We start from the raw sequence: 57,671 nt of genomic DNA, 5'->3' as shown, positions 1-57,671 counted from the left end.
ATTCTCAGCAGTTCTGATGAAAACATAGATAAGGAATTTCATTTATTGAATACGATGCTAGGTAAACAAGTAGATGGTATCGTATTCATGAGTGGAAACATCACGGACGAGCATGTCAAGGAGTTTAAGAACTCACCGGTTCCCATCGTATTGGCCGGTTCCGTCGAAGAAAGCGGGCAAGTGCCATCGGTCAATATTGATTATGAAGCGGCAGCGTTTGATGCCGTGATGTCCTTTGCCAAAAATGGCCACAAGCGAATAGGTTATGTGAGCGGGAATCTGTCCGCGCCTATTAATGAGAAGAAATTAACTGGTTACAAACAGGGATTGAAAGAAGCGGGGCTTTCTTTCGATGAAAGTTTACTGGTGGAAGGCGATTATACATATGATTCAGGAATTGAATCATTTGATAAGTTTCTTGAAGCCGAAGATCGGCCGACAGCAATCATAGTCGGAGCCGATGAAATGGCACTTGGCATCGTTCATGCCGCTCAGGATAAAGGGTTTAATGTACCAGGGGACTTTGAGGTAATCAGCTTCGACAATACACGGTTAACCTTGATGGTCCGCCCGCAGATCACGACCATCGTTCAGCCTTTATACGATATCGGGGCCGTATCCATGAGGTTGCTAACTAAATTGATGAATCAGGAATTGGTGGAGGGGCAAGAAAAAGTGATTCTGCCGCACCGCATCGAAAAACGTCAATCAACGAAATAATCCAGTATGAGAGTGTCCTTATGGGCACTCTCTTTTTCATAAGGTGAAACTTGTCTTGAAATGGAGACTGGAAACACTCTTTTTTTGGCCATTTAATCCTCCGTGCTGGTGGTCGTTTGTCTGTTAGAACGGATGGGGTAGAGCGCTTTTTCTAGCGTTTGGGCATTTTTCTCGGTAATGGCCGGCTTCCGGGGAATGGGTTCATAAATATCCTGTAGGTCATCCCACTCATCCGGAAGGGTCACAGGAGCCTCAGGCTGCCACGTGTCAATCCATTCCCTTGATAAGGGTCCAGATATATCATTATTGGTCATTTCGAGCCAGACCCTGGACCAGGCGCGTGGTACGACGCGCCAGATATCGTAGCCACCGCCACCGACGGCAATCCAGCGCCCCTCACAATACTTATGGGCCATTTCATGCGCTAATTTCGGGATTTCCCTATAAATCTTCATGGTAGCCGACAAGTGGGTGAGTGGGTCATAATAATGAGAATCAGCACCGTTTTGCGTCAAGATGACGTCTGGCTTAAAGAATTCAATCACTTCCTTGAATGCGGCTGTATAGCATTCGAGCCATGATTCATCTTCCGTGAATGCATCCACCGGGATGTTGAACGAATAGCCATAGCCTTTGCCCTGCCCCCGTTCATTGATATTGCCTGTACCGGGAAACAAATAGCGTCCCGTTTCATGGATGGAAAGGGTGCAGACTTCAGGGTCATCGTAAAAGGACCACTGTACACCATCACCATGATGGGCATCCGTATCGACATAGAGGACGCGTGCACCATATTTTTTTTGTAAATATTTAATCGCGACCGAGCTATCATTATAAATGCAAAAGCCTGAAGCTTTGCCTCGAAAACCATGATGGAGCCCCCCGCCAAGGTTAAGGGCATGTAGGGACTGACCAGTCATCACGGCATCCACCGCCGTAAGGGTTCCGCCAACAAGCAGGGCACTTGCTTCGTGCATATTAGGAAAGATGGGGGTATCTTCTGTACCTAAACCATAGTTTCCCGCTTTTTCGGGAAGAAGCTTTCCCTGTCCAGCCAGTCTGACAGCGTTTACATAATGCTGGTCATGAACCAGTTGTAATTCCTCATCGGTCGCCATTCGCGGCTTGATGATCTGATCTTCACGGATGGCATGGTGTTTTTTTAGGAGGTCCAGCGTGAGCTGAAGCCGTTTTTGATTGAATGGGTGCTCGTCATTGAATTTGTAGGTCAGCAATTCATCGGAATAGACAAACAAGGATTGATCAGTCATGAGACGCACCTGGCAGGCAAGGCCATAAAACGGTATAGCCTTCTTTCTTTAAGTCTTCCACGACCATGAATGGATTCATGGTTTGTACCCGGACAACGAGAATCTTGTAATCGGATTCATCTTTTTCGGGATAGACAAGCGTGCTGAGAATGTTCGCTTTGCGCAATTTGAAGATGGAGGTAATGTCATGTAGCGTTCCCGCCGTATTGGGAATCCTGATTTCAATTTGGGAACCGGGCTGATTGACTCCCGTCAGTTCAACGAAAGAATGAAGCAAATCAGTTCCGGTTATGATGCCCACTAACCTTTTTTCCTTTAGGATGGGAAGACAGCTGATGTTATTTTCACAAAATACGGCACCAATCTCTTCTACAAAGTCCAGGGGATGTCCTGTGATGATATCGGTTTTCATGATACTTCCCAGTGATTTTTCTAAATCCTTTTTGTATTCTTCGGTGCGGAAAATAGAAGGAGAAGCGTCTCGTATGTCACGGTCACTAACTAATCCGACGAGGTGAAAGCTTTCATCGACAATTGGAATATGGCGAATCCGTTTCTCTTTTAAGATTAAGACAGCACTATGAATGGTATCTGTTGGTGTTAAGGCAATGACATCTTCATTCATTATTTTTTCAACAATCATACGTAGTTCCTCCTCTTTACTCGCCTCTTTAATACATGAAACGATTCATGAAACGTAATTGGTCAAACTTTTCGATGGACTCCGGGGGCACTCTCTTTCCTATACGCGCCATCAGGCAGTTTGCTGGATGTGAACTGATTTCCGGGTCATCCGTTGCATAATAAACCAGCCCGCCAGCACTCATCATTTTTTCCATGACCTTTCGATAGTCCCAAACGTTCAATCCCGTCCCCCTCAAGTCCCAATGCCAATAATATTCAGTCGTGATGATAATGAAGTCCTCTACCGAATCATCCTCCGTAGACAGCTGAACTAAATTCTTTCCTACAGCGGCACCACGGTATTTGGGAATGACTTCAATTGCACCAAGCTCGATCAGGTCATCCATTTTGATTTCTGACCAGCGCTCCAATGGGTCGGGATATAGATAAGTCACATAACCAACGATGGTCCGTTCCTCGCGGGCTATAAAGATTCGGCCCTCAGGTAAATCGGCGATTTCAATCAATGCCTTATGCTGTTGTGCAGGAGGGCGAAAGGCGACCAAGTCTTCATGAAAATCGTATCCGGCCATCATTTCTCCGGTTAGCGGCCCTTCAATCAGAAGTGTTCCGCTTGATGTCTGGAGTTCTTTTTTGTAATAGGTCTTGCTATATTCCATTTCTTCACCACCCTAGTAAAATACCAATCTTGTATACTGATCATCCAAATAGATGGAAACCTTACATAAATTATACATAAAAAACAAGTGACAAGATGATGAAAGCTCTCTCATTTTTGAACCTTTTGTTACAGTTGAGCCTGAAGAATGAAAGGATAAAGCCATTCCTAACTAACTATACCAAGATTTACCCTGAATGTTCAAAAATATCAAGAAATATTTTCCTTGAATTTATAAAAAGGTAAATATTTTAAAAATTGAGAAAAATAGTTTTTTATACTATAATAAGACCTATAAAGCAAAAAGAAGGGGGATTATTTGTATGAATATGAAAGCGCTACCAGCAGTGCAGGGCAATTATAATTTATTGAATTACGATGAGAAGTACAAGCATTTTGACTGGTCTGAAACGGAGAAGGAATTCTCCTGGTCCGAAACCGGAAAAGTGAACCTTGCTTATGAAGCCATTGACCGACATGCTGAGACATACAGAAAGAATAAAATCGCCCTTTATTTTAAAGATGAAAAAAGAAACGAGAAGTATACCTTTAAGGAAATGAAAGAATACACAAACCAAGCGGCCAATGTACTTCAAAACCTTGCTGAAGTGAAGAAGGGAGACCGCGTTTTCATTTTCATGCCACGGTCCCCGGAACTTTATTTTGCGTTGCTCGGTGCAATCAAAACGGGAGCTGTCGTCGGGCCACTATTCGAAGCCTTCATGGAGGGGGCGGTGCGGGATCGCCTTGAAGACAGTGAAGCGAGCGTATTGGTGACGACACCTGAATTGTTGCCTCGTGTACCGGTAGACGACCTGCCCCATTTAAAACATATTTTCTTAGTGGGGGAGAACATCCAGGAGGAAGGGAAATACCATAACTTCAATAAAAAAGTAAAAGAAGCCGACAAGCACTTTGACATTGAATGGGTGGATCGTGAAGATGGATTGATTCTTCACTACACATCCGGGTCAACGGGTAAGCCAAAAGGGGTGCTTCATGTACATAATGCGATGATCCAGCATTATCAAACAGCTAAATGGGTCCTCGATTTACAGGAGGATGACGTGTATTGGTGCACAGCGGATCCCGGATGGGTGACAGGGACGTCCTATGGTATTTTCGGACCATGGCTAACCGGTACTTCAAATGTGGTCGTAGGTGGTCGTTTCAAGCCTGAGTCATGGTACAAGACGCTTGAGGAATTCGGGGTTTCGGTCTGGTATAGCGCACCGACTGCCTTCAGGATGTTGATGGGGGCAGGGGATGAGATCGTCAAACGTTTCGATTTGGGTTCACTTCGTCATGTCCTTAGTGTAGGGGAGCCGTTGAATCCTGAAGTGGTGCGTTGGGGAATGAAAGTATTTAATCGACGCATACATGATACGTGGTGGATGACGGAGACTGGCGCCCAGCTTATCTGTAATTACCCCTGCCTGGAAATCAAACCCGGTTCGATGGGTAAACCGATTCCAGGCGTGGAGGCGGCTATCGTGGATGATCAAGGAAACGTACTGCCTCCACATCGAATGGGGAACCTTGCTATTAAAAAAGGGTGGCCATCCATGATGAAGACGGTCTGGAATAATGAGTCGAAGTTTGAATCGTACTTCATGCCAGGTGACTGGTATGTATCAGGGGACTCTGCCTTCATGGATGAAGAGGGATTCTTCTGGTTTCAAGGTCGTGTCGATGACGTCATCATGACAGCTGGTGAAAGGGTCGGTCCGTTTGAGGTGGAAAGTAAGCTGCTTGAGCATCCGGCCGTTGCGGAAGCAGGGGTCATTGGAAAGCCGGATCCAGTCCGTGGCGAGATTATTAAAGCATTCATTGCTCTCCGTGATGGGTATGTTGCGAATGATGGATTAATAGATGAAATCCGGCAATTTGTGAAGCATGGGTTGGCGGCCCATGCAGCACCTCGTGAAATCGAGTTCCGTGATAAGCTTCCTAAGACCAGAAGCGGTAAAATCATGCGTCGTGTCCTGAAAGCTTGGGAACTGGATTTGCCGACTGGTGATTTATCATCCATGGAAGACTAAAAGTGCTACATTATCAATCAATCTACAAAAAAAGAGGCAACCGGAAACTTCCCGGTTGCCTCTTTTTCAGATGGGAAGCAGGGGTGTTTCATTCCTCTTCTTCCGCTATATCCTTTTCGACTTTATCAGTAATGTCGTGATCTTTATCTTTTGTATCTTCTTTTTTTTCGTCTTTTTCTTGATCGCTGGAATCAGTTTCCGTATCCTTCTTATTCACGAAGGTGCTCGACTTTTTAGCGACAGTCTGAACGCTTTGTGATGGAGCGGATTCTTTCCCGACAATGTCTACGGCGGTTACGTAATAAGAACCTCCATCAGCACTTGCCTTATAGACCAAATCTGAACCGGCACTGATGCTGGCGACTTTCTGTCCATTACGGTAAACGCGATAGCCAACCACATCTCCTTCAGGATGGAGACCCCAGGTAATGATCGTATCAGTCACCGTGACGGAAAGGGGATCGGGCACTTTTCCATTATCGTTGAGCGTCGCACTTGTACCCGCGATATCTCCCCATTTCTCGCCACCTGGTATCAAGGCGCCGGGATCATCCACGTATTTTAATCCGATTTCATCAATGGACTTGGGATCCAACATAAACCCTCCACTTGTGAATTCACTTGGTGTTTCTGAAAGGGCAGCATAACGTCTGCTTCCGACTGAAACATATTGACCATCTATCAAACTAGCGTCGCCTTTAGCTGGGACGTGGTTTGAAATGAATAAGTCTGTCTTAACAAGCCCTGCTTTTTGACAGGAGTCTGATGGCAGAAGTCCTGTTGCTGCACAGAAGGAACGACTGACGATTCCCCCAGGCATTTCAAAGCGTTTGTCAGGATCCACCAGCTTCGAATCCACTTCATAGGCAGCATTCATTAAGTCGGCCCAATAATAGATATTACGGTTATTGTACTGGAGGCCATTGTATGTTCCTTGCAAAGATTTAGGTGTATCATAACCAATCCAAGTGCCGAACGTCACATTCGGGTTAGTGGCTACGAACCATGCATCCTTATAATCCTGTCCGGTCCCGGTCTTGCCAGCCCAGTCACTGGAGAAGGCAAGGCGGTTTTTGACGGAAGCGGCCGTACCGCTGTTTACGACATCCCGCATCATATCAAGTGTCAAGTAGGCAGCCTGTGGTGAGAAAACTTCAACTGGCTTCACTTTATGCTGGTAGATGACTTCGCCGTCTTTGGATTCGATTTTATCGATCATGTAGGCATCGATGAATTCACCCGAGTTGGCAAAAGTGGTATAGGCATTGACATTTTCTTCTACGGTTACGCCATTTGTCATTGCGCCCAAAGACAGGGATGGATTGCTGTAATCGGATTTGGATAGGCTTGTGAAGCCCATTTTTTCTAAATAGGAAACAGGATTCTGGTTAAGAATTTTCATATAAAATAGCGCGGTCGGGATATTATACGAGTTCTTTAGAGTCTCCCGGGCTGTCGCTATACCAGTAAGGCTTCCACCGCCGTAGTTCCTAGGCTTCCATAACCTTCCGCTTCCATCCGGTATGGAGACAGGGACATTGGACGTCACGCTTCCTGGTGAGATCTTCCCGAGATCGATGCCTGGGCCAAATACGAGAAGCGGCTTCATCGTCGATCCATTTGGGCGGAGTGCTGCGGTTGCATGGTTGGTCTGTTCCCGTTTAAAGTCTCGTCCGCCGACAAAACTGATGATTTTACCTGTCTTGTTTTCGATGAGGACGGCACCAGTCTCAACCGGTTCCTGAACGATTTTTGATTCTTTCGTATCGGGATCGATGATGGTTTGGTTTTTATCATATCCGAAGTTCGGGTAGTTTTTCGTCACTTTCTGCATTTTATTATAGATTTTCTTATTGATGGTCGAATAGATTTTATAGCCGTTTTGACGCAAGTTTCGATCTGCTAGCGCTAGGTATTGCTCGTGCAAATCATCATTTTTTAAATCTTTTTCTTCATATCCATCTTCTTTTGCAAGGTAGACTGATAGGATATCGATAGATCGTTTTTCAATTTCATAGGTAAGCCATGGATATTTCTCGGTAGGTAATGTTTTCTTGCCAATAAAGTCTTTTGTGATATCGTATGTTTTGGCTTTTTCGTATTGTTTCTTTGTTATGTATCCGTTGCTGTGCATCCTTTTCAATACGGTTTTCATCCGGTTGATGCCTGGTTCGAGATCATCCTTGATCTCTCCCTGTTGCGTATAGGGAGTATAGCCAAAAGGACTTTGTGGCAACCCGGCAATGAAGGCAGATTGTGCAAGATTCAAGTCTTTGGCGTCTTTACCAAAAATTCCTTCCGCTGCTGCTTGGACACCAGCAATGTTTCTGCCTGAGGAATTTCTTCCCAAAGTGGAGACATTTAGGTAAGTCTCTAATATCTCTTCTTTTTCAAAGAACTTTTCCACCCGGAGTGCTAGTAAAATTTCTTTTGCTTTTCGTTCGAAGGAGACTTCGTTTGTCAACACTTGGTTCTTGATGAGTTGCTGTGTTAACGTACTTCCCCCGGATTGGACGGCCGCGTTCGAAAATTCTTGATAAACCGCCCGGAGAATCGCTTTTGGTACAACGCCATCGTGTTCATAAAAGTACTCGTCTTCCGTAGCGATGACGGCATTCTTCAGGTGATCGGAAACTTTATCGATGGACACTTCTTCACGCTCAAGATCGCTTGTGAGCTTGCCTAGATACACTTTATCTGCAAAATATATCTCAGAGGTCTCTTCATAATTATAAATATCCTTTTTTAAATCTTCTTTTGAGCGCACTGGCTCATCCTTGACGAGGGCAGCGAAATAGCCGGCTCCAACACCACCGGCGAATGAAAAGCCTAGAATTCCAACAATAATTACGATCAATGTCAAATTCCAAATCACTTGGTAGGAAACTCTGGCATTACTTATTGTTTTTTCACTTTTGAAAAATCGGTTCACTTGTTTCCATGCCGATTGAATTCTATCTTTTTGATTATTATTCATCGTATCAACCCCCTGAAATCACATATATTATAGCATATAACAACTAGGTAAAAAGGAAACTTCTACATTTTTCTGGCTTCAGCTAGGGTGCTGTTGACAATGTACGGCAGGTATGATAAAAATTTAGTATTATCTTTATTGAATTAGCGATGATAGGACCCAGTAGTTAAGCTATCCCTGTTTTAGAGAGCCGGTGGTTGGTGAAAACCGGTACAAATAGTGAGATGAATTACTTCCTTGAGCATTTGTTGTGAACCTAAATTAGTAGCGACAAACGGGTGACGACCGTTATTCGTCTCGAGCGGAGGGCATATTTTGTCCTCAAGTTGGGTGGTACCGCGAATTTATTCGTCCCTTCATTTATATGAAGGGGCGTTTTTGTATGGTTTTTGCGGAAATTTTCAGGATATATATGAAGGAGGAAAAATGGAATGGAATTACTTAAGGATCTCGAGTGGCGGGGAATCATGTACCAACAAACGGATGAAGAAGGACTCAAGGATATTTTGGATAAAGAGAAGATTTCCCTATATTGCGGGGTGGATCCAACTGCAGATAGCATGCATATTGGGCATTTGCTTCCATTCTTAACATTGCGCCGGTTCCAAAAGCATGGACACCGTCCTGTTGTGCTTGTGGGCGGAGCGACTGGTCTCATCGGAGATCCAAGTGGTAAGAAAGAAGAAAGACAGCTGCAAACGTTGGAAAAGGTTCTTTATAATGCAGACTGCATTAAGGGACAGCTTTCCCAAATCTTCGAATTTGAAGGTAAAAACGGTGCAGTGATGGTTAATAACTATGACTGGATCGGCAAAATTGATATGGTGACGTTCCTGCGTGATTATGGAAAATATATCGGTGTGAATTACATGCTTGCCAAAGATACGGTTGCTTCTCGTTTGGAAACAGGAATTTCCTTTACTGAATTTGCGTACACGATTTTACAAGGCATTGATTTCAACCACTTGTACGACAATCATAACTGTAAGCTGCAAATTGGTGGAAGCGATCAGTGGGGGAATATCACCACAGGACTTGAAATGATCCGCAAGTCGCATGATGAAGAGACAAAAGCATACGGCATGACAATTCCACTTGTAACTAAAGCAGATGGCACGAAGTTTGGGAAAACGGAAGGCGGAGCAATCTGGTTGGATCCAGAAAAAACGACGCCTTATGAATTTTACCAATTCTGGATTAACACAGCGGACGCTGATGTCGTGAAATACTTGAAGTTCTTCACATTCTTGTCGCGTGAAGTCATTGAGGACTTAGAGAAATCCATGGAAACCGAACCGCACTTACGTAAAGCGCAAAAAGCTTTAGGAGAAGAAATGACACGGATGATCCATGGTCAAGAAGCTCTAGATCAAGCGATCAAAATCTCTGCTGCTTTATTCAGTGGTGACGTGAAGAATCTAAGTGCGGCCGAAATTAAAGTCGGGTTTAAAGATTTTCCAAGTTTTGAACGTGAAAGTGACGAAGATATTTCGTTAGTGGACTTAATTGTAGAAGCGAAGATTTCTCCATCTAAACGTCAAGCACGTGAAGATATCCAGAATGGAGCCATCTCCATCAACGGAGAAAAAGTCACTGATTTACAATATATCGTAAACGAAGAGGCTAAGATTGAAGGGGAATTCATCCTAATACGTCGAGGGAAAAAGAAATACACATTAGTGAAATAAGATAGAGAAAGCCGGCTGAATCCCAGCCGGCTTTTATTTGTATTGAATTCCAAGCATAAAAAAAACCCCATCCAAGGATGAGGTTCCGAAGGTATTAACGAGAGTAGAACTCAACGATAAGAGCTTCGTTAATTTCAGCTGGCAATTCAGAACGTTCTGGTAAACGAGTGAATGTACCTTCTAATTTCTCAGCATCGAAAGTAAGGAAGTCAGGAACGAAGTTAGTCGCTTCAACTGATTCTTTGATGATTGAGAAGTTACGTGATTTTTCACGAACGCTGATTACTTGTCCAAGAGACACTTTGTAAGAAGGAATGTCTACGCGTTTTCCATCTACAGTGATGTGACCGTGGTTAACAAGTTGACGTGCTTGACGACGTGTACGAGCTAAACCAAGACGGTAAACAAGGTTATCAAGACGTGATTCAAGAAGAACCATGAAGTTTTCACCATGAACACCTTTGATTTTGCCAGCGCGGTCGAACATTGAACGGAATTGACGTTCAGTGATTCCGTACATGTGACGAAGTTTTTGTTTCTCTTGTAGTTGCATTCCGTATTCAGAAATTTTTCTACGTTGGTTAGGACCGTGTTGTCCTGGTGCGTAAGGACGTTTTTCTAATTCTTTACCAGTACCTGTTAGGGAAATCCCTAAACGACGGGATAGTTTCCAGCTTGGGCCAGTATAACGAGCCATAGGATGACTCCTCCTTCGAATGTTTTTATTTTGGTAAAATAAAAACCGTGTGTGAATGAACAATCATGACCATTTTGTTTTCATGTACCTTCGCCCTAGCAGCAGAGAGTTACGAGATACACCTCTGTATGGAGGAACAAAATGAGAACATAAAGGCTGTCACATAGGCTGCAATATTTTACACAAGGAATATTGTATAATACTCTGCCAAGTGAGTCAAGCGGAATCGGATGATAATTATGATTTAGGTAGAGAATGAAATTCAAAATCTTATAAAAAATACTAGAATAAGGGAGAAATTTCAGGGTAGAAGCGTTATAATAAAGTAATAACCTAAAATGAATATTGTCAATCGTTTCCATTATTTCAGGGAGATATGGTATAATCTTGATTACATGTAGTTCTTTTGGACTAATATTTTTTAAATATTTCGTATTTATAAGTTTGCTTAAAAATAGGCTGTGATATAGGGATGATGGAGATGAAGATTAAAACAGTGCAGTTATTGAATGAATTAAGGATACTTTTCTTTCAGCATATGAAAAGTTCGGAAGGGGACCTCCATTTCCAGAAGTTTTTAGAAGGTTTTTTAATAGAGACAAAAGAGCAACTTTATATGGAAGAGGTATCTTTCTTTAAATTTGATGAGTGGAAGCTACAATATTATAAAGAGGCTTCGACAGGCAGTGTTGAGGACTATATTATGAAGGCGCCCGCACAGGAACATATTGAGAAGGCAATGAACGAAAACAAGATTGACGAAGCATCGTTTGTATTTATGCCGAAGGATTTCCGAGATTTCCAAACGATCATTCCTCTTTGGGATCAGGGGAAGGTCAACGGATTGATAGCCCTGAAAGAACAGGGGATTTCTTTCAGGAGTCTGACAGAGGAGCAAGGGACTGATTTTGCAGGAGAATTCGCAACCATCTTGAAATCGGCTTTATCAATTTCCAAGATGTCAGTCGAGGAGAAACGGAATAAACGGTTGTTCAAGGTCACGGAAAAGTTCCATTCTTCGATGAATATGGATGCGGTCTTGGGAGAAATCATTTCGACCTTGCATACCGTGTATCCAACCTTTGATTATTTCCTGCTTCTCTCCCATGATAATGATAGTCATGAAAATCTACCGATTAAGGATCTAGAATATGATAGCGAGAATGTGGCGGCCCTGCAAGCTTATGTAACAGGCACCATACAATTCGATGATCACCCCTCTGACGATCATTCTATCTTATATGCACCTCTAAAAGGTAAACAGGGGGTATATGGGGTTTTGCAAGTCATTGCGCCTAACACGCTCATGTTTCCTGAAAGCGAAATCGAGTTCATTGCGTTATTGGCGAATACTGCCGGAAGTGCCCTGGAAAATGCCCAATTGTATCAGCAATCGAAACGTCTCGTATCGGATTTGCAGTTGATTAACGAAACATCTCACCATTTGAATTCCAATCTACGCTTAAGTGAGACGATGGAGTATATGAAACAGCAAATCATGAAGTCCTTTGACGCAGACCAGACAGGTTTTATCTTGCTTCTGCCAGGGGAAAACGTGAATTTATTGACAGGAAGCTCTGATTTTTTTGATTCAGAGGAATCGGAACTGTATGTATCATTCATGAAAGACAAGATTGATAAAGACAAGGAATCATTATTTATAGGGGACTTAAGCGTGAAATGCCCGGGTGTTGATGTGAGGTATCACTCCCTGATGGCTGTTCCGATGATGGAAAGCAACGATGTTAAGGGGTTTGCCTTAGTATTACACGAAGAACCCTATTTCTTTTCCTTTGAAATGTTCAAACTTTTGCAATCACTCATACATCATTCAAGTTTGGCCATGGCGAATTCCATGCTCCGTGAAGAATTGGAAAAGATGGTCATAACAGATCATCTGACTCGGCTATATTCAAGGAGTTATCTCGATGATAAGATGTCCCAGTCGATGGAAGTGGATGAAGAAGGGACATTCATCCTTATTGACATTGATAACTTTAAGAAAGTGAATGACACGTATGGGCACCAAGTTGGGGATGATATCCTCATCCAGGTTGCCAATCTCATTCAGCATAACATCCGTGATACAGATATAGGGGCTAGGTGGGGTGGCGAAGAAATGGCCATTTACCTCCCACGCATACCCTTGGAAACTGGCGTCAAGATTGCGGAACGTTTAAAAGATAAGGTTGGGGAGGAATCCAGTCCGAAAGTGACCATTTCCTGTGGCGTCTCTTACTGGGCAAAAGAGCAGTTCGATAACGTTAAGGAAGTATTCAAACGGGCGGATGAAGCGTTGTATATGGCGAAGAACTCCGGGAAAAATAGGGTGAATGTAAAGGAATGGCGACTTTAAAAGACGAAGGGGAGTGACATTGTCACTCCCCTTCGTCTTGTTTCTATAAATAGTTGCAAAGGATGTCCGTTATTTTCTCCAACCCTTGTTGATCGCTTTCATCAAATCGGTTTGTGATCGGGCTGTCGATATCAAGCACGCCAATTAGCTTGCCATCCTTCATGAGCGGGACGACTATTTCCGATCTCGTGGCAGCATCGCAGGCAATATGTCCCGGGAATTGATGGACGTCCTCAACCCTCATGGTTTTCCGCTCAGCTGCTGAGGTCCCACATACACCTTTGCCGATTGGAATGCGGACGCACGCTGGAAGGCCTTGGAAAGGACCTAAGACCAATTCGTCTTTTTCGAGTAAATAAAATCCAACCCAATTGATTTCGCCCAAGAATTGGTTGAGCAAGGCGGATGCATTACTTAAGTTGGCAATCATGTTCGGTTCATCTTCGATAAGGGCTATGAGCTGTTTTTGTACGAGCGCATAGTTTTCTTCTTTATTTCCTTGATACATTTCGACATTAAACAAAAGGATTCACCTGTCTTCCGCATTATATTACAGGACTTTCTTGACAAGCCACTGGATGTAGAGAAATTGTCGAGAACTTACTAGAGGAGTTGGCCGGTTTCATACAGAATTAATCCACAAGACTTGTCTCAAAGAAAGCGAGGGATTGCCGATGAATCGCCAGACGCCAACGAAACAAGCTATTGTGGAAGCTGCCCTGCATTTATTTCATTTAAAGGGCTACCATGCAACATCCATACGGGATATCGCCAATAAAGCAAAAGTGAATGCTGCCAATATTGCCTACTATTTCAAGAATAAGCAGGGACTGTTGGAGTTCTGCTTCATTTCCTATTTAGAAGAATACCTTCTAGTCCTTGAAAGGAATATGGAACAACTGGAGATTAAAGGTCCACAAGAGTGCCTAATGAATCTAGTGAAGGATATCCTCACGTTTCAGAGAAAGAATTTTTTGGCGGCCCGATTCATCTATGGGGAATCGTCACTTGATTCCAACTTGAACCGTGAAATTCATTCGACCTATTTTACAAAAGAAAAATCTTACTTTCAATATATTCTGGAACAAGGGATTAAAAGCAGGAACTTCCATTCGGTTTCCATCCCCATGTTCATGTTGCAGTTAAAAGGCCTATTAACAGCGCCGGTCCTTCATACCCATTATGCGATGGAAGTCCTGCATGTGTTCCCTCAGGAAGCCTATTATACGAATCTATATGCAGAGGAAGTCGGTCGGTTCCTGGAAGATACATTATTCATTTCGGAAGAGCTGCAACCCCTGCTAGCGGGAAGACCCGAAATGTTTACTTGAATGAGCCCTTGAATTCCGGAATGAGCGACTCGAAACCCTGTCCTAAATCCTTGGCTTGATGGGCATCGGAACCATAAACGAGCGGGATGCCGAGATCCATGGCCCGTCTGGCAAAGCGCTCCGGAGGATAAGGCTCACCACAAAGTGGTTTTACGAAACCAGCTCCGTTATAATCAAGTGAATACCCCTGTTCCTTGATTAAGCCCAAAACTCGGTATACGCGGTCGTCAAAATTGTTTTCAGGCGGATATCGATGCTGGAATTTATGAACAAGGGTAATGTGCCCGATTCGTTTTGGTTTATAGATTCCTAGATCAGCACGAATTGATTTTTCTAAGGTATCGTAATATTTGGCATATACAGCATCGATGGATCCTAATTCGGTCGCAATCGAACGGAATGTAGCATCACTGAAATCGATGCAGTGCCAGTTCTGTTCCTGCTTGATGAAATGGACGGAAAGAATGCTGTCATCGAGGAATTCGCCGACTTCATTGAGGAATTCTTTTGTTTCCTTTTCGAATCCCTCTATAAAGTCAACCTCCAGGCCTCTTTTAATGAGGATTTTGTCTTTGTAATGCTCTTTTAATACATGGAGCTCTTGAAAGTAATCAAGGAGCAGGGTGGGATCCATTCCACTGTCTTTTTCAGGGGTCGGATCTTGAAAACCCGGTGGTAAAGGTGCATGTTCCGTGAACGTAATTTCCTTTAATCCGAGTTCAATTCCCCTTGTAATATAATCATCAAATGTATCCGCTGAACCGTGTGGGCAAAACGAAGTATGCACATGTCTATCAGATTTCATGTTCTTTCCCTCCCATATAAACGGTATTTGTAGCAATTTTCTACAAAAATTATATTTTTCTCGTCAAAAATTATTGCTAACATGGTATCATAAAAGCATTAAATTGAACATTTTTTACATTTATATATAAAAGAGCGTGGCTGTAAGGATTAGAACAGGGGGCTTACCATGGTATTCATATACATACTTGGAATAATAATCGTGTTATTTTTAATTTTCATAGTTTGGGGCTATTTTTACAAAAAGAAATACTTCAAGGAAATCGATCGTCTTGAATCCTGGAAGATCAGTATCTTGCATCGCCCCGTTTTAGAAGAACTATCCAAAGTCAAACAATTGAACATGACAGGTGAAACAGAAGAAATGTTCGAAAACTGGCGCGTGGAATGGGATGCCATCATTACGGATCATATGCCGAAAGTTGAAGAGCTCTTGTTCGATGCGGAGGAATTTGTCGATAAATTCCGTTTCAGCCGTTCGAAAGAGACACAGCGACAAATTACGTTAAAACTCGATGAAATTGAAGAAATGATCAAAAAAATCTTGTACGAATTGAATGAACTTGTTGGCAGTGAAGAAAAGAACCGAGTGGAAATTGAGGACATAAAAGAAACGTATCGCCAATTGAAAAAGACATTGCTTGCCCATCGTCATAATTATGGGAAAGCGGCGGATAAGCTTGAATCCTCCCTTGATGAGGTATTGCAGATCCTCCAGCAGTATGAGGAAGAAACGGTCAATGGGAACTATTTAAATGCGAGGGAACTTGTCCTTTCCATAAAGGAAAAGCTCACTGTCCTGGGTACGAAAATGGAAATGCTCCCTAAGTTATTGGTTGATAGCCAATCCGAGTTACATTCGCATCTTAGTGAATTGAAAGACGGATATCAGGAGATGGCCGGTCAGGGTTATCTATTGAGCCATATCCAATTCGAACAGGAAATCTCCCGTTTGGAGAATGAACTGGACCTATATAAGACACAATTGGAAAATGCAGAAACGGAAGCGGTTGAAACGGGAATCAAGGATGTCAGGGAAAGCATTGAGGTGCTATACGACCTACTGGAGAAAGAAGTGCTTTCCAAACAGTACATCCTGAAGAATGATGAAGTGCTCCGGAATATGATAAATGACCTTGAAGAAGAAATCGATGAGCAAAAAACAGAAACCGTGCATGTTCAAGAAACGTATCATCTCACTGAAAATGAATTGGAAGCACAACGGAAGATGGAAAAGCAAATTGCCCAGATTTCCAAACGCTATCAATTGCTTGTCTTGAAAATTGAAGATAATGTAATGGCGAGCTCGCTGATCAGTGAAGAAATGCAAAGCCTTGCCAAACAGCTGAACGAATTGCAAGAAAGCCAAAAGGACTTCAGTATTAAATTACAGGATTTAAGAAAAGATGAAATGGATGCAAGGGACTCACTGGCCGATTTGAAACGGAAAATGATCGAAACCAGCCGATTGATTACCAAGAGCAACATTCCCGGTCTGCCTGAAGAGTATAAATTGGTGCTTCAGGATGCTAAGGAAAGCGTGAGTGACGTTCAAAGCAAACTGGAGGAAAAACCTCTTGATATGTCCGCTGTCTATATCTACCTAGAAAAAGCCGTTGAACAGGTCAACAAGGTTTATGATAAGGCACATGAACTCATTGAACATATGTATCTCGCAGAAAAAGTGATTCAATTCGGTAATCGGTACCGTAGCAGTCATGAGACGGTTGCTGAAAGCTTGAGACAAGCTGAAGCCAAATTCAGGAGCTATGAGTATCAAGCTGCATTGGAAACGGCTGCCACCGCGATTGAAAAGGTCGACCCAGGCAGCTTACGAAAAATCGGAGCGAATCTAGAAGAAGTTCTTTCCTGAAAACCCGCTATGGCGGGTTTTTTCGTGTGATCACAAAGTAGATGATAGCGAGGCTTGGTTGAAGGCCCTTCAGAACGTTTTTAAATCCCGAGAGGCTTATTTAATCCAGGATGTAATGTCATGCTCCATATAAGCCTCAGGATGGCTAAAAAGCGGAGGGAAAGGATGAAGCAAGCGAAAAGAAAGGATGAAGCAAGCGAAAAGATGGGGGTAACTTGTTTACCTAGGTGTTTCCATTCTCTTTCAATTTCAATTATGTTAAAATTAGAAGTTGCAAGTGCAACATATGAAACGGACTAAAGACGATTTACATCATAGATACAAGAACATGGAAGGTGAAACCATGATTTATTTTGATAATAGTGCAACAACAAAACCATATCCAGAAGTGATTGAGTCATTCATAAAGGTGTCTACTGATTATTTCGGTAACCCATCTTCCCTTCATGGGCTTGGAGTGCAGGCCGAAAAATTATTGTCTGCAGCTAGAAAGCAGATGGCTGAATTGCTAAAGGTGAAAAGCTCGGAAATTTATTTCACGTCCGGTGGGACGGAATCGAATAACCTGGCGATCAAAGGGGTGGCACAGGCGTACGCTAACCGGGGAAAACATATCATCACGACGGCCATTGAACATCCATCCGTCGGTGATGCATGCCACTCTTTGGAGGAACAGGGATTTGAATTGACCTACTTGCCTGTCGATGAGCAAGGTCGAATTTCACTCTCCGACCTTGAACTCGCATTACGGGAAGATACGATTTTAGTATCGATCATGCATGTGAATAACGAAGTGGGTTCCATTCAGCCCATTGCGGAGATCGGTAGCTTGCTGAAACGTTACCCAAAAGCGCTTTTCCATGTTGACCATGTACAGGGAGCCGGTAAGGTTGATTTGCTAATAAGGGAAAATAATATAGACCTCTGTTCCATTTCTGGCCATAAAGTTCATGGGTTGAAGGGAACGGGCATCCTTTATATCCGCGATGGTGTCCGTATTCAATCCTTGTTCCATGGAGGCAATCAAGAGACGAAAATAAGAAGTGGCACAGAAAATGTGGCCGGCATTGTCGCTCTTTCCAAAGCTTTTCGCATTAGTATGAACAATCAACAGCTGTATCATGATAAGATGCAACAAATCCGGGATTATTTATACGAGGGCCTTATGAAAATGGATGGAGTCTTGGTAAACAGCCCATTAAATGGGGCTCTTCATATCCTGAATTTTTCCGTGCCCGGTCTTAAGTCGGAAGTATTGCTTCATGCTCTTGAAGCTGAGGGAATAGTTGTCTCGACTACAAGTGCCTGTTCTTCTAAAAAAAGGACGTCAAGCAAAACGGTGGAAGCGATGTTTCATGACTCCGTCCGTTCCGAGAGTGTGATTCGGATCAGCACCACTTATAGTAATCAATTGGAAGAAGCAGAGAAAGTCCTGGCAGCGATCCAGAAAATAGTCGCTAATTTAGAAAAAATAATGAGGGTTGCGAAATGAAATTTGATCATATAATTATCCGCTACGGCGAAATCTCGACGAAGAAAAGAAACCGCAAAGGCTTCGTGGACAAGATGAAGGCACATGTCCGCTGGAGTTTAAAGGATATCGAGGGCGTGCAGTTGACTTCGAATCGGGAACGGATGTATGTCCTGTTAAATGGGGTCGATCACAAGCCGGTCATAGAACGATTGAAAGGGATTTTTGGCATTCAGTCCTTGAGCCCCGCGGTTAAAATCGAACGGGACCTGGAAGTGATGAAAAATGCGGCTTTGTATTATTTGAACAACACACTTGGGGAAGTCGCTACATTTAAAATTACGACAAAACGGTCCGATAAGGATTTTCCATACAATACGGATGAAATAAATCGGGCGCTAGGCGGTCATTTGCTTCGTAATACCGAAGATTTAAAAGTGGATGTAAAAAACCCAGATCTGAATTTACTTGTGGAAGTGCGACGGGAAGCAGTGTATTTAACAGGTGAAATCATTCCAGGAGCCGGCGGTCTGCCATTTGGTTCAAGTGGTAAAGCAATGTTGATGCTCTCAGGTGGAATCGACAGTCCTGTTGCCGGATTCCTATCAATGAAACGTGGATTGGATGTGGAAGCGATCCACTTTTACAGTCCTCCTTTCACAAGTGAACGTTCCCGCCAAAAGGTGATAGACCTCGCAGGGAAGCTTGCTGAAATTAGTGGCAGCATGAAGGTCCATATCGTACCATTCACGGAAATCCAGTTACTGATCCAGAAACAGATCCCGGAGAACTACTCCATGACGACAACACGCCGCTTAATGATGCGTGTTGCGGACAAAATTCGTGAGAAAGAAGATGCAATGGCACTGATCACGGGTGAAAGCCTTGGACAGGTAGCAAGTCAGACGATGAGCAGTATGTATGCCATCAATGAAGTGACGAATACGCCCATTCTTCGTCCGTTAATCACAATGGATAAAACGGAAATCATCAAAATGGCTAGAGAGCTGGATACATTTGAAATTTCGAACCTTCCATTCGAGGATTGCTGTACGGTCTTCACACCGGCAAGTCCGAAGACAAAGCCGAAACGCGAAAAAGTCAATTATTATGAAAGCTTCGTGGACTTCGAAACATTGATTGAAAAAGCGGTGTCCGACACAGAGATTGTGACGGTCCAACCTGGACAGGTTTTCGACGATAATGAAGCGCTGGAAGACCTCTTTTAAAACCCTACAATTACCAATAAATAAGTAGGAATGAAGCCATGTGTTTTAACACACTCTATAATCACAAGGAGGTGAAAAACACATGGCAAACAACAACAGCTCAAACGACTTATTGGTACCTGGAGTAGAACAAGCTCTAGAACAAATGAAATACGAAATCGCTTCAGAATTCGGTGTGCAACTTGGTGCAGATACAACTTCTCGCGCTAACGGATCAGTGGGTGGAGAAATTACAAAGCGTCTAGTTCAAATGGCTGAACAACAATTAGGCGGCGGATTCAGACGATAAGATAATTGAATAAATATGGCTGCAGAGAGCGGGGGTTCCCCCGCTCTCTTTATTTTATTTCAGAAAAAAACATCGTTAAGATATTAAAATGGGGAAGTATCTTGTATAATGAGTAGGTACTAAGAGTTCATGAATGGAGGAGAAGAGAATGAAGCGTGAAGAATTATTGGCTCCGGAACATTACAACTTAGTGAGTGAAATGGAACGTTTTGCATCAAATCCGGAAAAAGTGGCAGTACTTTGGGAAAACGAAACCGGGCACAGAAAACAACTTACATATGAAAACTTATTAAAAAGCGCAAATAAATTCGGTAATGTCTTTATAAAAATGGGACTGGAAAAAGGGGATACGGTTCTGATCATCATCCCTCGTTTAGTTGAAGCGTATCAAGTATATTTAGCCGCCCTTAAAATCGGGGTGGTTGTCATTCCTTGCTCCGAGATGCTCCGTGCAAAAGATTTAAAATATCGGATCAATCACGGTGATGTAAAAGGGATTGTCAGCTATCATGAATACACCCATGAATTCAATGAAATTAAAGAAACAGAAAATCTCTTGAAATTCTCGATAGGACAACAAGTGGACGGTTGGCATGATTTGAATGGATTAGCTGAAGATGAGTCCGAACAGCTTGCTTTGGCTGATACGAAAAGTGAGGATATGGCCTTCTTATCCTATACTTCAGGTACGACAGGAAATCCTAAGGGAGTTGTACATACACATGGTTGGGCTTATGCCCATTTAAAGACATCGGCGGCAAACTGGTTGGGAATTAGCGAGGGAGATGTCGTCTGGGCAACCGCTGGACCCGGGTGGCAGAAGTGGATTTGGAGTCCGTTCCTGGCAGTCCTGGGGACCGGTGCAACTGGGCTTGCATATCATGGGAGATTTGAACCGAAGAAGTATTTGCAGTTGCTGCAGGATTACAAAGTGAATGCCCTTTGTTGTACGCCTACAGAATACCGTCTGATGGCGAAAGTGGATAATCTCGATGATTATGACTTATCTGCTCTCCATAGCGCTGTATCGGCCGGGGAACCGTTAAATCAAAAGGTGTTTGAAGTGTTTAAGAATCATTTTAACATCGAAGTGCGTGACGGATATGGCCAAACGGAAAATACGCTTTTGGTCGGTGTGATAAAAGGCATGGAAATTAAAATGGGCTCAATGGGCAAACCGACTCCAGGAAATCATGTCGAGATCATCGATGATGCCGGAAAGCCATGTCTTCCTGGCGTGGTAGGGGATATCGCGGTGCATGTGGATACGCCTGCCCTCTTCAAAGAGTATTTTAAGGATCCGGAACGCACGGCGAGACAATTTCGCGGTGACTATTATGTAACAGGGGATCAGGCTAAGAAAGATGAAGAAGGTTATTTCTGGTTTGAAGGCCGTTCCGATGATATCATCATCAGTTCGGGGTATACAATCGGGCCCTTTGAAGTCGAAGATGCGCTCATTAAGCATCCCTTCGTGAAAGAATGTGCAGTCGTAGCAAGTCCGGATGAAGTGCGGGGGAGTGTTGTTAAAGCATACATTGTCTTGATTGATAGTGTAGACCCTCATCGTCCAGATTTAATAAAGACGCTTCAGCAACATGTGAAAGACATGACGGCTCCTTATAAATACCCTAGAAAAATAGAATTTTTAAAGGAACTTCCTAAAACGACGTCCGGTAAGATCAAGCGGGTCGACTTACGTAAAATGGAAGAAAGACTCCTGGAAAAGTAGGAGGAAACTCGAACGTCAGCCATTGTGCTGGCGTTTTTTTAGTGAAGCAAAAATGTGGGATTAAATCAAATGAGGTGATACACTTACTGCATATTATGGGAAACTTACGTGCTAAAGAAGATCGGCAAGTTAGGGAGAGGCAGGCTTCTTATGGAAAAATGATGTCTGCAATATTTCCGGGGAAATCGACCTGAAAGGACAATGTTTGCTTTCTAAGTAGGTGGTCCTTGTCGTTTAAGGAAGACAATCGAATCGGAAGGGGAAAAGGGTAAGGGGTAAGTCATCAAAGAAATGAAGGTACAGAAAAAATCGTTCCATTAGAGCAAATTTGAGCGTGACTATGGAATGATGCAAAGGGAAAGAAGGAAAGGTTATGAAAGTAAGCGAACAAAAAGAAGGGGCGATTTATGCAGCCGTTTCTTATATGATGTGGGGCATTGTCCCGATATATTGGAAATTTCTTCAGGGCGTTGGGGCAGCGGAAATTTTAGCTCAGCGGGTATTATGGTCCTTCGTCTTCATGGTGGTTTTATTGGCATTCATGAAAAAATGGCGGGCTTTTGTCGATTATGTTAAAGAAATCCTAGGCAACCCCAAATTATTTGCCGCATTATTGACGGCCTCGCTATTGGTCTCAGCTAACTGGGGAGTGTTCATATGGGCTGTTAACTCAGAACGAATCCTCGACACGAGCCTTGGTTATTATATCAATCCGCTTGTCAGCGTTTTGTTGGGAGTCATCGTCTTGAAAGAAAAACTAAGCCGATCGCAGGTCGTTTCATTCATCCTCGCTGGAATTGGTGTCTTGATCCTTGGTATCCACTTTGGAACGATTCCATGGGTATCGCTCATCCTGGCCATCACGTTTGGACTCTATGGCTTGGCGAAAAAGATGATCAAGGCCGAATCAGCCGTGGGACTGACGCTTGAAACGATGATGGTGACGCCACTTGCGTTGGGTTACTGGATATATTTGATGCTCCATTCGGATTCGCAATTTTTCGCATCCAGCGGAACGAGCCTGATGTTGATGGGTGGGGGAATCGTAACGGCACTACCCTTACTGTACTTTGCGAAAGGTGCAGAGAAGGTGCCTTTGTCCATGCTTGGCATCCTGCAGTACATTGCCCCAACCTTGACTTTGCTCCTAGGGGTGTTCGTATATCATGAAAGCTTTACAAAAGCACACTTCTTGGCCTTTATCTTCATCTGGTCCGCATTGGTCGTTTATACACTTTCCATTACTAAATGGGGAAAAATGGGTGCTGGTAGATTTAAAGGAAAAAGAAATATAGGTGCCTAAAAAAGCGCTTGGAGGGATGATTCCCTCCAGGCGCTTTTTAGGTTAAATAGGTGTTGGAACCTATCTCGCCAACGATCATATTATCGAGTGAATCCGTATCGTCACGTTCACTTTTTATGGAGTAGGGCCGATAAGCGGAACTGTCGATTTGGATAATATGTGTTGTCAGGTAGGCGGAGATCATGGATCCCCAAATTCTGTTACTATTCAATTCGGTAATGATTTCTTGTTGATCGGTGACTCCGATACCATGCGCAAAGAAGAGGTTCTGGCCTAACATGATTGCATTTTCCCCTTGCCATTCCGGGGTGTTCGGAGCAAAGTCCGGATTTTTGAAGTATAAGCAGTCACCAGGTAAATAATCCATCCCCTCATGGACAAGGATGGAAAGATGTTGATGATAGTGCCAGTTGTAAAGAAACAGATCAGGAAAAATACGATCGAAATTCTTAGGTCCGATTGAATCCAGTATCGCTTTATAAAATACGACCAATATGGCTGTTCCGCATTCGAAAGAGTATAGTCGGCCGTTTATGAATATGTCATTCAATGCCATGTGTGGAGGGATATTCGGCCAGAGTTCAAAAGCCCGGTCTCTCGTGAGTTGCCAAACTTGTGGATTGCATAGGGAATCTTCGAGGATCGTAAATTCGGCCCCACTTTCCTCTAACAATACGGAAGCCTGAATGGCCTTCAGACGTATTTTTAAGTCGAAACGAAAATCTTCCAATGTGTCAAACTCAAAAACGGTAGGATATATGGCCATCAGCTGAATAATGGTTGATAGGTTCTTGTTTGTTATACCGGCTAGCAGCTGGCTAGCGTCGATCGGTTTGTGATTGATTTTTATCATGATGATATCCGCCTTTTGGTGAAGTTAATGTAAGGGGTGTTTGCATATACATGATAATTATATGAGTACTTGCATGAAAGTGTTAGACGACTAGACTCTTTTCCGGACTTTATCCTTAACAGGAGCGCAATCATAAAAAAGGCTTGGAAGAAACATCCTCCAAACCTGCAAATCTAGGCGTTTTATAAAAAGGTGCGTTTTACTTTTTCCCAATAGGAATTATCCTTTAATTTGACCGTTTTCATGACTTTCTTGCTTAAGCGGATCTTGATTTTCTCTATATTGCGAATACTCAGGGCCTCGTTGTCCAAGCCAATGATCGGGTAGCTTGGCCCGTTTTGCCCAAGGTGGACGGTCAGCGTTCGGTCGCCGCTCAGGATGAAGGACGAGCCTAAGGTCCGGTAGGTATTATTGTTGATCGAAGCGAGTTCACTGACCTGGAAGCATGGTAGAAGCGGATCGACTACTGCTCCATTCACGGACTTATTATAGGCGGTGCTGCCCGTCGGGGTCGCGATGATGATTCCATCTCCGCGCAGTGTTTCAAAATGGATGTGATCAATGAAAATGTCCATGATAAAGGTTTTGATGACGGATGTGCGGATGCTGAGCTCGTTCAAGGCATAGAAAAAGGGTTGGTCATCGAGCTGGATATCGATAACAGGATATTTACGGACCTCGATTTGTTCGTTCGTCATGGCAACGATCATTCTGTTTACGTCTTCCATGTAAAAATCACAATACATGTTCAAGTTGCCTGTGGTAGAAACGCCTGCATATAAACAGTCATCCCGAAACCCGGTTTTCCGGACGGCTTGTAGAAAGGTGCCGTCATCACCGATGCTAACGATGATGGTGGCCTTTCTATAATCCTTGACGACTTCAAATGAATATTGTTGCGCCAACTCCGTCAATCTCTTGACGTTCTTTATCATCTGCTCGTTCTGTACATGGAAAAAATAAATATTCCGGCGATTGGTCATCATGATTCCCCCATTAAATATGTATAGTCTTGTTAGGGCCTACTCAATAAAATCAAGGAAAAAGTTGATAGAACAAGATGCCTTGCCATTTCCAATTTGAGGATTATTTGCTACAATTTTAAGATGGTCTCATTTTATCATGGATTGAAACTTTTTTGTTTACAGTTCGTAAGATAAGAGTGATAGAAATTTAAGGGGGAACACATATGAATGGGAAGCGTTGGGCTGCTCTGGGTATCGCAGCCGTTTTATTTTTTGTTTCTATTGGCGTAGGTCTAGCCACCACTTTATTTGCAACCGATACAGAAAGTGTTTTCGAAGATTTTTTTGCGTCCGATAGCGGATTTTACGAAGAAGTCATAGAAGGCGAAGATCCAACCAATGTCATCGCGGTATTGGATGTAGAAGGAACGATTCAGGATACAGGGGAAGCTTCCCTGTTAAGTTCGGAAACCTACAATCACCGGGATTTCATGGACAAGCTGCAAATGGCGGAAGAGAATGACAATATCAAAGGAATTATCCTTCGAGTGAATTCACCAGGCGGCGGGGTTGTGGAAAGCGCTGAAATCTACGACAAAATCCTTGATATTAAAAAGGTGAAAAAGCCCGTATATGTGTCCATGGGTTCCATGGCGGCATCCGGTGGGTATTATATTTCTGCACCAGCCGATAAAATCTTTGCCAGCCCCGAAACCATGACAGGTTCACTTGGTGTCATCATGCAGGGGTACAATTACGAGAAATTAGCCGAGAAATATGGTGTCGAATTTGAAACGATCAAAAGCGGTACATACAAAGACATTATGAGTCCGACGAGGGAAATGACCGATGATGAACGGAAAATCCTCCAAAATATGATCGATAATTCGTATGATCAATTCGTCAAGATCATTGCCGATGGACGTGGCATGTCCGAAAAAGAAGTAAGGAAGATTGCGGATGGGCGGATCTATGATGGACGTCAGGCGAAAGAAGTTCATTTAATTGATGACTTCGGCCATTTGGATGATGTGATTGCTGCCATGAAAAACGATATCGATCAAAAAAATGCGCAAGTCATTCGTTATACAGGTGAAGCCGGATTCGGTTCATTGTTCAGTATGGGAGCGCAAAAAATATTGGGAAATGATGTGGAAACGGCCGTGTTGACAAAAATCCTTTCCTCTTCAAATTCCCCACGCTTGATGTATTTGTATGCGGAATAGGGGGGCTGAAGAATGACGGAACAAAATGATAGCAATGAAAGAATCGTACCATCCAATCTAGCATCGGAGCAGGGACCCATACAGCCAGAGCTTTTGCCAGTCCAACCTCTAGAGGATGATGGCGATGTGAAAGTCGTGAATTTTGCCGGTTTTTGGATGAGATTTTGGGCCTATTTAGCGGACTTGTTTGTGATTGGCAGTTTGAATCGCATCTTGATTCACCCCATCTTTAAGTTTTATAATGAGTCAGATAACCTTTGGTTTTCTGCTGAGGCCTTATTGACGGCCATTGTCTTTTTCCTTTATTTCATCCTGATGACCAAATTCTTCAACCAGACATTAGGCAAGATGATTTTTGGTTTGAAGGTAGTGGCCTTGAAGGAAGAGACGATTACCTGGGGTACGGTATTATTCAGGGAATTGTTTGGACGTTATATTTCCAAAGTTACCTGGGTCGGCTACCTTTTGGCAGGCCTATTACCCAAGAAACAGGCTTTGCATGATATCTTTGCGGACACGAGCGTCGTTTTAATTAGAAGATGATGCCCTTTTTAATAAATAAACCTGTAGGACTGCCATTTTAGGTCCAATAGGTTTATTTTTTTTTGACGAGGCCGATAATGAATGGCTGAAAGGGTGTGGATGTGTGAAATGGATTGTAATGATATTGGCTATCCTCATAGCGGTGTTGCTTCTTCTCATTTTCACTAAAGTCAGGGTGCATTTTACCTATAAGCGTATTCAAAAAGATGATCTTATCCATATGAAAATGACGGCCTGGCATGGCTTATTGCATTACACATTGAAGGTGCCAGTCATAAAGAAAGACGATGAATCGACGGCTCTCATCGTGGAGAAAGAAACGGACACGATGAATGATACGGAAAAGAAGTCGACGGCCAAGCTTACTCCGGAAGAGTTCATGGATGGTTTAAGCGATATGCGGGCCTTGATCCACCATATAGTTGATTTACATCGGATCATTCGGCACTTCCTCGGGAAAGTCCAAGTGAAAGAGTTTGCATGGCATAGTGTTATAGGGACGAAACATGCTGCCCAAACAGGGATATTAACAGGTAACTGTTGGGCCCTTAAAGGATCGATCATTGGTTTATTGACCACCTATCTGAATTTTCGGGTCATGCCTTCCTATACGATTACACCGGATTTTTATCGAAAACAGGCCAATACGTCCATTGCTTGCATATTAGAATTCAGAGTCGGGCAAGCTATACTGACTGGGATAAAACTGCTTCGCTACTGGAAAGGCGGTAAAGTGAAATTCAAGTCTAAGAAATTAGCGAAGCTAACTGGAGATTCCAATAATCAATCGATGTAGAGTGGAGGAATTTAGATGTCTGATCACCCAATACAAGGTTTAATGAAAGAAGCCATGGAGAACTTGAAAGAGATGGTCGATGTTAACACGATCATCGGAGACCCGGTGGAAACCCCCGATGGAAGTGTCATTTTAACGGTTTCCAAAGTGGGCTTCGGATTTGCCGCTGGAGGCAGTGAATTTGTGATCGATGGTAACCATCAAGGTCAACAGGGCGATTCAAAGCAACCATTTGGTGGGGGTAGTGGTGGTGGAGTATCCATTACGCCTATAGCTTTCCTTATTGTTGGTACACATGGCGTGAAGATGATTCATTTAGATGAAGGTACGCATCTTTTAGAAAAAATGATGGATTTAGCACCGCAGGTCGTTGATAAGATCCAATCGATGCTAGCTAAAAAAGATACTAATCAATCAAGGCAAGATAGCGGTCAAAGGAATTCAATGAACATGAACAATCAACAACCTAAACAGGATTTGGATTTCTAATGCGACTCGGCGTCCGCCGAGTTTTTCTTTTTGATGTAAAATTCTAAAATCCAATTAATTGCAAAATTACGATAAAACAAATATCATAAAGCTTGTACATAAAGCATATAAAGGAGGAATTTTTAATGGCTTCAGTTACTTTTAAAAACAACCCGGTCACTTTAGTGGGACCAGAACTTAAAGTTGGGGATAAAGCACCTGATTTTACAGTATTGGCTAATGATTTAACACCGGTTACATTAAACGACTCAAAAGGCACAGTCCGCATTATCAGTGTCGTTCCGTCCGTTGATACAGGCGTTTGTGATGCACAGACACGCAAATTCAATGAAGAGGCTGCCAAATTGGATAATGTGAAAGTATTGACGATCAGCAATGACCTTCCATTCGCACAAAAACGCTGGTGTGCTGCAAGCGGACTCGACAATGTCCAAGTCCTTTCCGATCACCGCGACCTTTCTTTTGGGGAAGCTTACGGTGTTGTGATGAAGGAACTTCGTTTACTGGCACGTTCCGTATTCGTCGTGAACAGTAACGATGAAATCACTTATGTTGAATATGTAAGTGAAGGTACGACTCATCCAGACTATGAAGGTGCCATTGAGGCAGCTAAAGCAGCAAAGTAAGGACTGAGCTCACTGAACCAGGCGCTGATGTGCCTGGTTTTTCTATTGGGTCGAACATCCTAAAAACAGGAAGATTGCCTTATGATGAATAAAGATAGAAACCCTCAAAACCAGACCTTTTCCTCATTCCCCAAAGAAACGCCTACCTGTGAGTTCACTGACGGACATTGCTTCAACCCAATGATAGGATAGCATGTACCGAATGGCTCCAATAAGGAAACATTCTGTCAAATAACTGATGAATGATAAACGGGGCTTACGACTTGTAAGTCTTACTCCTTACCTTTAAAATAAGGACAGAAGCAAACAGGAGGAATAAATAAGTGAAGTCTACCCCAGTTGAAGAACTATTTTATGAATTTGATGAAACAACCAAAATATTGCAAGATGAACTGTCGTGCACGTATCTCGATGCTTTGGGCGAGACCGGAGAGAATTTTTTCCAAGGGAAAGTGATGCAGGAAGAAATCAGTGAAGAATCAAAGAAAAGTTTGATGAAGCATTATGCTGAATTTTCATTGGAAAAGTATGAAAAGGAAGCCATCCGTAAAGCATACCAGCTGGCCATCCTTAAAGGCATGCAACAAAGCGTACAACCTAACCATCACATGACACCGGATGCCGTCGGGATTTTTGTCAGTTACTTAGTCGGCAAATTCACGAAGGATCAAAAAGAGATCGTCATGCTCGATCCAGCTGTTGGGACAGGAAACCTACTCTTTGCGATCATGAACCAGTTGACCGATAAAAACATGGCGTCATTTGGTGTGGAAATCGACGAAACCTTGATCAGGCTTGCATATGCCGGGGCTAATCTTCAAGAGCATCCCTTATCATTTTTCAATCAGGACAGCCTAGAGCCGCTTTTCATTGACCCAGCGGATGTGGTAGTCAGTGACTTGCCGATTGGGTATTACCCGAATGATGTCCGTGCAGCGGAATACGAACTGAAGGCAGAAAACGGGCATTCCTATGCACATCATCTATTCATAGAGCAAAGTGTCAAACATGTGAAAGATGGAGGATATCTATTCTTCATTGTCCCGAATAATTTATTTGTCTCGGAAGAAGCACCTAAACTCAATGACTATTTGAAAAAAAATACTCACATTCAAGGAATGGTGCAGCTTCCGCTTACCATGTTTAAAAACGAAGCGGCTGCCAAGAGCATTTTAATCCTTCAAAAGAAAAAGGATGGCGTCGAGGCTCCTAAGAAAGCCTTGTTGGTACAACTTCCGAAGCTATCTGACTTCGATGCGACTAGGTCGGTCATGAACCAGATGGACGATTGGTTTAAGGAAGAAAAATAAAAACAAAAGCTGATGCCAAAAGGCATCGGCTTTTGTTTTTAGAAGATAAAGAGTTTTTTAAATTATTAAATTTTTTATTGGTGGAATCCATTTGCCATGATAAGATATATACATTATATACTGCACGTTTGTAGACTAGCTTAGAGTAAAGGAGCAGGATGGATGTCTAAAATTATGGCTATAAACGCAGGCAGCTCTTCTTTGAAGTTTCAGCTTTTTGAGATGCCTAGTGAACATGTTATTACGAAAGGTCTTGTGGAAAGGATCGGTTTGAAAAACTCCACATTCACCTTGAGTGTTGAAGGCGAGAAGATTTCTGAAACGTTACACATCCCAAATCATGAAGTGGCTGTCGGGCTTTTACTAGAAAAACTGATTCACCACCAAATCATACACTCTTTCGAAGAAATAGATGGCATGGGCCATCGAGTTGTGCATGGTGGTGAAGTGTTTAGCGACTCCGTCTTAATCACAGAGGAAGTTATAGAAGAAATCGAGAAGCTTTCGGATTTAGCTCCCCTTCATAATCCTGCCAATATAACGGGCATCAAGGCGTTTAAGCAAATATTGGGTGAAGTGCCGGCGGTTGCTGTCTTTGATACGGCCTTCCATCAAACCATGGAACCCAGTTCGTATATGTATAGCTTGCCATTTGAGTACTATGAGAAATACGGTATCAGGAAATATGGATTCCATGGTACATCACATAAATATGTTTCCCAACGTGCAGCGGAAATGATAGGAAGACCGATAGAACAGTTACGGTTGATATCCTGTCATTTGGGAAATGGCGCTAGCATCACGGCCATCGAGGGAGGAAAGTCGATTGACACGTCGATGGGATTCACTCCATTGGCCGGCGTGACGATGGGTACACGTTCAGGGAATATCGATCCAGCTTTGATTCCTTACATCATGGAGAAAACGGGGACAACGGCAGATGAAGTACTGGATGTCTTGAATAAGAAAAGTGGGATCCTTGCACTGTCTGGCTTCTCCAGCGACTTACGCGATATCCAATTGGAAGCCGATAAAGGAAATGAGCGGGCTGAGCTTGCGCTAGAGGTATTTGCTGGCCGCATTCATAAATACATAGGTTCTTATACAGCAAAAATGGGCGGCGTGGATGGAATCATCTTTACGGCCGGCATTGGTGAAAATAGCCAGGACATCCGGGGGAGGATCTTGGATGGACTTGAATTCATGGGAGTTTATTGGGATGAAGACCTGAATCGTGCCTCTGGTGAGGAAGCCTTCATCAATTCCCCATTTTCCCCGGTGAAAATCATGGTCATTCCTACGAATGAAGAAGTCATGATTGTCAGAGATACGATGAATATCACAATGAATGAAAGTTTAGAAGATATGCTTTCCTAGAAGAAAAAAGCCTCCATGCCCATCAAGGGAATGGAGGCTTTTTTACGTGCGGATTTGCCCGGAGTTCTGTTTAGATGTTGATAGGTTGTAAAGCTGCTTCATATTCTTGAAAAGCTGTGCCGTATGGTATACTTAAAGGGAGAATCCACCAATTCTTTATAAAGGAGGCTTGTTGCATGGAATTCACAAATCGGGACATGAAAACTTGGAATGAAATTAGTGAATGGCAAGATAAACTGAACCAATATAATCCGACAGACCTGGCATCATTATATGATAAATGGCTAGAGCAAAGTTTTTCACGGTTGCCTGAAGATGTTCAACAACAATTTTTTGAAAAGCTTGATACTTGGTTATTTCACTTGCATGCGATGGTACAGAGCTCATCCATTCAAATAGACGCAAGAGACCGCATTTTGGCCTCGGCACGTGTATTCAATGATGAGATTGAGGAGATTAAGGATATACACCTTTTAACAATCGACCAGTTGAACTACATAGCGAACCAGCATATTGCGAAGCATCGTTTATATTCTTTTGTGCAGGGAGGAATAAGCGGTCGTGGAGGGTTGCTCCTACTGGGAAGTGATATCCCGGCCATGACAGTCATTAATGTTCGAACCGTACAGCTGATAGCGATGTCTTATGGTTTTGAAGGGAATACACCCTTTGAAATGATGATGGCCTTAAAGGTATTCAATGCAGGGGCGATGCCTAAGCGGCTCCAAGGAGTGGCTTGGGAAGAATTGGTCCGGGAAATTCAGACTGCGGAAGATGAATATTGGTATATGGGAATAGAGGAGCTGACGAATCCAAAGTGGATGGAACAGCCATTAAAGCAATTATTAAAAGCTGTATCCATCACGGTTTTCAGGAAAAAACTATTGGGCGGCGTTCCGCTTATCAGTATGGCCATTGGCGCCGGGGCTAATTACCAAATGACGAAAGATGTCAGTGAATTCGCCCAGAAATTCTATCAGTATCGTTATTTACAGGGAAAGAAGGCCGATGAAGAATGAGTGTCAAGGAACATAAAAAGGCCACTACGGAGCCGATTCGATGCAAGGTGATCACGGTCAGTGATACGCGAAACGAAGAAACGGATAAAAGCGGATCCTTGATGATGGACCTCCTAAAATCACAGGGCCATGTAGTGACAGAATATGAAATCGTGAAGGACGAACGGGGTGCAATCCAAGAGGCGATTACGGCCGGCGGAAAAAGCAATCAAGTCGATGCCATCCTAACCAATGGCGGTACAGGCATCGCAAACAGGGATGTCACGATTGAAGCGGTAAAAGAATTGATGACTAAAGAGATACCCGGTTTTGGTGAGCTTTTCCGTATGTTGAGCTATCAAGAAGATATCGGATCGGCAGCCATCCTATCAAGGGCGATTGCTGGAGTGGCATTTAATAAAGCGATCTTTTCGACTCCTGGTTCATCTGGGGCGGTTCGCCTTGCGATGAATAAACTAATACTTCCGGAATTGGGCCATGTTGTCGGGGAAATTCGGAAGGATACATAAGGAAACGGACAAAAAAAGCCCCGGTTTTAAAAACTGGGGCTTTTTTTGCATGGAAATGGGCTTAATTATGCATCTTTTCACTTATCCCCTGATCGGTCCGATACCAAAGCCAAAGATCATTTATCACGGAAGCCAGTTCGGAGATTTCCGTGTTGAGTTGGCATGACAAGACAAAATTACTTTCATCAGAGAGCTGTGTCTGTTTCCGATTGATAATGGCTTCCAGCTCCTGTATACGGTCCGGGATATGACCCCGGATAGTTTCCCAGTGTGCGAGTATGCGGTGCTGCTTTCCTTTAGAGTATTCATCCCATTCCATGGGGAGGTCGGGGATGGAGATTCCAAGCCGTTCATCATACGTAAAAAGTTCTTTCATAATGCCTCCTGTAATCACAGTTTTCATACTCTTAGATTACTATATTTTAACCGATGTATCCATTGTGTAAATTATTTGGAATATCGAAAAAATTTTACTGAAATCAGTAAAATACCCCTTGTATTCCTTGTATAAAAATGATAAAGTACTAAACATAGATTGAATAAAAATAACAACGAATGAATTTTTATTCACACGAAAGGGACGATAAAACATGGGAAATCAAAAAGTAGTTTTAGCTTATTCTGGAGGATTAGATACCTCTGTTGCAATTAAATGGTTACAAGATCAAGGATACGACGTAGTGGCATGCTGTTTGGATGTCGGTGAAGGAAAAGATTTAGACTTTATTAAAGAAAAAGCAATCACTGTCGGAGCGGTTAGTTCTTATGTAATTGATGCAAAAGACGAATTCGCCGATGAATTCGCATTGACGGCTCTTCAAGCCCATACACTATATGAAGGAAAATATCCTTTAGTATCAGCTCTATCGCGTCCACTTATCGCGAAGAAGCTAGTGGAAGTGGCTGAAGAAGAAAATGCAGTAGCCGTTGCGCACGGTTGTACGGGAAAAGGAAATGACCAAGTGCGTTTCGAAGTATCCATTTCGGCTTTAAACCCTAATTTACAAGTTCTTGCACCTGTACGTGACTGGAGATGGTCTCGTGAAGAGGAAATCGAATATGCTGCCAAGAATGGAATTCCTGTTCCAATCGGTTTAGCCAGCCCTTACTCAATCGACCAAAACCTATGGGGAAGAAGTAACGAATGTGGAATCCTTGAAGATCCATGGGCTGCTCCTCCGGAAGAGGCATATGATCTGACAACAAGCCTTGAAAACACACCGGATACTGCCGATATCATTGAAATCGGATTCGAACAAGGTGTACCGGTTACACTGAACGACAAGAACTACAAATTGGCTGATTTGATTGTTGAATTGAATCAAATTGCCGGTAAACACGGTGTCGGACGTATCGACCACGTGGAAAATAGATTAGTAGGTATCAAATCTCGTGAAGTATACGAAGCTCCAGGTGCCATGACATTGATCGCTGCACATAAAGAGCTTGAAGATATTACTTTGGTAAAAGAACTTGCCCATTTCAAACCAGTGATTGAGAAGAAAATGACGGAATTGATTTATGAAGGACTTTGGTTCTCACCACTTCAAAAAGCGTTGGCTGCATTCTTGAAAGAGACACAAGTGAACGTTACGGGTACTGTCCGTGTGAAACTGTTCAAAGGCCATGCCATTGTCGAAGGAAGAAAATCAGAGTACTCACTATACAATGAAAAACTAGCAACCTATACAAAAGCGGACGAATTCGATCATGAGGCAGCAGTTGGTTTCATTAAATTATGGGGACTTCCAACGAAAGTGAACAGCATGGTCAACAACAAGAAGGTGACAGTGTGAGCAGCAAGCTTTGGGGAGGAAGATTCACGAAATCTGCCGAAGAATGGGTAGATGAGTTCGGGGCTTCCATATCCTTTGATCAGGAACTTGTCCTTGAAGATATTCAAGGCAGCTTGGCACATGTCACCATGCTGAAGACATGCCAGATCCTGCCTGAAGAGGACGCTGATCAGATCATTGTGGGACTGAAGGGTTTACAGGAAAAAGCGGAAAAAGGTGAATTGACTTTCAAGGTGGAGATGGAAGATATCCATCTTAACCTTGAAAGCATGCTCATTGAAGCGATCGGCCCGGTCGGAGGCAAATTGCATACTGGCAGAAGCCGTAACGACCAAGTGGCAACAGACCTTCATCTTTACATGCGCAACCAAACGAAAGTGATTCTGGAACTCATTAATGGACTCCAAGGAGCAATTTTGGAACAGGCTAAAAAGAATGTGGAAACACTCATTCCAGGGTATACGCATTTACAGCGTGCCCAGCCGATTTCATTCGCTCACCATTTAATGGCTTATTTCTGGATGCTGGAACGCGATAAACAACGTTTCACTGAAAGCTTCAAGAGAATCAACATTTCTCCATTGGGTGCAGGAGCGCTTGCTGGGACGACTTTTCCGATTGACCGTGCGTTAAGTGCAGAGCTACTTGGCTTTGATGGCATATATGAAAATAGTCTGGATGCAGTGAGTGACCGTGATTTCGCCCTGGAATTCATGAGTAACAGCGCAACGATGATGATGCATTTATCTCGTTTCAGCGAAGAAATCATTCTTTGGTCAAGCCAGGAATTCCAATTCGTTGAACTGGATGATGCTTTCTCAACGGGAAGCAGCATCATGCCACAAAAGAAAAACCCTGATATGGCGGAGCTGATCCGCGGTAAAACAGGACGGGTTTACGGGAATCTAACAGGGTTACTGACTGTATTAAAAGGACTGCCACTTGCTTATAACAAAGATATGCAAGAAGATAAAGAAGGCGTTTTTGATACGGTTAAAACGATTGTTGGTTCACTTAAAATCTTCGCAGGCATGATTTCAACGATGAAAGTGAAAAAAGACGTGATGGAAAAAGCAACGAAAAATGACTTTTCCAATGCAACCGAATTGGCCGATTATCTGGCTTCGAAAGGCATGCCTTTCCGTAAAGCCCATGAAGTCGTCGGCAAACTTGTTTTATTCTGTGTACAAAACGGCTGCTATTTAGTTGACCTTAGCATGGAACAATTCAAGGAGGCATCCGAGTTGTTTGAAGAGGATATTTACGACGCATTAAATCCATACGAAGCAGTTAAACGCCGTAATAGTGCAGGTGGTACTGGGTTTGCCCAAGTGCAGCTTGCGATTGAAAAAGCGGAGAAACTCATAAGTGAATAACAAATGAAAAGATCGTACACCGATTTGGTGTACGATCTTTTTTAAAAAAAATTTAATTTTTATCAGTACGGACAATGATGACATCACAATTTGAGTGGCGAACAATACCTTCTGATACGCTTCCAATCAAGAAACGTTCAACGGCATTAAGTCCAGTCGCACCACAAACGATTAAATCAATCGTATGTTTTTTCGCTAAGTCTCTTGGTATTTTGACTTTAGGAGAACCATACTCCACTTCCGTAATTACGTTAGTGATGCCAGAGGCAACCGCTTCTGTTTTATACTTTTCCAATAAGTCATTGGCAAAGGTTTCAGAACGATCGCGGATAGTCATATCGTAAGCTTCGATAGTCGGGAAATTCCTGGTGTCGACGATATGAGCCAGAACTAGAGTCGCGTTACTTAGTTTTGCAAGGTATATCGCTTTTTTTAAGGCCCATTCTGCTTCTTCAGAACCGTCCACCGCTACAAGGATATTTTTATAATCTATCGTACCCATTATGAATCTCCTCCTTCTACTTCACTCCCATTATACTATAATTTTCCTTATTCAATTGTAACAAATTTACGAATTTTTGGTGAAGTCTATCTTAATATTTGGAGGCTTTTCGGATATTTCGTCAAGACTTCACAACCTGTTTCGGTTATGTACAGATCATCCTCTATCCTCACACCAGCCACATCGGGAACATAGATACCTGGTTCGATTGTATAAACCATGCCCTTTTGCAACTTAAGTGAATTCGTTTCCTTTAACGATGGATATTCATGGACGCTAATGCCAAGTCCGTGCCCAAGACGGTGTGGGAAATAGTCGCCGTAGCCTTTGTTCTGGATGATGCTTCTGGCAGTCCGGTCGATCTCGGAACAAGCAACACCGGGTTTGCTTGCTGCAATGGCAGCTTCCTGCGCGTTTCGAACCGTTTCATAGATCTCGGCTTGCTTGTCATTGATGTCCCCGAACGCAACGGTCCTGGTGATGTCTGAGCAATACCCTTCATATACGACACCTAGATCAAAAAGAACGAGGTCACCACGCTGAACTTTCGATGCCCCTGGCGTTCCATGAGGCGAAGCTCCGTTCTTTCCAGTCAGGACCATTGTAGAGAATGACATTTGGCTAACGCCGACCTTCTTCATTTCGAATTCAATTGCAGCCAGGATTTCCATTTCGGTTTTCCCTTCACGGATTTCGCTGACTCCGACTTCGATAGCCACGTCGGCAAGTCGGCAGGCTTCACGAATCTTGACCATTTCATCTTCGGATTTGATCATTCGCATCTTTTGTAGCTTCTCCTCGGCTGAAACGAGTACCGGCGCATCAAAATGATGCTGTATGTTTTCATAGCGTTCCACATTCATATGTTGTTTTTCAATCGCGATTTTCTTCAAGGATAATCCACGTTGACTAACCGCTTTCTGGATTTTCAACCATGGATCTTCGATATCGGTGTAGCCAATGATCTCGCCTTGCCATCCAGCATTCTTGGCATCAGGCACTTCCATTTGGGGACAAACCAAAAATGGCTCTGCGTTCGCAAAAATGGCTAGTGCCAGCAGTCTTTCATTCGGATCACTAAAGAATCCACTGCAATAAAAGACGTTTTCGGTAGAAGTTAGAATGGCTGCGTCCAACTCATTGGTTTGCAACCAGTTTTGTATTTCATTCAAATGTTTATTCATGACGATTCCTCCATAGATAGGATATAATTACCTTAGCAATAACTATTTAAATAGTAAATGGTAAAGCTTTTGAAAAAATTCAAAAAAGTGTGTATCGGAAAGGAGCATCATTTAATGAAAGTATCTTTTCATGGACATGCCATCGTGAAAGTGGAGACCAATGGCAAGACGATTCTTTTTGACCCATTCATCACTGGAAATGAACTAACGGATCTAAAGGTGGCGGACGTAAAGCCGGATGTAATCATCTTAACACATGGTCATAATGATCACATTGGTGACACGGTGGAATTAGCGAAAAAGCACGATGCCCTTGTCATCGGAATTGCTGAAATAGCCGTTTATTTAGGAAATCAAGGCGTCAGGACACATGGCATGAGCATTGGTGGTGCTTATGAATTTGATTTTGGCACTGTGAAATTGACCCCTGCATTTCATGGAACCGGATTCAATACGGCAGATGGTCAGATCATCTATCTAGGGATGCCTGCCGGCGTATTGTTGACTGTAGAAGGAAAAACGATCTATCATGCTGGTGACACGGCCGTTTATTCCGACATGAAACTGATTGGGGAAAGACATCCGATTGATTTGGCATTTCTGCCTATCGGCGATAACTTCACAATGGGGCCGGAAGATGCAGCGCTTGCCGCAAAATTCCTCCAGGCGAAGCAGGTCGTGCCGATCCACTACAACACGTTCCCGGTCATCAAACAGGATCCTAACAAATTCATCGATATACTAGAAGCAAAAAATGGACTGGTTATGGAACCCGGAGATGCAATCGATTTATAATGACACAACAACAGGGGCCTGATTCGGAGGCTCCTTTTTATATAGGAAATGAATAATCAAGAAGCATGGATGTAGTATGTCTCGACGACAAGCTTAAAAATCCCCTGTAGGCTCCATTCTTTTTATTCATCCTCTTGCATAAAATTAAGGGATGGAATGAAGGAGGGGGTTGGATGAAGCAAAGGTTATTGCTCTGTTTGCTTTTATGCGGTGTGATGCTGTATTATGCAGTGCCGCGCCTATCGTTGGAAAGCGGGGGCCCAGAGAGTTTGTTTGGGGGAACTTGGCTTTTGTTCGCGCTGTTAGCCGTGGCGGGGAATTTGACAGGCATTCTGTATTCACCTGCAAAACGGAAAGTGAAACGGCAGCATCAAAAGAAAAGGTTGCGTGAATATCAGTAGTTGTTTGATAATCTAGGCTCTTTGACCTTATAATGGGATATAGGAATACCGTGAAAAGGGTGAAGCGCTTGGCTACAAAGCATGAACAAATATTAAAACATATCGATGGACTTCCGGTTGGTGAAAAGATTTCCGTCCGCCAGATTGCCAAAGTCCTGAATGTAAGTGAGGGCACGGCATACCGTGCGATTAAAGAGGCGGAGAATCAAGGCTATGTAAGTTCCATTGAGCGGGTCGGCACGATCCGTATTGAGAAAAAGAAAAAAGAGAATATTGAGAAGCTAACGTTTGCCGAGGTAGTCAATATAGTTGATGGACAAGTCTTAGGTGGAAAAACGGGTCTTCATAAAACGTTAAATAAATTCGTTATCGGTGCGATGAAGCTTGAAGCGATGATGCGATATACGGGTGCAGGAAACCTGTTGATTGTAGGGAATCGTACTCAGGCGCATGAGCACGCATTAAAAGCGGGTGCAGCGGTGCTGATTACCGGTGGGTTCGATGCCGAAGAATCCGTTAAGATATTGGCCGATGAATTGGAGATGCCGGTCATTTCAACGAGTTACGATACCTTTACTGTTGCGACCATGATCAATCGGGCCATTTATGACCAATTGATCAAAAAGGAAATCCTATTGGTAGAGGATATTTTGACGCCCGTTCAGGAAACGACCTTCTTAACCGTGGGTGATCGGGTTCAAAATTGGCATGAATTGAATCAGGAGTCGGGTCATAGCCGTTTCCCTGTCGTTGATGAAAACATGAAGGTTCAGGGTATGGTCACCTCAAAAGATGTCATGGGCCAAGAAGAAACGACGCTCATTGATAAGGTGATGACGAAGAATCCGATGACCGTAGGCGATAAAATGAGTGTTGCCTCATCTGCCCATATGATGGTGTGGGAAGGGATCGAGTTGATTCCAGTCGTTAGTGACAGTCACATCCTGAAAGGGATCGTGAGCAGGCAGGATGTACTGAAGGCGTTACAGATGAGCCAAAGACAGCCACAGGTCGGTGAAACGATTGACGATACGATCACGAGCCAGCTGGTGATGACGTCAAACCAAGGCAAGGGACAAGAAGTGTATAGCTATGGTGTTACACCGCAAATGACCAATTATCTAGGTACGATTTCAAGTGGGGTGTTCACGACACTGGTTACGGATTCAGCCAATCGTGCACTCAGAGGCTATAAACGCGGCGATTTAGTCGTTGAAAATATGACGATTTACTTCATCAAGCCTGTTCAGATCGACAGTACGCTTGAAATTCATCCTCGTGTCCTGGATGTGGGGCGTAAGTTCGGGAAAGTGGATGTCGAGGTATTTAACCAAGGCAAGCTTGTAGGGAAAGCCATGCTGACATGTCAGTTGCTTGATCGTTCTTAACTAGCGAAAGAGGATAATCGAATTCGATTATCCTCTTTGATTTGTGGCTTCTTCAATGGCATGTGGGAGGTAGAACTTATACATTTTATAACCGCCCCAAACGCTGAATAGTCCGACAACAATGAATACGGCAGCAATGATGTATGTAACGGTCGTTTGGAAAAGGAAAAGCTGATTGACTCCAAATAAGGCTACAAAGGCACCGAGGGCAATGGACGATTTTCCTGAAATCCACTTTTTCTCCATCGGCATTTTCGTGCGTACCATTTTAATTTTGTAAAATACATAAATCCCTAGTGACAGAACGATCAAGGTGACAAGGATAGGCATCGTTTATAATTCCCCCAATTTAACATATGTACCTTATTATTGTAGCGGGAAACTCTGGAGATTGCCACCTAAAACAAGATGAGCCTTCCTATTTCGCCAATTTTTTGATTAAATAAAATATATCGTCTTAATTTGTACAATAACATATATAAAAAGGAGATTTATATGAAGGCTGAAATTTTAGCAGATATAAAGCGTTATGATACGATTATCATTCATCGCCATGTCCGGCCTGACCCGGATGCTTATGGTTCGCAAGGGGGATTGGCTGAAATTCTGAAGGCATCATTTCCTGAGAAGCGCATTTTCACGGTCGGGAAAGAAGAGCCTTCGTTACATTATTTAAGGAGGCTTGATGTGATTTCGGATGAAATGTACCAAGGGGCTTTGGTCATCGTTTGTGACACCGCCAATACCGACCGAATCTGCGACAGCCGTTATCCGACAGGGGATAAGCTGATCAAGATTGATCACCATCCAAACGAAGATCCCTATGGAGACATGCGTTGGGTCGATACGTCCGCTAGCTCGACGAGTGAAATGATTTATGAATTTTATCTATTTGGTAAAGATCAAGGATTGAAGATGAGCGATGAGGCAGCCCGTCTACTTTATGCAGGTATCGTTGGTGATACGGGACGTTTTCTTTTTCAAAGCACGACCGAGAAAACATTCGCCTATGCAAGTGAGTTGATTCATTATTCATTCTCCCGTCCACAGTTATATCAAGAGATGTATGATGTCGATGAAAGCATTACCCGCCTGAATGGTTATGTGCTGCAAAACTTCGAGATTCTACCAAACGGAACAGGGAAGATGATCATCACGAAGGATATCCTGGGAAAATTTCATGCGACGCCTTCAGAAGCCTCCCAGCTTGTCTCCTCGCTGGGTTCGATTAAAAACGTGAAATCTTGGGTCTTTTTCATTGAAGAAGAAAAGGAGATCCGGGTTCGTTTCCGTTCTAAAGGTCCAATCATCAACATGATCGCCAGGAAATACAATGGTGGCGGACACCCATTTGCAGCAGGGGCCTCTATTTATTCTTGGGATGCAGTGGATGATATTTTGGCTGATCTAGAAGAGGTAAACAAAGCCGAATAAGAAAAGCAAAAAGACCAAATCATCTTGAATTTGGTCTTTTGCCATGTAGATATTCACGATGTTGGGAAATTTTTAGCTGGTTGCCATCGGGATCTTTGAAATTGAACCATCGGTCATGTTCGATTCCTGTTGTACATTCTACTTTCCCTTTCATATATTCATACGCTTCGATGACGTTCGTCGTGTTGAAGTGAAAGGGAGGGACTTTGAAAATGCGATCTTCGGAAAATATCTTACTGTCCAAAACAATGCCCGTTCCGATCATAGGCAAGGCATACAGGTGCCCGAATAAAATATCTCCGGTCACCGGGATGCCCAACAGGTCAGAATACCAATCGCGGGCCACTTCAATATTACGAACCGGGATAAAGACCGTACCGATTTGGTTTAAGATTGGGTTCATCGTTCACCTCTCCAATAGCATCATTTCGCCCTCTTGATTGTGAGTTCAATATTCATTTTTGTATAAAACATAATTTCATTGACTTCCAGTTCGTATCGTTTCTTATTAATCTCGATGATTTTGTTTTCAATCGACTTCTTAAGCAACACTTTTCCGTTATATACACTAACGACATCTTTAGCGAGAAGGGAAGAGAGGTCATCTTCTATGACATCCTCGGCATCGGCGATACTCAGCTTATCGAGGCTGTAAAATTGCCCGTTGGTGATTTTCACCTCGACTTCTTGAATCGTTAAAATCTCTTCGTTTTGCTGATTTAATTTTTTGTAATCCTGCTCCCAAATCGCGATTTTTTCGGTCAAATCCTTCATCTCTTCTCTTTGCTCATGAATGATCCGGATCTGCGTTTCCTGCTGCACTCCGTACATGTAAAAGAAAATCACCCAGCTGAGCAGTCCGCCTAATGCTGCACCGGCAAAAAAACGCTGCCAGGTGGGAAGCCGATGATAAGGGGGGATCCTCATGGTGAAATATGCTCCTGTGTGAACCAATTGATGATTAACGCTCCTGTCTGTGCACCCCCGAGGGCGGAGAGGATCAATAGCACCTGCTTCACGATATCCTTTGTTTGTCCGTGGAAAATGCCACGTTCAAAATTATAGACCATATCGAAGGTCCCTCCGATGGCAGCGACGATCGCCCAAATCCTTAGGCTGTCCGATAAGCGGAAAACGGTCGTCATCGGGGCTTGTCCCGTGAAAAAAGCCGCCAGTCCGCCAATGATCGACCCGCCAAGCAAAACGCCGAGCGCGATGAAAAAACTGTTGATAAATGCCGGAACAAAGGCTTCGTTCATGTATCATCATCCTTTTTGGCTTGATATTCTTCTACTCTATTTATATGGGAAGCGCGGAGGTAATATGATAGCCTGTGAAAATCAAAGTGGACGAACCTGATTGGCAATGAGAACATATTTTCTTTTTTTGAAATAAACACTATAATAAAAAGAAACATGCCCTTTCAAAGGTGGGAGAAAAAAACGTGTATACACATCTCCATATTCAGAGCGGATACAGCCTGCTGAGCAGTACGGTGAAAATTCGTGAACTTGTGGCTAAAGCGAAAGCGGATGGCTGTACGAGTCTAGCATTAACCGACCGAAATGTTATGTATGGATCGGTTTATTTTTATAAGGAATGCAAAAAACAGGGGATAAAACCGATTATCGGGATTCTCGCGGATGTTCTAGATGAACAAGATGCCGCACATCCTCTTCTTTTACTAGCAAGAAATCTTCAAGGCTACCAAAACCTGCTGAAAATAAGCAGTGCTATCAAAACGAAATCTCCGTCGGGCATTCCATTTAATTGGCTTAAAGCCTATTCTTCGGGATTGATTGCGCTTTCCCCGGGTGCGGAAGGGCAAATCGAAAGGTTATTGGAAGAAGAAAGGCCCGAGGAGGCGAGGAAAGCTGCCGAGCAATTTTTGAAAGTGTTCGGACATGATAACTTTTATTTATCCCTTCAACGGCTGGATATTGCCAAGGAGGAGCAGCAAATACAAGCAATCTGTCAATTGGCCAAAGAGCTGAAAATCGAGCTTGTAGCGACGAACCCGGTCTATTACTTGAACCAAAGTGATGCACTGGCACATGAAGCGCTACTGGCCATCGGTAATGGCGACAAGCTGGCGGACGAAACGAGGGTGGTGCTTCCATCCACACAGTTTTATATGAAAAGCCGTGCTGAAATGGCTGAACGGTTCAGTGACTTGCCGGATGCCCTTCAAAATACGCTACATATAGCCGCGCAATGCAATCTTACTATTCCTTTTCATCGTTCCCTGCTACCCAAATACCCTACAGCAACTGGAGTTACGGCTGAAGAAATGCTCGAAACCCTCTGCTTCCAGGGCTTGAAGAAACGAATACCTGAACCATCTATCCAATATGAAGAGCGTCTGCGCTTTGAATTGGCTGTCATTAAGCAAATGAAATTCAGCGATTATTTCTTAATCGTTTGGGATTTCATGAAATTTGCAAGGGACCACCAGATTTTGACGGGGCCGGGACGGGGGTCTGCAGCAGGATCGATGGTCGCCTACGTTCTGTCGATTACGGATGTCGATCCAATCGAACATTCTCTGCTGTTCGAGCGATTTCTAAATCCTGAGCGGGTAACTATGCCCGATATCGATATTGACTTCCCTGATAACCGCCGCGAGGAAGTGATTGCTTATGTCGCGAAGAAATACGGGGAATTGCATGTTGCCCAAATCATCACATTTGGTACTTTAGCCGCAAAAGCGGCGTTGCGCGATACCGGACGCGTCTTCGGTTTGAATACAAAAGAGCAGGAAATGGTATCGAAAATGATCCCGGGACGCCTTGGGATCACCTTGCCTGAAGCGTTAAAAGAATCCAAACGATTACAGGACTTCATAAAGGAAAGTGAGCGGAACCAGAAGCTTTTTGAAACGGCACTTCTGCTTGAGGGGCTTCCACGCCATACCTCCACACATGCGGCTGGTGTCGTCATAAGCGATCAGGCGCTCACTGAGCATATCCCGATTCAGGAAGGGCATGATGGCATCCACCTGACTCAATATCCAATGGACCTCCTCGAGGAACTCGGCCTTCTGAAAATGGATTTTCTAGGTCTGCGCAATTTAACGCTCCTGGATAATATTTTGAAAAACATCCAAAAGGGGATGGGGAAAAAACTGAATTTGTTCCATATACCCATGGATGATCCGCAGACCCTGTCCATGCTGGGACGGGGTGAAACGACGGGCGTGTTCCAGTTCGAATCGGATGGGATACGGAAGGTGTTAATGAACCTGAAGCCAAACCGTTTTGAAGATATCGTCGCGGTCAATGCCTTATATCGTCCAGGTCCCATGGAAAACATTCCACTTTTCATCGAGCGCAAACACGGGCTGGTCCCAATAGAATATCACCATCCGGATTTGAAGGAGATTCTCGATCCTACATACGGCGTCATCGTATATCAGGAACAGATCATGCAGATTGCATCACGACTTGCCGGTTTCTCCCTGGGAGAGGCCGATTTATTAAGGCGTGCCGTCTCGAAGAAGAAAAAGGAAGTATTGGACCAGGAGAGGGAGCATTTCGTGAATGGTGCCTTGAAGCAAGGGTATTCCGAGAAAACAGCGGACGATATCTATACCCTGATTGTCCGGTTTGCCAATTATGGATTCAACAGGAGCCATGCTGTAGCATACAGTGTCATTGCCTATCAGCTTGCCTATTTAAAAACTCATTTTCCTGAGTATTTCATGGCTGCCCTCATGACCTCTGCCGTCGGAAATGATGATAAGATTGCCCAGTATGTCCGTGAAGCCAAGAAGAAAGGCATTTCCGTGCTGCCTCCTTCCATTAATGAAAGCGGCTATCCTTTTTTACCGGAGAAAGAAGGGATTCGATTCAGTCTTGGTGCCATAAAAGGAATCGGTGGGACGGTCCTGAAGGAAATCTTTGCGGCTAGACGCCAAAAGAAATTCGGGGACCTATTCGATTTCTGTTTGCGGGTGTCGGGAAAAATCGTCAATCGAAAGGTATTGGAAGCATTGGTGCATTCAGGTGCCTTTGATGAATTTGGCGAAGACCGTGCCACCTTGCTAGCTAGCCTGGATGTCGCAATCAGCCATACTGAATTGGTCAATCCGGATGATGATTTATTCGATATGTTTTCGGATGGCGAATTCTCGCTAAAGCCTAAATACAATCATGTCGATCCCATTCCGGTGGAGGACAAGTTATCCTTTGAAAAGAGTGTACTTGGCCTATACCTTTCCAATCATCCCGTGACGAGCTATAAAGGAATTTTCGGCCACTTCGGTTGCTTGACCATCGATGAAGCATTAAGTAAGAAAGAGGCAAAAATCCTGCTTGGCGTGTACATCACGGCGGTTAAGACCATTCGTACGAAAAAGGGGGATGTCATGGCATTCTTGACTGTCAGTGATGAAGAAGGCGATCTTGAAGCCGTCGTATTCCCCAATGTGTATAAAAACTACTCTGCCATCTTGAATCACGGACAGTTGGCCATGCTTCAAGGTACATTGGAGGAGCGGAGCGGAAAAACGCAGCTCATCATCCAATATGTCTATCCGTTGGACCAAGTGAAAGATATGGCCCAGCAAAAAAACGGAACGCTTTTCTTGAAGATTGAAGCGGAAAAGCAAACAAAAGACACTCTTCAAAAAATAAAAAAAATATTAATCCAGCATACTGGCGAAACGAAGGTCATGCTATTTTATGAGCGGGAAAACCGCTATGTACAGCTATCCTATTGGGATTGGGTCAACCCGAGCAATAAGTTAATCGATCTTTTAAATGGATTGTTAGGAAAAGGAAATGTCGTTTATAAGAGAGAATAACTATTTTACAACTTTATCAGGTATGTTATATTGAATGCAGGCCCATGTGGTCTGACCACTAGATTTCAGCATAATTTCCGGGTTGCCCAATTCGTTCTAGGAGTGAGAATATGACATTAAGAGAAGAAGCATTACATATGCATCGCTTGAATCAAGGGAAATTAGAAACCGTTTCGAAAGTACCAGTTAGGAATGCAGTGGATTTAAGCTTGGCTTATTCTCCTGGTGTCGCCGAACCATGTAAGGAAATTTACGAAAAACCTGAAACCGTTTATGACTATACAATGAAAGGGAATACGGTAGCCGTTATTTCTGATGGAACGGCAGTGTTGGGCCTAGGCAATATCGGTCCTGAAGCCGCCTTGCCTGTCATGGAAGGCAAAGCTGTCTTGTTCAAGAGTTTTGCGGGAGTGGATTCATTTCCAATCTGTTTAAAAACGACGGATGTGGATAAGATTGTAGAGACCGTCAAATTGCTCGAACCGACATTCGGCGGAGTGAACCTAGAAGATATTGCAGCACCGAATTGTTTTGAAATCGAAGAACGATTAAAAAAAGAAATGAATATCCCTGTATTTCATGATGATCAGCACGGTACAGCAATTGTAACCGTGGCCGGTCTTGTAAATGCTTTGCGTCTTGTAGGAAAATCGATAACGGAAATTAAAGTCGTGGCCAGTGGTGCCGGAGCGGCAGGCATTGCCATCATAAAGTTGCTTTATAGCTATGGAGTGCGTGACATTATCATGTGTGACACGAAAGGTGCCATCTATGAAGGGCGTACGTTAGGTATGAATGATATAAAAGAACAAGTAGCGAAAGTAACCAACCGGGATAAGGTTCAAGGAAACCTTGCGACTGTTATCAAGGGAGCGGACGTATTCATCGGTGTGTCTGCGGCGGGAGCTTTGAATAAGGATATGATTTCTTCCATGAACGAAGATCCAATCATTTTCGCCATGGCTAATCCCAATCCTGAAATCATGCCGGAGGAAGCGAAAGCTGCGGGTGCCAAAGTGGTGGGGACAGGTCGCTCTGACTTCCCAAATCAGGTCAATAATGTACTGGCTTTCCCTGGAATCTTTCGAGGCGCTTTAGATGTACGTGCCACACATATCAATGAAAAAATGAAGGTGGCGGCTGTACAGGCGATTGCAGGTTTAATAGAAGAGCATGAACTTCATGAAGACTATGTTATTCCCGCACCTTTTGATGCTAGAGTTGCACCTGCAGTCGCTGCAGCTGTGGCAAAGGCAGCTATGGAAACCGGGGTTGCAAGAATTCACGCGGATCCAGAACAAATTAAAGAAAAAACAAGAAAACTAGCAAACATTGGACAAAGTGAGGAATAACTAATTTGGCAGAACGTACTTCTTCAACCAAAATTTATCTCGATGTTGTGGAAAGCCTACGGAGCATGATTGAATCGGATAACCTCTTACCGGGCGATAAAATTCCTTCTGAACGGGAGTTATCCGACCGTCTGAATGTTGGACGTTCATCTGTCCGTGAAGCATTGCGAGCACTAGAGCTTTTAGGATTGATAGAAACTAGACGTGGTGAAGGAACGTTTATTAGGGATTTCCAGGAGCATAAGTTAGTCGAGCTTCTGGGAACCTTTTTTTTGCAAGATAAAAAAGTTCAAGAAGATTTAGCCGAGACCAAACGGTTAATTGAAATCGATTGTTTGAAGATCGTGGCCTTCTTCGCCACGGCCCAAGAGGTTAAATCGTTAATGGACTGGGTCAAGGTAGAAGAATTCCATGATGATGATTTCTTCTTGAGGATCGCCATATTAAATCGCAATCGTTTGCTTGAAAGAATTTGGCGTATTGTCAACAGCTATGCTAGAGCATCAGAGCAAATCAAAACAAAAACGAAAAAAGAAGATTATCTTTTGTTGCTTACATATTTGCTTGAACGTGATGAAGAAAAAGCCATCGAAGCATACCTTACTAAAATCAGAAATTTGTCGAAGGAAGAGTGACAGCATTTTACACGATTTTGAATATATTTCTGATATAGTTTGGACCAAAGTTTCTTTAAAAAGAGGTTTGGTGGCAAAGGGAGGATTAGACTTGCTTAAAGAGCTATTTGCAAAATCTAAGAAGAAATATGCAACGGTTCCTTTAGATCGTGAAAAACAGGATGTACCTGAAGGAATTATGACGAAGTGCCCAGGTTGCAAAAAAATCATGTATACAAAAGAATTAGTGAAAAACGTAAAAGTCTGTTTGCATTGTGGGTTCCATCATTCCATGTCCTCTCATGAGCGCATAGAATTTCTTTTCGACGCCAATAGTTTCACTGAATTTGATAAAGAAATGATTTCCGTTAACCCCCTTCAGTTCCCGGATTATCTGGAAAAGCTGGAAAAGGATAAAGTGAAGGCCAAAATTAATGAGGCAGTGGTTACAGGGGTAGGAAGCATAAATGGTTTCCAAATATCAACGGCCATCATGGATTCCAATTTCCGGATGGGAAGTATGGGGTCCGTCGTTGGGGAAAAAATCACACGGGCGATTGAACGGGCCGGCGAATTGAAGATACCGTTCATCATTTTTACCGCATCTGGTGGGGCGCGAATGCAAGAAGGTGTTCTGAGCCTCATGCAAATGGCCAAAACAAGTGCTGCCCTTAAAATGTTCAGCAATGAAGGTGGATTGATCATTTCGATGATGACCCATCCTACAACTGGTGGCGTTTCAGCCAGCTTTGCATCTCTTGGGGATATTAACCTTGCAGAACCTGGTGCCCTGATAGGATTCGCTGGAAGACGGATCATTGAACAAACGATCCATGAAGATCTTCCTGAAGATTTCCAAACAGCTGAATTTTTGATGAAGCATGGCCAATTGGATGCTGTGGTTAAACGGACGGAAATGAAAGATACCTTGACAACGATCCTGAAAATTCATGCCCCGGGTGGTGAATGGTTATGATTTACGAATTGGAATTTGAACGCCCTGTCACAGAGCTTCGAAGCAAGATTAAAGAACTAAGGGAAATAACAAAGGGAGCAGATGTTGATTTGACAGCTGAAATTGAAAGCTTGGAACAGCGTCTCGAGAAGTTGGAAACGGACATTTATAATAACTTAAAGCCATGGGATCGCGTGCAAATCGCTCGTCACCCAGCCCGTCCGACAACACTTGATTATATCCCTCTTATATTTAATGAGTTCATGGAATTCCATGGTGACCGATACTATGGTGATGATGAAGCCATCGTAGCCGGCATCGGGGAATTTGATGGACGTGCTGTGACCATCATCGGCCATCAGCGTGGTAAGGATACAAAGGAAAATATCCGTCGTAATTTTGGTATGCCTCATCCTGAAGGTTATCGAAAGGCTTTACGTCTGATGAAACAGGCCGAAAAGTTCAATCGCCCCATCATTTGTTTCATAGATACGAAGGGTGCCTTCCCTGGTAAAGCAGCGGAAGAGCGTGGCCAGAGTGAAGCCATCGCAAAAAACCTTTTTGAAATGGCAGGACTTAATGTACCTGTTATCAGTATTGTCATTGGTGAAGGTGGAAGTGGTGGTGCTTTGGCTCTAGGAGTAGCGGATCGGATTTATATGCTGGAGAACTCCACCTATTCTGTCATTTCTCCTGAAGGAGCAGCCGCTATCTTGTGGAAGGATGCTTCCCAAGCCAAGCGTGCAGCCGAAACCATGAAAATCACGGCTCCTGACCTCAACCGATTGGGAGTCATTGATGAAATCATCCCTGAAGTGAAAGGCGGGGCCCATCGCGATGCCGAGGAGCAAGCCAAAGCGATTAAGGATATATTGAAGCAATCAATCAATGAGCTTCTTTCCCTGAATAGTGAGGAACTGATCAATCAGCGTTATATGAAATTTAAAAATATCGGTGAATATGAATTTGAAGGACAGCCAGAAGGACCGATACTGGAAGTAAAACAACATTCATAAATACATGGCCAAGAAAAAACGTGCTGCCGGCAGGCAACACGTTTTTTCAACCTTAATATGATACTTAAATACCCAGGTGACTAAATTGATTCCTATTTTGGGAAATAAAACAATCTTTAACGCAATTTACTTCAATTTCTGTTCAGAATACGTTAGTCTTAATACATTGGATTAAGCAGTAAGAAGAGTTCCTTGCTTATCTTAGGTGAAAAAAGGGTACAATGAGGTTATTGAAAAGTTTTATGTCATTAGCGCAGTAGGAGAGGTGAACATAATGAAAAAAATAGGGGTATTAACAAGTGGAGGGGATTCTCCAGGCATGAATGCTGCAGTCCGGGCAGTCGTCCGGAAAGCGATTTTTCATGAAATGGAGGTCTATGGCATCTACCATGGCTATGAAGGGTTGATCAATGGCGACATAAGACGTCTTGAGCTTGGTTCTGTCGGGGATATCATACACCGCGGAGGCACGATGTTACATACTGCCCGCTGTCCTGAATTCAAAACGGAAGAGGGACAGTTAAAGGCAATCGAACAACTGAAAAAAGTGGGTATTGAGGGCATCGTCATCATTGGCGGTGACGGGTCTTACCTTGGAGCGAAGGCATTGACGGAACGAGGTTTTCCTTGCATTGGCGTTCCGGGAACGATCGATAACGATATTCCGGGAACGGACTTTACGATTGGTTTTGATACAGCCCTTAATACGGTCATCGATGCGATTGATAAAATCAGGGATACAGCTACTTCCCACGAACGGACGTATGTGGTTGAAGTGATGGGCCGAAACGCCGGTGACATTGCTCTTTGGGCCGGTCTTGCAGGAGGGGCTGAGACCATTTTATGCCCGGAATACGATTTCGATATGGAAGAGATGATAGGAAAGCTGAACCGGGGACATGAACGCGGGAAAAAGCATAGTATCATCGTTGTGGCAGAAGGTGTAGGCAGTGCTATGGAGATTTCCAAACAGATAGAAGCGAAAGCAGGGTTCGAAACGCGTGTTACGGTTCTGGGTCATGTACAACGTGGTGGCTCTCCTACTGCGTCTGACCGTGTGTTGGCAAGCAGGCTTGGCGCCCGCGCAGTCGAATTGCTTCTTGAAGGTTTAGGTGGCAGGGCTGTTGGCATTGAGGAAAATAAACTGGTTGATTACGATATCATCGATGCCTTATCGAAGAAGCACACGATTGATAAGAAAATGTATGACCTATCAGAAGAATTGTCTATTTAAATGATTGAAAAAAATATGTTTAATACTACGTCACTCTCCGTCATATGGCGGTAGAGGACGAGTTTCTTTAGGAGGTTGACACCATGCGCAAAACTAAAATTGTATGTACCATTGGGCCAGCTAGTGAAAGTGTAGAAAAGTTGGCTCAATTAATCGAGGCAGGGATGAATGTAGCACGTCTTAATTTTTCCCACGGTAATCATGAGGAACATGCTGCAAGAATTCGCAATATAAGAGAAGCATCAGAGAAAACGGGGAAACAGGTCGCTATCTTGCTTGATACAAAAGGTCCTGAAATACGGACGAATAACATGGAGAATGACTCGATCGAGTTGACTGCAGGTAAAGAAGTAACGATTTCGATGCAAGAAGTTTTGGGGACGCCAGAGAGATTCTCCATTACCTATGAAGGGCTTCTATATGATGTACAAGCTGGATCTAGAATTTTGCTGGACGATGGCTTGATTGGTCTTGAAGTGTTAGCAATTGATGAAACAAAAAAAGAAATTCATACGAAAATCCTAAACAGCGGTACATTGAAAAATAAAAAAGGCGTCAACGTTCCTGGCGTTTCCGTAAACTTGCCAGGGATTACGGAAAAAGATGAAAAGGACATCCTTTTCGGTATCGAACAAGGAATCGATTTCGTGGCCGCTTCTTTCGTCCGCAGGGCGTCGGATGTACTGGAAGTCCGGGAATTGTTGCAACAAAATAAAGCAGAGCATATTCAAATCATCCCTAAAATTGAAAACCAGGAAGGCGTGGACCGTCTCAATGAAATTTTAGAAGTAGCTGATGGTTTGATGGTTGCGCGTGGTGATTTAGGTGTTGAAATCCCTGCGGAAGAAGTGCCACTTGTTCAAAAAGATATGATCAAGAAATGTAACAATGCAGGCAAACCGGTCATTACCGCTACACAAATGCTTGATTCTATGCAGCGTAATCCACGTCCGACACGAGCTGAGGCAAGTGATGTGGCGAATGCGATTTTCGATGGAACGGATGCCATCATGCTTTCTGGTGAAACAGCTGCGGGAACTTACCCAGTCGAAGCCGTTCAGACTATGCATAATATTGCTTCACGTGCAGAAACAGCGCTTAATTATCGGGATATCCTTACAAGGAATAGTAAGTCTGATCGACATAATGTGACAGATGCCATTGGGGAATCCGTTGCACATACTGCGCTTAACCTTAATGCAGGTGCAATCATCACACCGACTGAAAGCGGTCATACGGCGCGGATGATTTCTAAGTATCGTCCAAAAGCGCCTATTATTGCCGTTACCTCTAATGAAGATGTATCCAGACGGCTTGCATTGGTCTGGGGCGTTTATCCGCAGATGGGGCCTAAAGCAGAGACGACAGATGATATGCTCCAAACAGCGATTGACCAAAGCCTGGAATCCGGAATCGTTTCCCATGGGGATTTAGTGGTGATTACCGCTGGTGTGCCTGTAGGTGAAATAGGGACGACTAACTTGATGAAAATTCATGTGTTAGGAGAGGTTCTATTGAAGGCTCAAGGAATCGGTAGGAAAACAGCGAAGGGTGAAGTGGTCGTTGCCAAGAATGCCAAGGAAGCCTTAGAAAAAGTACAAGAAGGATCTGTTTTGGTTACAATCGGTTCGGATCGTGAAATGATGCCGGCAATAGAAAAGTGTGCCGCATTGATTACTGAAGAAGGCGGTTTGACTAGCCATGCGGCAGTTGTCGGCGTTACCTTAGGCATTCCTGTCATTGTCGGGGCTGATAATGCGACAAAGGCCTTTAAGGATGGACAGAGAATAACGGTCGATGCCAGCCGTGGAATCATTTATGATGGTCATGCCAAAGTTTTGTAAAACAAAATTTTGGATGAAATCCAATCGTTGATGTAAGATAGGTGTACCGCACCAGAAGTGGGCTGTGCAGGAGGAATGTAAATGAAGTACTTTTTATTGTTTATCATTGCGATGCCGATCATTGAGATTATTGTCCTCTTATTATCTGGCAATCTGATTGGGTTTTGGCCAACGCTGTTCCTAATTGTAGCCACTGGTTTAATCGGAGCTTATTTGGCTAAACGCCAAGGAATGGAAATATGGAAAAAGGCACAGGGTCAGGTTCGTCAAGGGATGATGCCTGGAAATGAAATCGTCGATGGAATCTGTATCTTCATCGGATCCGCTCTGTTGCTATCACCCGGACTGATTTCGGATGTCTTGGGATTGATCCTGGTATTTCCACCCACCCGTAATCTTCTAAAACCAATTGTTATTCGGATTATGATGAACAGGATGAATAAAGGAAAAGTAACGATCATTCAACATAAATAGAAAAAGGCTATCCACAAAGATAAGAATGTGGATAGCCTTTTTTTGCGTTCACCCCATAAATGCTTCCACATATGAAGGAAATCTTGCCACTCAAAATCTTAACTGTTTCATGCAAAAATGGACAAGGAAGAAAGAAAGAAATAAAAAAACAGAATATTTTCAATTATTTTTCTAATAGAAAGGCCTATATACCAGGCTTTCTATAGTCAATTAATATCTTTTTTTAAAAAAGTTGGAAAAGTAGGTGACAAATTTATACAGCGTGTTATATAATACAAACAGGAAATAAAATAACTGTATTATAACATATAAGAGTTTGAAAGGATGTGGAAAGCAACATGATTACTGAAGCAAAAGGTTTACAAATAACAGGGGATATCAAGCCTGGATATGAACAAATACTTACTACGGAAGCGCTTCAATTCATTGAACGGATTGAACGGCAGTTCGGTGCAAGGAGAAGGGAACTGTTAGAGCGACGTAAAACGGTCCAAGAGGAAATAAACCAAGGAAAGCAGCTTGATTTCCTGGAGGAAACGAAACATATCCGTGAAGGTGATTGGACAATCGCTCCCCTCCCGAAGGACTTGCAAGACCGCAGGGTTGAAATTACAGGGCCGGTTGATCGTAAGATGATCATCAATGCATTAAACTCAGGGGCTTGCGTGTTTATGGCAGACTTTGAAGATGCCAACTCGCCTACTTGGGAAAATTGCATAGATGGGCAACTGAACTTGAGGGATGCCATCCGCGGTACCATCTCATTTGAAAATCCAAACGGTAAAGTATATAGATTGAATGAAAAAACGGCAGTCTTGAAAATCAGACCCCGTGGCTGGCACTTGGAAGAAAAACACGTTCTATTAAATGGACAGCCTATATCCGCCAGCATATTCGACTTCGGTCTTTACTTTTATCATAATGTGAAAGCATTGATCGAAAATGGAAGCGGTCCATACTTCTATCTTCCGAAGATGGAAAGTCATCTCGAAGCCAGATTATGGAATGACATCTTTGTCTATGCCCAGAATGATTTAAGAATTCCGCAGGGGACAATTAGAGCGACGGTACTAATCGAAACGATTCTTGCAGCATTCGAAATGGACGAAATCTTGTATGAGTTGAAAGAACACTCAGCAGGCCTAAACTGCGGTCGCTGGGATTACATCTTCAGCTTCCTGAAGAAATTCCGTCACTCAGAGGACGTAATCTTCCCAGATCGATTACAGGTTACAATGACGGTTCCGAACATGAGAGCTTACTCCCTTCTCGCAATCAAGACTTGCCACACCCGTAATGCTCCGGCAATCGGTGGAATGGCTGCCCAAATTCCGGTCAAGAATGACCCGGTCAAGAATGATGAGGCGTTCGCGAAGGTTCGTGCGGATAAAGAACGTGAAGCGAGAGATGGGCATGACGGTACATGGGTCGCTCATCCAGGCATGGTCAGTACTGCGAAAGAAGTGTTTGACCTTCTTGTTCCGAAACCGAATCAAATTTACCGCAAACGTGAAGATGTAGAAGTGACGGCTAAAGATTTGCTGGAAGTCCCAGAAGGATCCATTACGGAGGCTGGCTTACGGACAAATATAAACGTCGGCATTCAGTATATCGCTTCCTGGTTATGTGGTAGAGGAGCGGCTCCTATCAATAACTTGATGGAAGATGCCGCTACAGCAGAAATTTCCCGCGCTCAAGTGTGGCAGTGGATTCGTCATCCTAAAGGCATACTAGAAGATGGCAGGAAAGTGACGGAAGAATTATTCCATCAAATCAAAGAGGAAGAATTGGAAGTCATTAAATCCGAGATTGGTGAAGAAGCTTTCAAAACAGGGAAATTTGAAGAATCTACTAAACTATTCGAAGAATTGATTGTGGCTGAAGACTTCGCTGATTTCTTAACGAATCCAGCATACGAAAAATTATCTTAATATTCTATCAATTATGAACGTACTATAAACTATTAGGGGGAAAATATAATGACGAACGAAAGAGTAGAGCAATTACAACAAAGCTGGGAAACTGATTCAAGATGGAATGGAATTAAACGCACGTATACAGCTGAGGAAGTTATCAAATTAAGAGGGTCCATTGACATCGAGCAAACCTTAGCGCGTCGGGGAGCTGAAAAACTATGGAATCTCCTGAAACAAGAAGATTTCATCAATGCACTAGGAGCATTGACTGGTAACCAAGCGATGCAACAAGTAAAAGCGGGTTTAAAGGCCATCTATCTAAGTGGTTGGCAAGTGGCTGCAGATGCGAATATCGCTGGCCAGATGTACCCGGATCAAAGCTTATACCCAGCAAACTCTGTACCACAAGTCGTTAAACGCATCAATCAAACACTGCAACGGGCCGATCAAATCAGCTTTGCTGAAGGAAAAGACGATATCGATTGGTTTGCCCCTATCGTAGCTGATGCGGAAGCAGGTTTTGGTGGAGCCCTTAATGTTTTCGAACTAATGAAAGGGATGATCGAAGCTGGAGCTGCCGGTGTTCACTTTGAAGATCAGCTTTCCTCCGAGAAAAAATGTGGCCATTTAGGTGGGAAAGTGCTTCTTCCAACACAAATTGCCATACGTAACCTGATTTCTGCCCGCTTGGCTGCAGACGTAATGGGAACACCGACTATATTGATTGCTCGCACGGATGCTGACGCCGCTGACTTGATCACGGATGATATCGATCCAGTCGATGCCCCATTCATCACAGGCGAACGTACTCCAGAAGGATTCTACCGCACGAAAGCGGGACTTGACCAAGCGATTGCTCGTGGCCTGGCTTATGCACCATACGCTGACCTTATCTGGTGTGAAACGTCCGAGCCAAACCTTGCAGATGCCCGTCGTTTTGCCGAAGCGATTCATGCTGAGTTCCCAGGAAAACTACTAGCATACAATTGCTCGCCATCGTTTAACTGGAAAGCGAAATTGAGTGATGAGGAAATTGCGAGCTACCAAGTCGAATTAGGGAAACTGGGTTACAAATTCCAATTCGTTACACTTGCTGGATTCCATTCATTGAACCATAGCATGTTTAACCTTGCTCTTGGATACAAAGACCGTGGAATGGCAGCATACTCAGAACTTCAACAAGCAGAATTCGCTAGTGAAGGGGACGGCTATACGGCAACTCGTCACCAACGCGAGGTTGGAACTGGATACTTCGATGAAGTGGCACAGGTTGTATCTGGTGGAACTTCTTCTACAACAGCACTTGCTGGTTCTACTGAAGCTGAACAATTCGAAACTTCAAAATAAGAGATAGATAGAAAAAATCCGCCCCGAATATCGGGCGGATTTTTTCTTTGATTTTAAAGAAATTTGTTTGGAGTGGGTTTTTTCGTATCCGGTCCCATGATGTACGACCAAATGGCTTGAAAGACATGAGCACGTTGAAGGGTATTGAATATGACTAGGGTTACTGGCCCGGCGATCAATCCAAGAAACCCGATTAATTTAAAACCAATGAATAAGGCGATGAGAGTAGCAAGTGGATCCAAGCCAATACTAGAAGAAAGAACTTTTGGTTCAATTAGTTGGCGCTGGACAACAACGATGATGTAAAGCACAGACAGCCCGATGGCAAGACTGGTATTCCCAGAGATGAATTCGAAGATGATCCATGGAATGAAGATGGTCCCTGTACCCAAATAAGGAATGATATCGACTAAGCCGCAAATTAAAGCGATGGTAATCGA

Annotated in this window: 55 protein-coding genes and 1 other annotated feature (2 of these 56 only partly in view); of the genes, 38 read left to right on the top strand and 17 right to left on the bottom strand. The window is 43.4% G+C overall.

The genetic code is table 11. The annotated features are described in order from the left end of the window. Window positions 1-720, top strand: partial view of a catabolite control protein A gene (gene ccpA, locus ACQKIC_RS08155; RefSeq protein ID WP_402874904.1) — the 3' portion only. 282 nt of this gene lie to the left of the window's left edge; the window shows 720 of its 1,002 coding nt (coding positions 283-1,002); its start codon lies beyond the left edge, outside the window; its stop codon occupies window positions 718-720. Window positions 721-812: 92 nt separating this feature from the next. Here the strand turns inward: ccpA and ACQKIC_RS08150 are convergent, their stop codons facing one another. From ACQKIC_RS08150 to ACQKIC_RS08140, 3 genes are read right to left on the bottom strand one after another with little or no spacing between them, the layout of a single operon-like run. Next, window positions 813-1,991, bottom strand: coding sequence for an acetoin utilization protein AcuC (locus tag ACQKIC_RS08150; protein WP_402874974.1), 1,179 nt, complete (start codon window positions 1,989-1,991; stop codon window positions 813-815). Next, a complete protein-coding gene (locus tag ACQKIC_RS08145; RefSeq protein ID WP_402874907.1) occupies window positions 1,984-2,634 on the bottom strand; it encodes an acetoin utilization AcuB family protein in 651 nt (216 codons plus the stop codon). Before ACQKIC_RS08145 ends, ACQKIC_RS08150 begins: the two co-directional genes overlap by 8 nt. 28 nt (window positions 2,635-2,662) lie before the next feature. Then, window positions 2,663-3,295: a GNAT family N-acetyltransferase gene (locus ACQKIC_RS08140; protein ID WP_402874910.1), complete on the bottom strand. Its 633-nt coding sequence runs from the start codon at window positions 3,293-3,295 to the stop codon at window positions 2,663-2,665. Between the two features lie 322 nt (window positions 3,296-3,617). Here ACQKIC_RS08140 and acsA point away from each other — a divergent pair, with 322 nt between their 5' ends. Next, complete coding sequence (acsA, locus tag ACQKIC_RS08135) at window positions 3,618-5,336, top strand: acetate--CoA ligase (RefSeq protein ID WP_427590644.1); 1,719 nt, start codon at window positions 3,618-3,620, stop codon at window positions 5,334-5,336. 88 nt (window positions 5,337-5,424) lie between these two features. Here acsA and ACQKIC_RS08130 read toward each other — a convergent pair whose 3' ends face one another. Then, the gene (locus ACQKIC_RS08130; RefSeq protein WP_427590643.1) at window positions 5,425-8,313 is read right to left on the bottom strand and encodes a transglycosylase domain-containing protein; all 2,889 of its coding nucleotides are present in this window, start codon (window positions 8,311-8,313) and stop codon (window positions 5,425-5,427) included. A gap of 140 nt (window positions 8,314-8,453) precedes the next feature. Next, window positions 8,454-8,672: a binding site (T-box leader), on the top strand. 72 nt (window positions 8,673-8,744) lie between these two features. Here ACQKIC_RS08130 and tyrS point away from each other — a divergent pair. Further along, entirely contained in the window at window positions 8,745-10,001 is a 1,257-nt protein-coding gene (gene tyrS / locus ACQKIC_RS08125) for a tyrosine--tRNA ligase (protein ID WP_427590642.1), read from the top strand. A 94-nt stretch (window positions 10,002-10,095) separates the two neighbouring features. Here tyrS and rpsD read toward each other — a convergent pair whose 3' ends face one another. Then, window positions 10,096-10,698 carry a 30S ribosomal protein S4 gene (gene rpsD, locus ACQKIC_RS08120; RefSeq protein WP_402874922.1) on the bottom strand — a complete coding sequence of 201 codons (603 nt, stop codon included), beginning with the start codon at window positions 10,696-10,698 and terminating at the stop codon, window positions 10,096-10,098. Between the two features lie 481 nt (window positions 10,699-11,179). Here rpsD and ACQKIC_RS08115 point away from each other — a divergent pair, with 481 nt between their 5' ends. Further along, on the top strand, window positions 11,180-13,054 hold the full coding sequence (locus ACQKIC_RS08115; RefSeq protein ID WP_402874925.1) for a sensor domain-containing diguanylate cyclase: 1,875 nt from the start codon (window positions 11,180-11,182) through the stop codon (window positions 13,052-13,054). Window positions 13,055-13,097: 43 nt separating this feature from the next. Here ACQKIC_RS08115 and ACQKIC_RS08110 read toward each other — a convergent pair whose 3' ends face one another. Beyond that, on the bottom strand, window positions 13,098-13,577 hold the full coding sequence (locus ACQKIC_RS08110; RefSeq protein ID WP_402874928.1) for a GAF domain-containing protein: 480 nt from the start codon (window positions 13,575-13,577) through the stop codon (window positions 13,098-13,100). A 151-nt stretch (window positions 13,578-13,728) separates the two neighbouring features. Between ACQKIC_RS08110 and refZ the strand changes: the two genes are divergently transcribed. Continuing rightward, window positions 13,729-14,385 carry a forespore capture DNA-binding protein RefZ gene (gene refZ / locus ACQKIC_RS08105; protein ID WP_402874931.1) on the top strand — a complete coding sequence of 219 codons (657 nt, stop codon included), beginning with the start codon at window positions 13,729-13,731 and terminating at the stop codon, window positions 14,383-14,385. Here the strand turns inward: refZ and hisJ are convergent. After that, window positions 14,378-15,190 carry a histidinol-phosphatase HisJ gene (gene hisJ, locus ACQKIC_RS08100; protein ID WP_402874934.1) on the bottom strand — a complete coding sequence of 271 codons (813 nt, stop codon included), beginning with the start codon at window positions 15,188-15,190 and terminating at the stop codon, window positions 14,378-14,380. The genes refZ and hisJ overlap by 8 nt on opposite strands. Window positions 15,191-15,358: 168 nt before the next feature. Between hisJ and ezrA the strand changes: the two genes are divergently transcribed. The 7 genes from ezrA to rarD all read left to right on the top strand — a co-directional run bounded on the left by ezrA (window position 15,359) and on the right by rarD (window position 23,086). Further along, entirely contained in the window at window positions 15,359-17,062 is a 1,704-nt protein-coding gene (gene ezrA / locus ACQKIC_RS08095) for a septation ring formation regulator EzrA (protein ID WP_427590641.1), read from the top strand. A 165-nt stretch (window positions 17,063-17,227) separates the two neighbouring features. Further along, on the top strand, window positions 17,228-17,362 hold the full coding sequence (locus tag ACQKIC_RS08090) for a hypothetical protein (protein WP_427590640.1): 135 nt from the start codon (window positions 17,228-17,230) through the stop codon (window positions 17,360-17,362). Between the two features lie 43 nt (window positions 17,363-17,405). Then, window positions 17,406-18,554 (top strand): cysteine desulfurase family protein, encoded by a 1,149-nt coding sequence (locus tag ACQKIC_RS08085; RefSeq protein ID WP_427590639.1) that lies wholly within the window; start codon window positions 17,406-17,408, stop codon window positions 18,552-18,554. Next, window positions 18,551-19,762: a tRNA uracil 4-sulfurtransferase ThiI gene (gene thiI, locus ACQKIC_RS08080; protein ID WP_402874942.1), complete on the top strand. Its 1,212-nt coding sequence runs from the start codon at window positions 18,551-18,553 to the stop codon at window positions 19,760-19,762. The genes ACQKIC_RS08085 and thiI overlap by 4 nt, the downstream gene beginning before the upstream one ends. Before the next feature lie 82 nt (window positions 19,763-19,844). Beyond that, window positions 19,845-20,051: a small, acid-soluble spore protein, alpha/beta type gene (locus tag ACQKIC_RS08075; protein WP_402874945.1), complete on the top strand. Its 207-nt coding sequence runs from the start codon at window positions 19,845-19,847 to the stop codon at window positions 20,049-20,051. A 148-nt stretch (window positions 20,052-20,199) separates the two neighbouring features. Then, window positions 20,200-21,783, top strand: coding sequence for an acyl-CoA synthetase MbcS (mbcS, locus tag ACQKIC_RS08070; protein WP_402874948.1), 1,584 nt, complete (start codon window positions 20,200-20,202; stop codon window positions 21,781-21,783). 373 nt (window positions 21,784-22,156) lie between these two features. After that, window positions 22,157-23,086: an EamA family transporter RarD gene (gene rarD / locus ACQKIC_RS08065; RefSeq protein WP_402874951.1), complete on the top strand. Its 930-nt coding sequence runs from the start codon at window positions 22,157-22,159 to the stop codon at window positions 23,084-23,086. A gap of 37 nt (window positions 23,087-23,123) precedes the next feature. Here the strand turns inward: rarD and ACQKIC_RS08060 are convergent, their stop codons facing one another. Beyond that, the gene (locus ACQKIC_RS08060) at window positions 23,124-23,939 is read right to left on the bottom strand and encodes a protein-glutamine gamma-glutamyltransferase (RefSeq protein WP_402874954.1); all 816 of its coding nucleotides are present in this window, start codon (window positions 23,937-23,939) and stop codon (window positions 23,124-23,126) included. Window positions 23,940-24,121: 182 nt separating this feature from the next. Further along, entirely contained in the window at window positions 24,122-24,925 is an 804-nt protein-coding gene (locus ACQKIC_RS08055) for an NAD kinase (protein ID WP_427590638.1), read from the bottom strand. 203 nt (window positions 24,926-25,128) lie between these two features. Between ACQKIC_RS08055 and sppA the strand changes: the two genes are divergently transcribed. The 9 genes from sppA (at window position 25,129) to ACQKIC_RS08010 (ending at window position 32,799) form a co-directional block, all read left to right on the top strand. Next, window positions 25,129-26,130: a signal peptide peptidase SppA gene (gene sppA, locus ACQKIC_RS08050; protein ID WP_427590637.1), complete on the top strand. Its 1,002-nt coding sequence runs from the start codon at window positions 25,129-25,131 to the stop codon at window positions 26,128-26,130. Between the two features lie 12 nt (window positions 26,131-26,142). Beyond that, window positions 26,143-26,673: an RDD family protein gene (locus ACQKIC_RS08045; protein WP_427590636.1), complete on the top strand. Its 531-nt coding sequence runs from the start codon at window positions 26,143-26,145 to the stop codon at window positions 26,671-26,673. A gap of 103 nt (window positions 26,674-26,776) precedes the next feature. Continuing rightward, window positions 26,777-27,469 carry a DUF2953 domain-containing protein gene (locus ACQKIC_RS08040; RefSeq protein WP_402874309.1) on the top strand — a complete coding sequence of 231 codons (693 nt, stop codon included), beginning with the start codon at window positions 26,777-26,779 and terminating at the stop codon, window positions 27,467-27,469. A gap of 15 nt (window positions 27,470-27,484) precedes the next feature. Continuing rightward, a complete protein-coding gene (gene ytfJ, locus ACQKIC_RS08035) occupies window positions 27,485-27,958 on the top strand; it encodes a GerW family sporulation protein (protein WP_427590635.1) in 474 nt (157 codons plus the stop codon). Window positions 27,959-28,083: 125 nt separating this feature from the next. After that, on the top strand, window positions 28,084-28,584 hold the full coding sequence (tpx, locus tag ACQKIC_RS08030) for a thiol peroxidase (RefSeq protein ID WP_402874315.1): 501 nt from the start codon (window positions 28,084-28,086) through the stop codon (window positions 28,582-28,584). 323 nt (window positions 28,585-28,907) lie between these two features. Then, the gene (locus ACQKIC_RS08025) at window positions 28,908-29,894 is read left to right on the top strand and encodes a class I SAM-dependent methyltransferase (protein WP_402874318.1); all 987 of its coding nucleotides are present in this window, start codon (window positions 28,908-28,910) and stop codon (window positions 29,892-29,894) included. A gap of 162 nt (window positions 29,895-30,056) precedes the next feature. After that, on the top strand, window positions 30,057-31,271 hold the full coding sequence (locus ACQKIC_RS08020) for an acetate kinase (RefSeq protein ID WP_427590634.1): 1,215 nt from the start codon (window positions 30,057-30,059) through the stop codon (window positions 31,269-31,271). 176 nt (window positions 31,272-31,447) lie between these two features. Then, the gene (locus ACQKIC_RS08015; RefSeq protein ID WP_407408171.1) at window positions 31,448-32,290 is read left to right on the top strand and encodes an EcsC family protein; all 843 of its coding nucleotides are present in this window, start codon (window positions 31,448-31,450) and stop codon (window positions 32,288-32,290) included. After that, window positions 32,287-32,799: a MogA/MoaB family molybdenum cofactor biosynthesis protein gene (locus ACQKIC_RS08010; protein ID WP_402874324.1), complete on the top strand. Its 513-nt coding sequence runs from the start codon at window positions 32,287-32,289 to the stop codon at window positions 32,797-32,799. The genes ACQKIC_RS08015 and ACQKIC_RS08010 overlap by 4 nt, the downstream gene beginning before the upstream one ends. Window positions 32,800-32,860: 61 nt before the next feature. On the opposite strand, the gene ACQKIC_RS08005 is transcribed toward ACQKIC_RS08010, so the two are convergent. Beyond that, window positions 32,861-33,175: a hypothetical protein gene (locus ACQKIC_RS08005; protein WP_402874326.1), complete on the bottom strand. Its 315-nt coding sequence runs from the start codon at window positions 33,173-33,175 to the stop codon at window positions 32,861-32,863. 214 nt (window positions 33,176-33,389) lie between these two features. Between ACQKIC_RS08005 and ACQKIC_RS08000 the strand changes: the two genes are divergently transcribed. Next, entirely contained in the window at window positions 33,390-34,595 is a 1,206-nt protein-coding gene (locus tag ACQKIC_RS08000; RefSeq protein WP_402874329.1) for an argininosuccinate synthase, read from the top strand. Then, window positions 34,538-35,971, top strand: coding sequence for an argininosuccinate lyase (argH, locus tag ACQKIC_RS07995; RefSeq protein WP_407408176.1), 1,434 nt, complete (start codon window positions 34,538-34,540; stop codon window positions 35,969-35,971). The genes ACQKIC_RS08000 and argH overlap by 58 nt, the downstream gene beginning before the upstream one ends. Before the next feature lie 52 nt (window positions 35,972-36,023). On the opposite strand, the gene ACQKIC_RS07990 is transcribed toward argH, so the two are convergent. Both ACQKIC_RS07990 and ACQKIC_RS07985 read right to left on the bottom strand, forming a co-directional pair. Next, entirely contained in the window at window positions 36,024-36,473 is a 450-nt protein-coding gene (locus ACQKIC_RS07990) for a universal stress protein (RefSeq protein ID WP_402874335.1), read from the bottom strand. Window positions 36,474-36,559: 86 nt separating this feature from the next. Further along, entirely contained in the window at window positions 36,560-37,657 is a 1,098-nt protein-coding gene (locus ACQKIC_RS07985) for a M24 family metallopeptidase (protein ID WP_427590633.1), read from the bottom strand. A 114-nt stretch (window positions 37,658-37,771) separates the two neighbouring features. Between ACQKIC_RS07985 and ACQKIC_RS07980 the strand changes: the two genes are divergently transcribed. The 3 genes from ACQKIC_RS07980 (at window position 37,772) to ACQKIC_RS07970 (ending at window position 40,241) form a co-directional block, all read left to right on the top strand. Beyond that, entirely contained in the window at window positions 37,772-38,452 is a 681-nt protein-coding gene (locus ACQKIC_RS07980) for a metal-dependent hydrolase (RefSeq protein ID WP_402874340.1), read from the top strand. Window positions 38,453-38,625: 173 nt separating this feature from the next. Beyond that, window positions 38,626-38,853 (top strand): hypothetical protein, encoded by a 228-nt coding sequence (locus tag ACQKIC_RS07975; protein WP_402874343.1) that lies wholly within the window; start codon window positions 38,626-38,628, stop codon window positions 38,851-38,853. A gap of 68 nt (window positions 38,854-38,921) precedes the next feature. Next, window positions 38,922-40,241, top strand: a complete 1,320-nt coding sequence (locus tag ACQKIC_RS07970) for a DRTGG domain-containing protein (protein WP_402874345.1) — start codon at window positions 38,922-38,924, stop codon at window positions 40,239-40,241. Between the two features lie 27 nt (window positions 40,242-40,268). On the opposite strand, the gene ACQKIC_RS07965 is transcribed toward ACQKIC_RS07970, so the two are convergent. Next, window positions 40,269-40,571 carry a YtpI family protein gene (locus tag ACQKIC_RS07965; protein WP_402874347.1) on the bottom strand — a complete coding sequence of 101 codons (303 nt, stop codon included), beginning with the start codon at window positions 40,569-40,571 and terminating at the stop codon, window positions 40,269-40,271. A 165-nt stretch (window positions 40,572-40,736) separates the two neighbouring features. On the opposite strand from ACQKIC_RS07965, the gene ACQKIC_RS07960 reads away from it, so the two are divergent. Next, window positions 40,737-41,675 carry a DHH family phosphoesterase gene (locus ACQKIC_RS07960; RefSeq protein WP_407408182.1) on the top strand — a complete coding sequence of 313 codons (939 nt, stop codon included), beginning with the start codon at window positions 40,737-40,739 and terminating at the stop codon, window positions 41,673-41,675. Between the two features lie 19 nt (window positions 41,676-41,694). Here the strand turns inward: ACQKIC_RS07960 and ACQKIC_RS07955 are convergent, their stop codons facing one another. The 3 genes from ACQKIC_RS07955 to ACQKIC_RS07945 are packed head-to-tail and all read right to left on the bottom strand — an operon-like array spanning window position 41,695 to window position 42,877. Next, on the bottom strand, window positions 41,695-42,078 hold the full coding sequence (locus ACQKIC_RS07955; protein WP_402874354.1) for a VOC family protein: 384 nt from the start codon (window positions 42,076-42,078) through the stop codon (window positions 41,695-41,697). Between the two features lie 20 nt (window positions 42,079-42,098). After that, window positions 42,099-42,602 (bottom strand): sporulation membrane protein YtrI, encoded by a 504-nt coding sequence (gene ytrI / locus ACQKIC_RS07950; RefSeq protein ID WP_402874357.1) that lies wholly within the window; start codon window positions 42,600-42,602, stop codon window positions 42,099-42,101. Further along, window positions 42,599-42,877, bottom strand: a complete 279-nt coding sequence (locus tag ACQKIC_RS07945; RefSeq protein WP_402874635.1) for a YtrH family sporulation protein — start codon at window positions 42,875-42,877, stop codon at window positions 42,599-42,601. Before ACQKIC_RS07945 ends, ytrI begins: the two co-directional genes overlap by 4 nt. Between ACQKIC_RS07945 and ACQKIC_RS07940 the strand changes: the two genes are divergently transcribed. The 11 genes from ACQKIC_RS07940 (at window position 42,762) to aceA (ending at window position 57,231) form a co-directional block, all read left to right on the top strand. Beyond that, window positions 42,762-43,034: a hypothetical protein gene (locus ACQKIC_RS07940; RefSeq protein WP_402874647.1), complete on the top strand. Its 273-nt coding sequence runs from the start codon at window positions 42,762-42,764 to the stop codon at window positions 43,032-43,034. The genes ACQKIC_RS07945 and ACQKIC_RS07940 overlap by 116 nt on opposite strands. A gap of 85 nt (window positions 43,035-43,119) precedes the next feature. Then, window positions 43,120-46,479, top strand: coding sequence for a DNA polymerase III subunit alpha (gene dnaE / locus ACQKIC_RS07935; protein WP_427590632.1), 3,360 nt, complete (start codon window positions 43,120-43,122; stop codon window positions 46,477-46,479). 110 nt (window positions 46,480-46,589) lie between these two features. After that, window positions 46,590-47,831, top strand: a complete 1,242-nt coding sequence (locus ACQKIC_RS07930) for an NAD(P)-dependent malic enzyme (protein WP_402874363.1) — start codon at window positions 46,590-46,592, stop codon at window positions 47,829-47,831. Window positions 47,832-47,836: 5 nt separating this feature from the next. Then, window positions 47,837-48,466 carry a FadR/GntR family transcriptional regulator gene (locus ACQKIC_RS07925; protein WP_427590631.1) on the top strand — a complete coding sequence of 210 codons (630 nt, stop codon included), beginning with the start codon at window positions 47,837-47,839 and terminating at the stop codon, window positions 48,464-48,466. A 91-nt stretch (window positions 48,467-48,557) separates the two neighbouring features. Beyond that, window positions 48,558-49,421 (top strand): acetyl-CoA carboxylase, carboxyltransferase subunit beta, encoded by an 864-nt coding sequence (gene accD / locus ACQKIC_RS07920; protein WP_402874367.1) that lies wholly within the window; start codon window positions 48,558-48,560, stop codon window positions 49,419-49,421. Next, on the top strand, window positions 49,418-50,416 hold the full coding sequence (accA, locus tag ACQKIC_RS07915; protein WP_427590630.1) for an acetyl-CoA carboxylase carboxyl transferase subunit alpha: 999 nt from the start codon (window positions 49,418-49,420) through the stop codon (window positions 50,414-50,416). The genes accD and accA overlap by 4 nt, the downstream gene beginning before the upstream one ends. A gap of 274 nt (window positions 50,417-50,690) precedes the next feature. Further along, complete coding sequence (gene pfkA / locus ACQKIC_RS07910; protein WP_402874373.1) at window positions 50,691-51,650, top strand: 6-phosphofructokinase; 960 nt, start codon at window positions 50,691-50,693, stop codon at window positions 51,648-51,650. 83 nt (window positions 51,651-51,733) lie between these two features. Further along, window positions 51,734-53,494 carry a pyruvate kinase gene (gene pyk / locus ACQKIC_RS07905; protein WP_427590629.1) on the top strand — a complete coding sequence of 587 codons (1,761 nt, stop codon included), beginning with the start codon at window positions 51,734-51,736 and terminating at the stop codon, window positions 53,492-53,494. 81 nt (window positions 53,495-53,575) lie between these two features. Next, window positions 53,576-53,968, top strand: coding sequence for an FxsA family protein (locus ACQKIC_RS07900; RefSeq protein WP_402874380.1), 393 nt, complete (start codon window positions 53,576-53,578; stop codon window positions 53,966-53,968). Between the two features lie 338 nt (window positions 53,969-54,306). After that, window positions 54,307-55,899: a malate synthase A gene (gene aceB / locus ACQKIC_RS07895; protein WP_402874382.1), complete on the top strand. Its 1,593-nt coding sequence runs from the start codon at window positions 54,307-54,309 to the stop codon at window positions 55,897-55,899. A gap of 48 nt (window positions 55,900-55,947) precedes the next feature. Next, the gene (gene aceA, locus ACQKIC_RS07890) at window positions 55,948-57,231 is read left to right on the top strand and encodes an isocitrate lyase (RefSeq protein WP_402986592.1); all 1,284 of its coding nucleotides are present in this window, start codon (window positions 55,948-55,950) and stop codon (window positions 57,229-57,231) included. Between the two features lie 53 nt (window positions 57,232-57,284). Here aceA and ytvI read toward each other — a convergent pair whose 3' ends face one another. Further along, window positions 57,285-57,671: the end of a sporulation integral membrane protein YtvI gene (gene ytvI / locus ACQKIC_RS07885; RefSeq protein ID WP_427590628.1), read on the bottom strand. The gene runs 756 nt beyond the window's last position; 387 of the gene's 1,143 nt are visible here — the last part of the coding sequence; its start codon lies beyond the right edge, outside the window; it ends in the stop codon at window positions 57,285-57,287.

It is taken from the genome of Peribacillus sp. NPDC046944 (genome assembly GCF_050272735.1).
In the GTDB taxonomy this organism is placed as follows: Bacteria; Bacillota; Bacilli; order Bacillales; family DSM-1321; genus Peribacillus.
Note: the sequence above shows the minus strand (reverse complement) of the source record. Positions and strands in the feature narration are given on the sequence as shown.

Bases quoted from the DNA above. Each gene is read 5' to 3' on its own strand.
- ACQKIC_RS08015 (WP_407408171.1), top strand. From the start codon at position 31,448: ATGGAATTCACAAATCGGGACATGAAAACTTGGAATGAAATTAGTGAA.
- ACQKIC_RS08055 (WP_427590638.1), bottom strand. From the start codon at position 24,925: ATGATGACCAATCGCCGGAATATTTATTTTTTCCATGTACAGAACGAG.
- ACQKIC_RS07980 (WP_402874340.1), top strand. From the start codon at position 37,772: ATGAAAGTATCTTTTCATGGACATGCCATCGTGAAAGTGGAGACCAAT.
- ytrI (WP_402874357.1), bottom strand. From the start codon at position 42,602: ATGAGGATCCCCCCTTATCATCGGCTTCCCACCTGGCAGCGTTTTTTT.
- ACQKIC_RS07990 (WP_402874335.1), bottom strand. From the start codon at position 36,473: ATGGGTACGATAGATTATAAAAATATCCTTGTAGCGGTGGACGGTTCT.
- rarD (WP_402874951.1), top strand. From the start codon at position 22,157: ATGAAAGTAAGCGAACAAAAAGAAGGGGCGATTTATGCAGCCGTTTCT.
- ACQKIC_RS08000 (WP_402874329.1), top strand. From the start codon at position 33,390: ATGGGAAATCAAAAAGTAGTTTTAGCTTATTCTGGAGGATTAGATACC.
- ACQKIC_RS08085 (WP_427590639.1), top strand. From the start codon at position 17,406: ATGATTTATTTTGATAATAGTGCAACAACAAAACCATATCCAGAAGTG.
- tpx (WP_402874315.1), top strand. From the start codon at position 28,084: ATGGCTTCAGTTACTTTTAAAAACAACCCGGTCACTTTAGTGGGACCA.
- ACQKIC_RS08045 (WP_427590636.1), top strand. From the start codon at position 26,143: ATGACGGAACAAAATGATAGCAATGAAAGAATCGTACCATCCAATCTA.
- ACQKIC_RS07975 (WP_402874343.1), top strand. From the start codon at position 38,626: ATGAAGCAAAGGTTATTGCTCTGTTTGCTTTTATGCGGTGTGATGCTG.
- ACQKIC_RS08140 (WP_402874910.1), bottom strand. From the start codon at position 3,295: ATGGAATATAGCAAGACCTATTACAAAAAAGAACTCCAGACATCAAGC.
- sppA (WP_427590637.1), top strand. From the start codon at position 25,129: ATGAATGGGAAGCGTTGGGCTGCTCTGGGTATCGCAGCCGTTTTATTT.
- ytfJ (WP_427590635.1), top strand. From the start codon at position 27,485: ATGTCTGATCACCCAATACAAGGTTTAATGAAAGAAGCCATGGAGAAC.
- acsA (WP_427590644.1), top strand. From the start codon at position 3,618: ATGAATATGAAAGCGCTACCAGCAGTGCAGGGCAATTATAATTTATTG.
- ACQKIC_RS07955 (WP_402874354.1), bottom strand. From the start codon at position 42,078: ATGAACCCAATCTTAAACCAAATCGGTACGGTCTTTATCCCGGTTCGT.
- ACQKIC_RS07930 (WP_402874363.1), top strand. From the start codon at position 46,590: ATGACATTAAGAGAAGAAGCATTACATATGCATCGCTTGAATCAAGGG.
- argH (WP_407408176.1), top strand. From the start codon at position 34,538: ATGGGGACTTCCAACGAAAGTGAACAGCATGGTCAACAACAAGAAGGT.
- refZ (WP_402874931.1), top strand. From the start codon at position 13,729: ATGAATCGCCAGACGCCAACGAAACAAGCTATTGTGGAAGCTGCCCTG.
- ACQKIC_RS08145 (WP_402874907.1), bottom strand. From the start codon at position 2,634: ATGATTGTTGAAAAAATAATGAATGAAGATGTCATTGCCTTAACACCA.
- thiI (WP_402874942.1), top strand. From the start codon at position 18,551: ATGAAATTTGATCATATAATTATCCGCTACGGCGAAATCTCGACGAAG.
- ACQKIC_RS08130 (WP_427590643.1), bottom strand. From the start codon at position 8,313: ATGAATAATAATCAAAAAGATAGAATTCAATCGGCATGGAAACAAGTG.
- ACQKIC_RS08060 (WP_402874954.1), bottom strand. From the start codon at position 23,939: ATGATAAAAATCAATCACAAACCGATCGACGCTAGCCAGCTGCTAGCC.
- ACQKIC_RS08150 (WP_402874974.1), bottom strand. From the start codon at position 1,991: ATGACTGATCAATCCTTGTTTGTCTATTCCGATGAATTGCTGACCTAC.
- ACQKIC_RS08115 (WP_402874925.1), top strand. From the start codon at position 11,180: ATGAAGATTAAAACAGTGCAGTTATTGAATGAATTAAGGATACTTTTC.
- ezrA (WP_427590641.1), top strand. From the start codon at position 15,359: ATGGTATTCATATACATACTTGGAATAATAATCGTGTTATTTTTAATT.
- ACQKIC_RS08075 (WP_402874945.1), top strand. From the start codon at position 19,845: ATGGCAAACAACAACAGCTCAAACGACTTATTGGTACCTGGAGTAGAA.
- hisJ (WP_402874934.1), bottom strand. From the start codon at position 15,190: ATGAAATCTGATAGACATGTGCATACTTCGTTTTGCCCACACGGTTCA.
- ACQKIC_RS08020 (WP_427590634.1), top strand. From the start codon at position 30,057: ATGTCTAAAATTATGGCTATAAACGCAGGCAGCTCTTCTTTGAAGTTT.
- ACQKIC_RS07965 (WP_402874347.1), bottom strand. From the start codon at position 40,571: ATGCCTATCCTTGTCACCTTGATCGTTCTGTCACTAGGGATTTATGTA.
- pyk (WP_427590629.1), top strand. From the start codon at position 51,734: ATGCGCAAAACTAAAATTGTATGTACCATTGGGCCAGCTAGTGAAAGT.
- ACQKIC_RS07960 (WP_407408182.1), top strand. From the start codon at position 40,737: ATGAAGGCTGAAATTTTAGCAGATATAAAGCGTTATGATACGATTATC.
- ACQKIC_RS07940 (WP_402874647.1), top strand. From the start codon at position 42,762: ATGGCAGCGACGATCGCCCAAATCCTTAGGCTGTCCGATAAGCGGAAA.
- tyrS (WP_427590642.1), top strand. From the start codon at position 8,745: ATGGAATTACTTAAGGATCTCGAGTGGCGGGGAATCATGTACCAACAA.
- ACQKIC_RS08090 (WP_427590640.1), top strand. From the start codon at position 17,228: ATGAAGCAAGCGAAAAGAAAGGATGAAGCAAGCGAAAAGATGGGGGTA.
- ACQKIC_RS08005 (WP_402874326.1), bottom strand. From the start codon at position 33,175: ATGAAAGAACTTTTTACGTATGATGAACGGCTTGGAATCTCCATCCCC.
- aceA (WP_402986592.1), top strand. From the start codon at position 55,948: ATGACGAACGAAAGAGTAGAGCAATTACAACAAAGCTGGGAAACTGAT.
- mbcS (WP_402874948.1), top strand. From the start codon at position 20,200: ATGAAGCGTGAAGAATTATTGGCTCCGGAACATTACAACTTAGTGAGT.
- aceB (WP_402874382.1), top strand. From the start codon at position 54,307: ATGATTACTGAAGCAAAAGGTTTACAAATAACAGGGGATATCAAGCCT.
- ACQKIC_RS08010 (WP_402874324.1), top strand. From the start codon at position 32,287: ATGAGTGTCAAGGAACATAAAAAGGCCACTACGGAGCCGATTCGATGC.
- ACQKIC_RS07900 (WP_402874380.1), top strand. From the start codon at position 53,576: ATGAAGTACTTTTTATTGTTTATCATTGCGATGCCGATCATTGAGATT.
- ACQKIC_RS07985 (WP_427590633.1), bottom strand. From the start codon at position 37,657: ATGAATAAACATTTGAATGAAATACAAAACTGGTTGCAAACCAATGAG.
- accA (WP_427590630.1), top strand. From the start codon at position 49,418: ATGATTTACGAATTGGAATTTGAACGCCCTGTCACAGAGCTTCGAAGC.
- pfkA (WP_402874373.1), top strand. From the start codon at position 50,691: ATGAAAAAAATAGGGGTATTAACAAGTGGAGGGGATTCTCCAGGCATG.
- rpsD (WP_402874922.1), bottom strand. From the start codon at position 10,698: ATGGCTCGTTATACTGGCCCAAGCTGGAAACTATCCCGTCGTTTAGGG.